We start from the raw sequence: 57671 nt of genomic DNA, 5'->3' as shown, positions 1-57671 counted from the left end.
CAAAGGTATAGGCCTGTTCGTTATTACTCTGATGGGCCAGCGGAAAATCTCCGTGCGGATTATGTGGCGGGTTCTCCACAAGTACCAGATGTGCCTCGCCGGGAAGCAGATGCAAGCGGCACAGATCATGAACTGCATAATCGGTAAAAATGTCACCATTGATCACGATAAAGGTGTCGCCTTCATCACATAACAATGGCAATGCCCTGACTATGCCGCCCGCGGTTTCCAGCCCCCCTTCGGGCTCATCGCTATACTGGATGGACACCCCAAAGGCGCTGCCGTCGGCAAAATAGTCACGTATCTTGTCCCCCTGCCAGGCCAGGTTAATAACAATATCCGTCACGCCAGCATCCGCCAGCCGGCTCACGTGGTATGCCAGCAGGGGTTTTCCTGCCACCTCCAGCATGGGCTTTGGCATGGTGGCCGTCAGCGGCATCATACGCTTGCCCCGACCCGCGGCCAAGATCATTGCTTTCATTGTTGCTGTTCCAGTTTAGCCTTTACTAAGGGTATTATCTCGGATTGCAAACTGGTTGCAAGCCATTGAAATGCATCAAAACACTCTGCAGTGTCCTGAATGTATTGCAAAGTTGGCAGAATGTTCTTTAAGTAACCCGGTTTTCCATCACGCAAATATAAGCGCGCGAAGATCCCCGCAGCCTTAAGGTGGCGCTGCAACCCGGTCAAAGCCAGCTGTTGTTGATACTCGTCATAGTCACTCTGGGCCAGCAGCCCGGCCTCATTTAATACCTCGAAGCTGTAGCGCTGCAGGTGGTTAAATTGCGCCTCGGGCAGCCTGTGATAACAGTCTTTAAGTAGCGACACAACGTCGTAGGTGACCGGCCCCTGCACTGCATCCTGATAATCAATAACTACCCACTGCTGGTTGTGCCACATAATATTGCGACTGTGGAAATCCCGGTGCATTGTGACCTGCATTTGTGTCTGCATATTTGCCACCAGAGCCTGCTTCAGGTTAGCCCATTGCTGCTGCCAATGCTCGGTTATTTCAAACCCTAACCAATGAGTGAGTAACCACTCACCAAAAATATCCAATTCCATCTCAATGAAAGCCGCATCATAGGGCTTCATGTCGGGGCTGGCGGGTATTCGGGCAATGTCAGGCAGCATGTTAATCAGGGACTCATAGTCTTCCTGTGCCTGGTGCTGTGCACTGAGTCTGTCGGCCAAGTGCTGCGTACCAAGGTCTTCCAGTAATACAAATCCCAGCGCACAATCCGCAGCAAGGATCTGGGGGACCCTGACCTGACCTGCACTGAATACTTTGTTCAGCTCAACAAAGGCACTGACACTACCTGCCTCAGGGGCGACATCGAGCAAAATAAAGGTGTTTTCCCGGTGTGCAATGCGAAAGTAGCGACGAAAACTCGCGTCTCCGTCAAGGGCCGTGACCTGCTGTGGATCAGCATGAAAATGGTTGTGTAAAAAGGCCGCTCTGGCCTTTGCTCGGGACGCAACCTCAGGTGACAAGCTTGGGGTCATTTTTCTTACTATTTCCTATTCTTAACTACTGTAATTAACACGCTTTTCATTTATTATGTCTGGCTTGAAAATGAATTTCGGCAAACAAGGTTGATAAATGAGCAAAGCTTGGGGCCTTTTCGTGCTTCCCCTAATCAGTACAGCGACTTTTGCTAATTCGAACATTGATGGCCTTCAGTGTAAAGACTACTTTCAGCCTAAAAACTGGCAACCCATCGCTGACTTGCCCAAAGGCGCCATCGACATTCAGTCTGATAACGTAGAATTACAAGGCGTTGACAGCGCAGAATTCAGCGGAAATGTGGTGATCAGTTCCAGTGTGATGAGCTTGTCAGCCGAGGCTGCGCTGATTGACAAACAACAGGGGTTGCTCAATGCCACCGGTCCGCTGGTGTTTCAGGATGCCTATACTTTGGTCAACAGCACCGGCATGTTTGCCAATCTTAAAGATTACGAGTTCAGCCTGCTGGGTGCCGATTACTGGCTGACTCAGCAAAACGGCCATGGCAGCGCAGAAAAGTTACATGCGACCAGCAACCAGGTAGACCTGCTCAATTCCAGCTTTACCACCTGTCCGGGGGAAACCCCATTTTGGTCAATAGAGGCCAGCAATATCGTTATGAACCGGGATAGTGGCTGGGGAGAAACCCACAACACGGTCCTGAGAATACTCGATACGCCCGTTGTTTATGTGCCCTATTTTACATTCCCCATTGATGATCGCCGTAAATCGGGTGTACTGACGCCGACTATCAGCAGTTCCAGCCGCCGTGGTTTGGGGATTGCGGTTCCTTATTACTTAAACCTGGCTCCCAACTATGACGCGACCATCACACCGCGCTATATGTCTAAAAAAGGCACTCAGCTGATTTCTGAGTTCCGTTATCTGACCCAACAACATCAAGGTCAGCTTGCCATTGAATTTTTAGAACAAGACGACTCAGCCAAACAGCTGGACGAGCGCTACCTGGTCAACTGGACACAAAACAGCTATTTTGATGAAAACTGGCGTGCCAGCGTCGATATCACCAATGTCAGTGACGACGCCTATATCTCAGATCTGGATTCCCAGTACGCCAATGAAACAGACACCCAGCTTTATCGTACCGGACAACTCAGTTACCTTGGCGATGACTGGGCTGTTGATTTGAAAGTACAGAACTTTGAAGTCCTGGGTAACCACACGGAATCCTATGCCGTTTTGCCTCAGCTGACCGTTAACCATGTTACCCATAATTATCAGGGCTTTAACTGGGGGCTGACAGGACAAATAAGTCGCTTTACCAATGATGAGCTAACGGTGACAGACGCAACCCGAGTGCACTTTGAGCCCAGTGTGTCTTATGATCACAATGCCCATGCCTGGTCTTTTGCTTCCAACCTGAGCCTGATGCATACCTATTATGAGCAGGACGGAGACGAGGCATTCGCGCAATCCCAGTATAAAAAATCTGTGTCGCGCACGCTCCCTAAATTACGTTTACACGGTCAGCTAAATCTCGAACGCCCGACCAATTTTATTTTAGAGCAAGGCACGCAAACATTGGAGCCACAGATCCAATACTTATACACCCCGAAAAAGGACCAATCTGGTATTGCCTTGTATGACACCATTAAAATGCAGGATGACTTTTTTGGCCTGTTTCGCGAGCAGCGTTTCTCGGGCGTCGACTTTATTGCACAGGCTAACCAATTCACTTTGGGTGCAACCACCCGTTTGTTCGACAATAGTAATATCGAGCGCTTTAACTTCAGCATGGGACAGATCCTATATTTAAGTGACTCCGCCAAGCCCACAGCGCAATCTCTGGAAAGTAACCCGCTCGACCAGACCAACCAAGAGTTTGGTAGTAAAAATTACAACGCCCTGTTTGCAGCCGAAAGTATGCTGCACTGGCATCGCCGCTGGTACTTCTCTGCCGGTTTGCAGTATGATGCCGATGAGAAAGAGCTGATCCAGTCCCATATGACGCTCGACTACCGGGGCAGCAATAAAAAACTCGTTCAATTGAACCATCACTACGCCAGTGATGTCTCAGGATACGAAATTGATCAAATCGGTCTGTTCAGTAGTTTACCCATAGATGAAAACTGGCAGCTGGTTGCCAGCTATCATCGCGACCTGACGGCAAGCCGCAGCGTTGAAGTGTTTGCCGGTTTGCAGTACGAATCGTGCTGTTGGGCAGTACGCATAACTGGTAAACGTCAAATACAAACGGATCTCAACCAAACGATCTCACGTGATGACGCCATTTTTGACACAAGCTTTGGTATCAATTTTGTGTTAAAAGGGTTAGGCAGCAAATCAAGATATGATGCTAGCCAGTTACTACGTTCGGGTATCTTTGGTTACCGCAGACCGTTCTTTTTAAATAATTAACAACAAAGACTCTTATGAATTTAAAAAAGCTGTTATTAGTTCCAATTTTAAGTATGACGCTGGCACACCCCGTTTGGGCTGAGCGTGTCCAGCTGGATAAAGTAGTCGCAACGGTTAACGACGGTGTGGTACTCAAAAGTGAAGTGGATAAGATCCTGAACCGCGTTAAAAAGCAAGCGGAGCAACAAAACACTGAGCTGCCGTCAGACAAAGTACTGCGTATTCAGGCCATCGAAAAGCTCGTTGATCAGGTGCTAATGGAGCAGCTGGCTGCACGGATGGGCATGGAAATTTCCGACGCGCAGCTTGATCAGACACTGGCCAACATGGCTAAAGATCAGGGCGGCACCATTGCTGACTTACGTCAGTCTATTGAAGCCTCAGGTGAGAGTTTCCAGGCTTATAGGGAAGAAATTCGTACTGAGATCATGATATCTCAGGTGCAACGCGGCGCTGTTGATCGCCGTATCTATATCAGCCCGCAGGAAATTGCTAACTTACAACAAATTTTAGAACAACAAACAGGCCAGTCAGAAGAATATGACATCGGCCACATCCTGGTCAAAGTAGAAAGTAAAGCGAACCCGGAAGATGTTCAGAATGCCCGTGAGCGTGCGGAAAAAGTCATTGAGTTCCTCAATGAAGGCAAAGAGTTTAAGCGTATCGCTATCGCCTCTTCCAGTGGTGCAAAAGCGCTGGACGGTGGTCAGCTTGGCTGGATGAGTATCAATGAAATGCCTACTTTGTTTGCTGAGGCCGTCAAAGGCAAAAAGAAGGACGATATTATAGGTCCATTGCGCTCAGGTGCCGGTTTCCACATTCTAAAAGTGCAGGATATTCGTGGTCGTCAGGTTGTCGAGCGAGTTGAAATGCGCTCTCGCCATATTCTGATCAAACCGTCTATCATCCTCAGTGAAGAGAAAGCGCGGGATATGTTAGCGGGCTTTGTAGAAGACCTGCGTGCCGGTAAAGCCGACTTTGCAGAATTGGCTAAAGAGCACTCGGAAGATCCCGGCTCGGCGCTTAAAGGCGGTGAGTACGACTGGACAGATCCAACCACCTATGTGCCTGCGTTTCGCGATACGTTAATGTCGCTCGAGCAAAATGAGATCAGTGAGCCGTTCAGAAGTACTTTTGGCTGGCACATCGTGCAGTTGCTCGATAAACGCGTTGCTGATAAAACAGAACAAGCAAAAGCAAACCGTGCCCACCAACTTCTGTTTCGCCGTAAATTTAAGGAAGAGAGCTTTAAGTGGATGCGTGAAATACGCGAGCAAGCACACGTAGAAGTAATCGACTAATAGAAGAACTAAGATGAGTTTAAGAATCGCAATCACCCCCGGAGAACCGGCAGGGATAGGGCCTGATTTGGTCATCAAGCTGGCGCAACACGACTGGCCAGCACAGTTGGTCGCCGTTGTTGATAAAGACATCATGCTACAGCGTGCCCGGGAGCTTGATACGACCATTGAGCTCATCCCGTTCGATCCCTCAGCGCCTGCTGAGGCTGCGCCACCTGGCAGCATTTATTACCTCCAGGTAGACAGAGGCTGTGACGTTATCGCCGGAGAGCTGGACGAGCGCAATGGCCAGTATGTACTGGATACTTTACGTATTGCCTCAGAAAAGAATATGGACGGTACGTTTGATGCGGTGGTGACCGGGCCTGTTCACAAAGGCATTATCAACCGCGCCGGTATTTCGTTCAGTGGTCATACTGAGTATTTTGCTCAACAGTCCAACACGCCTGATGTGGTGATGATGCTGGCCACCGAAGGACTGCGCGTGGCGCTTGTCACCACGCATATTCCGCTGGCTTATGTGTCAAAAGCCATTACCCATGAGCGCCTGACTAAGGTTGCGCATATTCTTTACCAGGACTTGCAAACCAAGTTTGGTATTGAACAGCCAAATGTGCTGGTCTGTGGCCTGAACCCCCATGCGGGCGAAGGTGGCCATCTGGGCAATGAAGAAATCGACACCATAGAGCCGGTGTTAGCCGAGCTCAATGCACAGGGTATGCACTTTGTCGGTCCACTGCCCGCAGATACCCTGTTTCAGGCGAAATATCTCGAAAATACCGATGCCGTATTGGCAATGTATCACGATCAGGGCTTACCTGTGTTAAAATACAAAGGATTTGGCAATTCGGTTAATATTACCCTCGGATTGCCCTTTATCCGCACTTCTGTTGACCATGGCACGGCACTTGATCTCGCCGCCAGTGGCAACGCCGAAGTCGGTAGTTTCGAATTAGCGATCCGCGAAGCAATTAAGCTCGCCACCGAGAAAACACAGAGTTCATGACAGATAAAGTACACTTGGGCCACCGAGCCCGTAAACGCTTCGGCCAAAACTTCCTTAACGACAGCAATATCATCGATAAGATTGTCACGGCCATCGATCCTAAGCCCACAGACAACCTGGTAGAGATTGGCCCAGGTTTAGGTGCCATCACAGAGCCCGTGGTAGAACTCAGTGACCAGCTAACTGTTGTAGAACTGGACCGTGACCTGGCCGAGCGCCTGATCCACCACCCCTTTTTAGGGCCTAAACTGACGGTGCATCAGGGCGATGCCATGAAATTTGATTTTTCTTCGCTGCTTAAAGGCGACGCAAAGCTGAAGATTTTTGGTAACCTGCCTTATAACGTTTCTACCCCACTGCTGTTTCATTTGTTTGAATTTGCAGATCAGGTCGAACACATGCATTTCATGCTGCAAAAAGAAGTGGTCAATCGCATGGTCGCAGGGCCTGGCACTAAGGCATATGGGCGGTTGAGTGTGATGACACAATACTACTGTCATGCCATCCCGGTGATCCAGGTACCACCAACGTGCTTTAAGCCAGCGCCAAAAGTTGATTCAGCGGTTGTCAGACTGATCCCCAAAGATGCACAACAACGTAGTGCTAAGAGCACCAAAGTACTCAATACCGTCTGTCTTGAAGCCTTCAATCAAAGACGTAAGACACTGCGCAACAGTTTGTCGAACCTGATGACAGCTGAGCAATTGAGTGACCTCGGAATTGACCCGGGTTTACGTGCCGAGAATATTTCCCTTTCGCAATTTATTGAGATAGCAAACTGGATCTATGACAACAAAGAGTGAGATCGGCTCACCGATCAAAGTATCTGTAGAGACCTTCTATGTTGAAGGTCAATCTCAACCAGACAAAGACAAATACGTCTTTGCCTACACCATTACCATTAAAAATCACAGCTTGTGCAATGCCAAACTGGAAAGCCGATATTGGCTTATCACCGATGCCAACGGCAAAGAAACCGAGGTAGAAGGCGACGGCGTAGTGGGCGAACAACCGACTATTCGTCCGGGCGAAAGCTACCAGTACACCAGCGGTGCCGTATTAGATACGCCTGTCGGTACTATGGAAGGCTACTACGTAATGCGCAACGAGTTTGGCACTGAGTTTCGCGCCCCCATTCAGGTATTCAGACTGAGCCGTCCGGATATCCTGCACTAATGGCCAATTATGTGGTGGGCGATCTCCAAGGCTGCTTTGCTCCCTTAAAGCAGCTATTGCAGGAAGCTGCTTTTAATCCAGCCCGAGATCACCTTTATCTGGTTGGCGATATTGTTGCCCGGGGTCCCGACTCGCTCGGCTGCCTTGATTTTGTATTTCGCCATCAGGACTGTGTCACCATTACGCTGGGTAACCACGATTTACACCTGATCTGCAACGTGTTGCAAGGCAAAACCCCCAATCCCAAAGATAACCTCGACGCCCTGTATCAACACAGTAAATTGCCAGATTACCTGCGCTTTTTGCGCGCTCAGCCACTGTGCGTGTATCTTGAAAAATATCACGCCTTTATTTCTCATGCTGGCATTCACCCACAATGGCAGATTGACCAAGCGCTGAGCCTGGGCCACTGGGCCCAGCAAAAATATATGGGCGAAGAAGCCAAGCCGTTTTTGAGTGCCATGTATGGCAAAGAACCTCGATTGCTGCTCGACGAAGATGAGCAAAGCCGCTTCACCACCATCGTCAATGTGTTTACCCGAATGCGCTTTCTGACGCCTCAATGGCATCTGGATTTTGACAATAAGGGCACGCTGGATGATGCAGGCGAATTGCGCCCCTGGTTTACCCATCCGCGCTTTCAGGATGACCCTAACCGTTACCTTTTTGGGCACTGGGCTGCTTTACAAGGGATCACAAAAGTTCCCAATGTCACTGCTTTAGATACAGGTTGTGTATGGGGCGGGCCCATGACCTTGCTTGATTTAGACTCAAACGAGCAAATTTCGAGCAATTAACTGTTTCTCAGCCGATTTTACTGAATTTTGAATTCACATCTGCTATAAAATACTTAACTATCGCGCAATAAATCCGATAAGCACACATTCAGCTTTAATTTGATGGTACCCGTATGAATTTGACTGTAAGCCAACGTATCTGGGGTGGTTTTATTATAATCACTCTGCTCCTGTTGATGATCGGAGGAAACTCGCTGCTAAGGATCGCCAATATTGATAATTCCACAAGACTGGTTAATTCGCTCTCATTGCCCGCTCTGGACAGCAGTGCTGCCTTACAGATTGAATTTACTCAAATGAGTAAACTGGCTCAGGGCAGTTACTTTACCCAGTCACCCGATGAGCTTAATTCACTCAAGGCTAAATTTAACGAACGCCAGCAAGCGTTCAATAAAACCTTTTCTGAGTTGGGCGTTGTGGTTGACCAGGACCCAGGGCTGGCACAAAGTAAACGCCAGGTCGAGGCCAGCTTTAAGCAATTTTCTACTTCAGTGCAGGACTTGCTCAGCAACAAAGCCCGCGAACTGATGCTGGTAAAAACCCTTAAACAGCAACTTGAAGATACCGAAATGGCGGCCGAAGATGCCACCACAGTGGTGCTCGACATTCTGGATTTAGATGGCTTGCAGGACACGGATGGCCGCGCTTATCAGGCCGCCACCAAGCTGGAAAACCTGTTCAGCTCTGCGGTGACCACCAGCACAGATATGATGACCATCAAAGAGCGTAATACGCTGGATATTGTCACAAAAGAACAGGCCTATGTGCTCGAAGAACTGGAACGCAATATGGCGTTAATGACAACCACGGTCACGCAACTCGACAGCACCCTGGCAGACGACTTGCAGCAATATTATGATGACCTGCTTACCCAGTTAAAAGGAATTGATGGCATTGCCGGCAATGTTGGTCAGCTGATCGCGGCAAGACAAAAAACCCGCACTGAGCTGGACGCTGCAGAGACCACCACCAATGCGGCACTCAAACAACTTGGCGAGCTGGTTGCGCAATCTAAACAACTGGCGTTTGATATTCAGGACGAAGTACGAGCAGATGTAACCTCAGCTAATATGTGGACCTGGGTCGGCATGATAGTGGCAGCTCTGTTAGCCATTGTGATTGCGTATTTGACCGTCAGCCGCATTACTAAACCTCTGGCTGAAGTAAACCGGGTACTAAATATCGTAGCGCGCGGCGACATGACGCAAACCCTGGATGACTCGGCAAAAGATGAATTTGGCGAACTGGCACGCAGCTGTAATAGCCTCATCGCCAGCCTGCGTGAACTAATCACAGGTATCGTGTCACGCTCCACTCAGCTGGCAGCAGCCTCTGAAGAGACTTCGGCTATCACTATAGAGTCGAGCCAGGCGATTAAGAGCCAGCAGTCTCAGGTTGAACAAGCAGCGACGGCTACCACAGAAATGAGCAGCACAGCGCATGGCGTTAGTAACAGTGCGCACCAGGCATTGCAGGAGATCAAAAACGCCGATAAAGAAGCTGAGCGAGTCAAAGGCATTTCTCAGGACAACAAACACACCATTGAGCAACTGGCTCACGAGGTGGAGGCTGTGTCTCAGGTGATCAACAAACTGCATCAGGACAGCTCAGCCATTGGCGGGATCCTGGATGTTATTCGCGGCATTGCAGAGCAAACTAACCTGCTGGCACTGAATGCAGCCATTGAGGCGGCCCGTGCGGGCGAACAAGGTCGTGGCTTTGCGGTGGTTGCTGATGAAGTTCGCTCGCTTGCCAGCAAGACGCAAGAGTCAACTCAGGAGATCCAGGCCATGATCGAGTCGCTGCAAAGCGGCGCCGAAGAAGCCGTCAGTGCGATGTCGAAAGGCCAGCAACAGGCTGAATCATGTGTTCACCAAAGTGATGTTGCGAATGAAGCGCTTAACTCAATCACAGATGCGGTGTCGCGTGCACACGACGTCAGTGAGGAAATTGCCAATGCCGCCAACGAGCAGCAGCAGGTTTCTCAGGAGATCAGTGAACGCCTGGAGTCCATTGTGACCATCGCCGAACAAACGGCTGAGGGCGCAAACCAGACGTCTATCTCAAGCTCTGAAGTGGCCAAGCTGGCCGAAGAGCTGAGGCAGTCGGTTGATCAGTTCAGAGTCTGATCTCAGTCGATACTCAATGTAAAAGGGCCGCTCAATGAGCGGCCCTTTTCTTTACGCTGTATCTGGTCAGAAAGACTCATGCACCACCACCAGGGCACTCAGTTTGCTCGCGCCAAAGGTGGCCATTTTTTCAAAGTCCGCGCGGGCAATCGGCACCTGCTGGCAATCGATTGCTTTCTGATCCTCTTCCACATCCGGATCATTGACATATAAGCACAGAGCATCAATGCCGGTGATTAACACCCAGTGTGGTGCCTTTTTGCCGTTTAACCGGTATATACTGATCAAGGCCAACACCGAACTGCCCTCAGACAACCACTGCTCTACCTGTTCAAGTTTAAGGCTGGTGCACTGAATTGGGATATCCCGATATTCGCACTCTTGCTTAAACTGCTCGTGTACCAGCGTCATCACCTATTTTTTCTGCTCGTTACGCACCCCATCAATAAACAAGGGCTGCACCGTGTTGACCACCACTTCTGTGGCAAATCCGCGCCTTTCTGCGGCCAGTGCCAGGCCAAAGGGATGACAACCCCCATGCCCCGAAGTCATAAAAATGGTCGTAGCTTCACGCCAGATCTCCAGCTCCAGGCTTTGATCCCCCATGCAACCAGGATCTATGCTGGCCATCGCCATCATCAAAGACGCCGGCCCGCAGGTGAACTCTGTCGTCTGTTGATACCAGGGCGCAACCTGCAAAGTCACCTGTTCAGTGCGCTTGCGAATGCACTTTTGCATTCTCAGTGCATCATCGTGATCGTCGTAGTAGTTATGATATTCGCCAAACACCCTGTAACCCAGTTTCTTGTACAGGGCGATCGCTGCTGTGTTGCGCCTGGCCACTTCCAGCCGCATATACAGCCAGCCCAATTGAGCCGCCTGGGACTCAAGTTCAGCCATTAGCTGCATGGCAATGCCCTTACCTTGGTGCTCCTGCGATACCGCCAGTGAGTACAAGCGTGCCAGTCGTGTTCCCTGATGCAACCACAGCAGCCCATAGCCCACCAGCTCACCTGCCAGCCGGGCCGTCAGCAACAGACTGTGCTCAAACCCGATATGATGCTTAAACTGGCGGCGACTAAGCCTGTCGCTGCTAAAGCAGCGTGCTTCCAGCTCAACCAGTTCGGCTAAATCCGCTGGCTGGGCTTTTTCAACCACCATACAGGCCTGCAACATTACTTTTTACCTCTCGCTTCAAGACGGCGCAAAAATTCAGACATGATCTGCATATACAGCTCATCGCCCAGGTACTTGTCTTCGACACCCTGATCAATGCTGGGGTTATCGTTCACTTCCAGCACATAGGCCTTGCCTTCATGCTCTTTAATGTCGATGCCATACAAGCCATTACCTACCACGGCCGCCGCTTTCAGTGCGGCGCCCAGCACAGCCTTAGGGACTTCAAAGGTAGGTAACGTATCAAACCCACCCGAAAAGTTACGTTTTGAGCTGTGGTTATAGATCTGCCAGTGATTACGTGCCATATGATAGCGGCACGCGTAAATGGCGCGTCCGTTCAGTACCCCAATGCGCCAGTCATAATCGGTGTACAAATACGCTTGGGCCAACACAATGGCCGACTCGCCCAATAAGAGATTCAACCGAAATTGCAGCTCTTCTTTGGTTTTTACCTTGTACACGCCCTTAGAAAACGCACTTTCTGGCATTTTTAACACCATAGGCAGTGATAACTGTTCAACCAACTCGTCTATTACCGCTTCCGAGCACTGGCTGACAAAGCGGGTTTCCAGTGAAGGCACTTTTTTATAGTGAAACGCATCGTGCAAAAATACTTTATTGCAGCAGCGTAAAATAGAGCTGGGGTCGTCAATCACCACTAAGTCTTTTTGCTCTGCTCCCTGGGCAAGGCGATAAGTATGATGGTCAATGGCTGTGGTCTCACGGATAAACAAACCGTCAAACTGACTTAAGTTATACAGCTCAGCCGCCTCAACCAGATGGACTTTAATACCCAGCTTGGCCCCGGCTTTCACAAACCGACTCACGGCGTTTTTGTTACTCGGCGGCAACTGCTCCTGATGATCAACCAGCATAGCCAGATCCCAGCGATGCTTTTTGCTGCTTTTGCGCTTTTTCCACTGCATTGCATGGACCCGGCTGAGTACCTGCGTACAAAATGCCAGTTCGTCCTGTTCGATTGCTGAGAAATCGCTGCGCAATACTTGCACCTGTAACCCGTTGCCCTGAGACTGAGCATGCACAATCAGCAAGGGCGCCTGAAACTGCGCAAACAAATGCGCAGCCAGCTTGGTATATTCAGTCTGTTGCGTTTCACCCATGCAAATCAGCAATGACAAGGGCTCTGACACCGCAATCCCCTGCTGCGTGCACCAGGCCTGAGACAAATACACAGTGCAGCCCTCATCACCCAGCTCATTGATCACTTTAACACTCGGCAGCGCCTGATGATTACGCGCCTCTGCCAGCAAGGAGCAATAGTAGCCCTGGCTGAGGTATCGACGGCAGTCACACAGGTTAATAACCCTTAGCTTAGATTCACCGAGTTTGGGGTACTCTTGCAGGTAGGTTTCGAAAGTCACCACATTGTCATTCAGTGGCAAGATATCTGCATTTTGATCAACAACAAATAGCGTAGACAACATTTTAGTCCTTAGTATGACCCGGCCTGTTATGCTTTTAAGCTTAGTAAGCCAGGCCACTTCTTATCATGGTTTTGCAACCGGTATAACGCTATTTGTATGTAAAAAGCTAACTCATAGCAAACGATCAATTTTGATGCTTAAGATGAACAATTCTTTTCTCATAGAGAAGGCGCTCCTGCCAGCGTGCTCAACGCTGCCTATAAAGTTGTATTTTAAGGGACAATCCTGCACACTAACGCCGCTTTTAATGGAGTAAAAAAGAATGAATAAAACAACACCGTTGGCGCTCATTACCACCTGGTTACTGAGTGCCTGTTCCACCCCTCCAGCGGTGCACTCCCACCTGGCGCGCTTTGATGCGCCGGAAGTCGCTGATACACCGCTGGTCATCAACTACAAGCTGGGCACCAACAAAACCAATGTGATCCCCAAAGATACCAGTGCACCAATCCACGACGAAGAAGACTTGTACCTGGGGGCAGATATTTCACTAAGCCATGGATTTGAATTCAATTTCGAGGTCAGCCCGCAAGCGCCCACCCTTGGCTATGGCCTTAAGTATCAGCTGTCAGGAGACTCGCGCGAAAATGCAAGGCCAGGTAACGTCTCCCATGCTATCACGGTGGCATATCATGCATCAGCAAATGGCGAAGGTAACGACGGTCGGGGCAACCAGTACGCACAGAGCCTGGCACTGTACGATATTGCCTGGATCAGCGGATACCGACTAACACCACAGTGGCTGGTATATGGCAGCCTGTTTTACCAACATGGTAACCTGGATATTAGCTATCACCCGGAACACCATCACAGTCGCTGCCAGCCAACCTGCCTCACCGGTACCTTATATGAACAAACCAGCAGCAATTACGGACTAAGCCTGAGTACAGAATATCAACCATTTCAATACGTTTTTGTCACCCTAGAAGGCACCTACCTGCATGCAGACTGGTATAACCGGGATAAAAGCGAGCTGGCACTTAACGCCGCCCTTACCGTCCAATTTGCGCCGGAAGAAGTATTAAGAGGTATTTTTTAAGGACACAAAAAAGCCGTTCAGATTTCCCTGAACGGCTTTTTCAATACTCGTGTTCTAGCTTAGTTGAACAGAGCGCTCGCCTTGGCGACCACATTCTCAACCGTAAAGCCGAAGTGCTTGAACAGCTCAGCCGCAGGCGCTGACTCACCAAAGGTGCTCATGCCAACAACCGCGCCGTTCAGGCCTACATACTTAAACCAGTAGTCTTCAATACCTGCTTCAATCGCAACACGACGTGTTACCGCGGCTGGTAATACTGACTCTTTGTACTCAGCAGATTGTGCATCGAAGACATCGGTAGATGGCATAGAAACAACACGCACGCGCTTGCCGCTGTCACGAAGCTGTGCAGCCGCTTCCACTGCCAGTTGCACTTCTGAACCGGTTGCAATCAGGATAAGCTCTGGCTCACCGTCACAGCTCAGCACATAACCACCTTGCTTAATAGCTGCTACCTGCTCGTCGCTGCGCGCCTGTTGCTCAAGCCCCTGACGGGTAAATACCAGTGACGTTGGGCCGTCTTTACGCTCAATAGCCTGCTGCCACGCAACCGCTGATTCAACCTGGTCGCACGGGCGCCAGTTAACCAGATTTGGGGTCATGCGCATACTTGCCAGCTGCTCTACCGGCTGGTGCGTTGGGCCATCTTCGCCCAGACCAATTGAATCGTGGGTGTAAACAAAGATGCTAGGTTGCTTCATCAGTGCAGCCATACGCACTGCGTTACGCGCGTATTCCATAAACATCAGGAAGGTCGCGCCGTAAGGAATGAAGCCTTTGTGTAGTGCGATACCGTTCATGATGGCTGACATGCCAAATTCACGTACACCATAGAAGATGTAGTTGCCTGAGGCATCGTCTGCTGTCAGGCCTTTAGAGCCTTCCCATAACGTCAGGTTTGAACCTGCCAGGTCCGCAGAGCCACCCATAAATTCAGGTAGCAATGGACCAAACGCATTCAGTGCATTTTGTGACGCTTTACGGGTTGCCGGATTGGCTGGGTTAGCCTGTAACTGCGCAATATACTCGGCACTTTTCTGTGCCCAGTCAGCAGGCAACTCGCCTTTGGTACGACGTTCAAACTCTGCCGCCAATTCAGGGTAATGCATCTGGTACTCAGTGAATTTAACCAGCCATTCGCTCTGAATTTGTTGGCCGTGCGCCGCAGCATCCCATTTAGCATAGACAGACTCTGGAATATCAAACGCTTCATGCTCCCAGCCCAGGAATTCGCGTGCTGCTTTGATCTCGTCATCACCCAGTGGTGCACCGTGACAATCGTGGCTGCCCGACTTGTTTGGTGAGCCGTAACCAATTACCGTTTTACAACAAATAAGCGTTGGCTTGTCTGATTCTGCGCGAGCCGCTTCGATAGCCGCTTTGATGGCGTCGCTGTCATGGCCATCCACATCTGCAATCACGTGCCAGCCATACGCTTCAAAACGCTTAGGTGTGTCGTCGCTGAACCAGCCTTCAACTTCACCGTCGATAGAAATGCCGTTGTCATCCCAAAACGCGATCAGCTTGCCCAGGCCCAGTGTGCCAGCCAGTGAACAGGCTTCGTGAGAAATACCTTCCATCAAACAACCATCGCCCAGGAACGCATAGGTGTAGTGGTTAACAATGTCGTACTCGTCACGGTTAAACTGTGCTGCCAGTGCTTTTTCGGCAATCGCCATGCCTACGGCATTGGTGATCCCCTGCCCCAGTGGACCTGTGGTTGTTTCGATACCCGGTGCATAGCCATATTCTGGGTGACCAGGTGTTTTAGAGTGCATTTGACGGAAGTTTTTCAGTTCATCAATAGACAGATCATAGCCAGACAAATGCAACAGAGAATAAATGAGCATGGAACCATGACCATTAGATAGTACAAAGCGGTCACGATCGGCCCAATCTGGATTATTTGGGTTATGCTTTAAATAATCGCGCCACAATACCTCTGCGATATCGGCCATACCCATAGGGGCACCCGGGTGACCGGATTTGGCCTTTTGAACTGCGTCCATGGACAGAACGCGTATGGCATTTGCAAGTTCTTTGCGAGATGGCATGAAGTCTCCTACTTTTTTTGTCATTTGAGTGGCAAATCTGTACCTAATATACCCGTGTGGCGACGCGGTCACGTTTGCCTTAGTTGGTGGCAATTCAATGCATGACACGCCGAAATGCAGGTAACTCGATTAGAAAATTGGTCCCCATTCTTACCTATTAGGGTAACCACTGCAATTAAAAATCAATGAAATCTTGGTGTCGCTGGGGACTTTTTTACTGCGTTTTTAGCAAAGGTTGAAATTTGGACGTCTAGGCGTAAAAAAGCTATGCAGCCGGGTGTGTTTTCGATACTATACCGTTCTGTTTTTTTCGCGCTATTCCTGTAGTTTGTGAAGCGCAATATTTGTGAGCATAAATACAATGGCAAAACATTTATTTACTTCTGAATCTGTTTCTGAGGGTCATCCGGATAAAATCGCCGATCAGATCTCTGATGCGGTACTAGATGCTATCCTTGAGCAAGATCCAAAAGCACGTGTTGCGTGTGAAACTTACGTAAAAACCGGTATGGTCATGGTCGGCGGTGAGATCACCACCAGCGCCTGGGTTGATATCGAAGAATTAACGCGTAAAACCGTACGTGAAATCGGCTACACCCATTCAGACATGGGCTTTGATGCTGACTCGTGTGCAATCCTTAACACCATTGGTAAGCAGTCTCCTGATATCAATCAGGGTGTTGACCGTACTCGCCCTGAAGAACAAGGTGCGGGTGACCAGGGTCTGATGTTTGGTTACGCCTGTAACGAAACTGACGTGTTAATGCCTGCACCAATTACTTATTCACACCGTCTGGTTCAACGTCAGGCAAAAGTACGTAAAGACGGTACTTTGCCTTGGTTACGTCCGGATGCAAAATCTCAGGTAACTTTTGCTTATGAGAATGGCAAAGCGGTTGGTATCGATGCCGTTGTTCTGTCAACTCAGCACTGTGACTCTGTTTCTCAGGATGACCTGGTAGAAGCTGTGATGGAAACCATCATCAAGCCGGTACTACCTGCTGAGCTTATTACTGAAGCCACTAAATTCTTCATCAACCCAACCGGTCGTTTCGTTATCGGTGGTCCAATGGGTGACTGTGGTCTGACTGGTCGTAAAATCATCGTAGATACCTACGGTGGTATGGCACGTCACGGTGGTGGTGCATTCTCTGGTAAAGATCCATCAAAAGTTGACCGTTCAGCGGCTTATGCTGCGCGTTATGTTGCTAAGAACATCGTCGCTGCAGGTCTGGCTGACAAATGTGAGATCCAGGTATCTTACGCGATTGGTGTTGCTGAACCGACGTCTATCAGTGTTGAAACCTTCGGCACTGGTAAACTGGAAGAAGCGCGTCTGATTGACTTGATCCGTGAGCACTTCGACCTGCGCCCTTACGGCCTGATCACTATGCTTGATCTTGAACGTCCTATCTATCAGCCTACTGCGGCATACGGTCACTTCGGTCGTAACGAGTTCCCGTGGGAAGCAACAGACAAAGCAGAAGCACTTAAAGCCGCTGCTGGCCTGTAATTGTATACGTAGATTTACAGAAAAGGCGCCTTACGGCGCCTTTTTTTGTTAAAACCAGAACAATTAGTTACCAGAAATTAGAAACTCCTCAATATCCTCTTTGATATCCACATATTCGTCGTCGTGAATATTCAAAACAATCATTACTTTATCCTTAAAAGCATGCCAGTCTGCACAATTTCGAAAGTACTTGCCCTCAAAAGCCAGATTTTCGGCCAACTTAAGAATAGCAAACGCCTGTTGTTCACTCTCGTCATGCGCTTCGTCCAGATACTGCGGGTCGTGGTGACGCAGTATGATCTGACACATGGCCTTGGGAATATTCCAGGAGCTGGCCAGATAGTACCCGACCACCGCGTGGTTAGTCGGATATAGCTGCTCCTCGTAACAGGCCAGTGTGAACTCCGGGCGTTGAATGGCGCGGGTCATCACTTCTTTGTAGTTATCGTAGCGCATCGCCATCGCGGGTATACCCGCATCATGAAACAAACCGAGCAGCTGCAAGTTTTCAACCGGCACATTGGCGCGCACTCGCTTTCCGATCAGCATAGCTATTTGAGAGATATCAATGGCATTGTCCCAAAACCGTTCCAACGAAATACAGCACAAGCTTTGATCAAATGCTTCTTTGAGCAGGTAGCCTGTCACAATCTGAGTGATACTATTGAGCCCCAGAAACATCACCGCCTGTTTAATGTCCGACACAGTTCTGGACATCCCATAGGCCGGTGAGTTAATGACCTTTAATACGGCGGCAGAGGTGGCGACGTCCTGCGAAATAATATTGGCAACGCGATTAAGCTCGGGCTCATCACTGTTGAGTTCGTTCTGTATGTGTTCCAGAATTTCAGGCTTGGCGGGGAGGTTAAACCCGGAGCGCAGCTCCGCTAATGTTTTTTCATCGATATTGAGCATAACAGCAAACACGTCAGGCTAGTTTGATTTTAGTGTAGACGATATATACCAATTTCACTTAATACCTGTTCAATTTGACGGAGCAAATATGGCGCTAACGGCGTTAAAAATTTCTCATTTAGACCCTATTACCTTAGACAGAGGCCCGCAAATTTTTGCCTGGTTATCGACCCTATTTTCTCGCCTCAAGATAGAGCACTTAATTAAGCAAATTGGTATTACGTGATGATCATTAGAACGGGCAGGTATTTCCGGGGATCAACGCCCAGGGCTGAGGGCTCGCTACTCGCGCCTGCAACAAATCGTGCAACGCGTTGAACGAGGCGCGCGTATTACGCAGCGCCACTTTATCGACAAACCACTGCGGCACGCCGCCCTGTAAATCTGCCGATATTTGATAGTCTATCTCAACGGCGTTGTCTCGCTCCGTCAGCCGCCATTGCACAGTCACAGGTTCAATGCGGATCACACCCGGCGCAGGTGCAGGCTCAGCGACTGAGCGTATCTTAAGTAGATAACTGGCTTTGGACACGTGCAGTAAACACGCATGCGTAAGCATGTCCCGTTTACGCAGCGGCCAGGGTAAGTCAAAGTGCGTCAACACTCGGGTCTGGTTTGGCGCTGGGCGGGACAAAATGGCGACAGTGCTGACATGCTTAACCCACAGCGGGACACTATCGATGTCGTTTAGCAGGTTGATCACCGACTTGGCACTGATCCCAGGCCACTGTCCGGTCACCCTAATCTTTAAAGGCTGATCAGCACGCTTTTGATAGGCCACAGAAAACAGCTCACCATGGTGCCAGGATTGCCAGTTTTCAGGCGCCTGTACAGTGTGGCCAGGCGCTGTGTAGCCGACCAGCCAAAATAGGATGCACAGGCAAGTTAAACGTTGTAGATTACCAGTAAGGTTCACTGTTTAACGATGCCTGACGACTTTGCTCCATCGCACTAACAAGAAAATCGGCTTTTTGCTGCAGCCAGACTAGAATGTCCTGCAACGCTTCATTGGGCTGGCCCTCGCACAGCTGGCGAAGATAGAACAAGGTTTCCAGCTCATAAATGCCATAGACAATATCAACCCAGGGGGCTCTGAACGCCCGACGGATTTCTTTGTCGTATAGTCTGCCCAGGCAGTGACCACTGAGCAGCATGTTTTCCAGCGGCTGACGACACTCCAGATACTCTTTTACCGTCATAGCACGATCGGCTGGAAATAAAGTGGTTAATTTATTCCAGTCGTGATCATAGGCGCGCTTAGCAAGCGCCTCAACCGGGCTTTGCGCCGCTGTAATGGCGTTCTGATCCCAGTTTTTACGCCAGGATTTGTCCAGCAGCCAGCGGGTAAGCGCCAAAATCAGACGGTTATATCGAGAGCAGTGGAATAAGTCTTCAATGTCGGTTACGGTAGGCTGAACGTCTTTCATATCAGCAATCACCTGAGCCAGCTCGGGCGCATTAGAGATCCGCTTATAGTAAGCATGGCGCTTAGACGTATAGGTTTTCAAATGAATGGCGTTTTCGACCCAGCCTAATTCAGACAACAGCCATTTAAGCTCTTTGCGCAAAAACTCCGTTGACGATTTATCGACAAACTCTTCAAATAGCCAGAAGGCGTGGCGGATCAGGCTCACCCCGTCTATCAGGCGTTTCAGGGTTTTCAGGCTTGGCGCATCCAGATAACACTGCTCGTGCTTTTGCACAAACTGAATACCGTGATTGACGGTCGCCACCAGCGCCTGCTCTTGCGTACAACCTCGGGGTAACTTGATCACACCCAGGGTTTTATTGGCTTTAAGTGGTTTATCGTCGGCGATGCGGTAGCCCCTTGCCGCCTTGGAATAGAGCCCCAGGCGCAACCCAATGTGCTGTAGCAAATGATCGGCGAGTAGAAATAAATCGTCTTTGTCACCCTCGATCAGCTCGATTTCGAGCTCAGAGATGGGTTCAACAATCCCCTGTGCACTGATCTCACCTTTATCGAGTACCACTTCTATTTCGCTGCCAGCCTCAGTTTCAATCAGCCAGGTACGGCGAATAAAATTGGTACTAAAAATCGGGTATAAGTTACTGGCTATCGACTCCAGCTGCACACCCATAGGCCAGATACTGGAGTCAAAAGCGTGAATATCGGGGCGACTGCCCTGCAGGGGTAAATTGTACTCAGGACGCTGATGTAATCCCCCAACCACTTCACCGGCCAGCTTAATGGTCTGCTCGCAGTCGTCATCATTACAACGCGTGCGCAGACCGATATCGAATGCACGCAGCTCACGGCTGGGCGTATCGAAATAAGCATTTTTTAGATTTTTAGCAGGTTTGTTGCTGACTTTTTTCGCAAACTGGGTAATAAGGGCTGGGATCAGCGGAACTTCATTGTCTGAAACCAAAAATTTCAGTTCTATCTCAGTGTCCATCAGGGGTGTGATTTACCTATGTAATTTTCGAACCCCCAAAATATACAAAGGGTCCGCACTTTGCAAACCTTTTAGTAATTATTAGCGCATAATCACCACCAATGCCAACCGGTTTGTTCAATTACAGGTGTAAACATGTGCTCACGCCAGTGCCCGGATTTACTCGCAGTTTAAGTTAAAATCCGCTCGTTTGTGCGTTATCCGCAAAACCTGCCCCTTGCCTTTGCCTCGGGAAATCCCTACTATTTTGGTAACTTTATAACGATATCAATATTTAAGGCCTGCGAATGCTGAAAAATATCGCTTTGCCGCTGCTGCTGTCTGTGCTCTCACTGAGTGCAATGGCGGAGCAAACCGAGCTGCAAAATGAGCCTGCACAGGCGCAGTCAGCAACCGACAATAACGGCTACATTGTCGACGACTTATACCTCTTCATGCACACCGGACCGGGTAAGAATTATCGCATCCTGGGTTCGGTCGAAGCCGGAACTGCGATCACTATCCTAAACACAGAGCAGGACGACTTTATTCAGATAAAAGATGACAAAGACCGCGAAGGTTGGGTCCAGAGTCAATTTGTCACCTCTGAACCGGGGTTACGTCAGCGACTGGAAAGCGCTAATCAGGCACTGAGTGATAACAATGCTCAGCTCAATACTTTACAAAGCCGCATTCCCCAACTTGAGCAGGCCAACTTGCAGCTACAGCAAGACAATACAACGCTCAAAAATAACATCACCGAGTTGGAGCAAGCCCTTGAGGCGCAGGTACAGGCAAGCCGCAATAAGGCACAAACAGAGCAGCACATGCTGCTGAGCTATGGTGGCGGCATTGGTATCGCGGGCATTTTAATCGGCGTGATACTCACCCTGGTGCTGTCAAGACGTAAGCGCTACGACGGTTGGGCGTAATAGCCGCAATAAAATATATGCACAAAAAAAGGCCTTATCGGCCTTTTTTTATTACTTGCCTGCTATGGCGAGTAACTCAACTTCAAATATGAGCAACGAGCCCGGTGCAATTTTCCCGGCCGCTCTGTCTCCGTAGCCCAGATCCGGGCCGATAAAAAAACGAAATTTATCACCCACCGTCATCAGCTGAACACCCTCAGTCCAGCCAGGTATGACCTGGTTCAGGCCAAAACTGATAGACTCACCGCGCACCACCGAGCTGTCGAACACAGAGCCATCCAGCAAAGTACCATGATAATGGACAGTAACTTTGTCTGTCGCGCTCGGATGCTCAGTCCCGTCGCCTTTGTTTAACACTTCATATTGCAAACCCGAGTCGGTTGTTGTGACTCCGCTCTTTTGCCCGTTTTGCGCCAGAAACTCTGCCGCCTCTATGCGGTTACCTGCCGCCGCCTGCTTTTGCTGTTTACCGTTTTTAAAAATCAGCCAGCCCAGCACGACGATGACCAGCACAAGGATAATATTGGTTGTTGACATAGTGACTACCTAAATTATGAATGATCTTTTTCTTGCTCGTTTGGCGCTTCGCCCTCGGCGTCTTTATCGTCGCCATTCACCACATCGGCAATTTGCTGCAAACGGGCCAGCGCCAGTGCATTGATACTCTGCTGCGGATACTCGCCATTGGTAAGCGCCCCGGCTTCACGCTGCATCAGCAAGGACAGCGCCTCGTCGACTGTTGCCACCGCGAAAATATGGAAGCGACCTTGCTGAGCCGCCGCCAGCACTTCGTCATCCAGTACCAGGTTGATCAGGTTAGAACGAGGAATGATCACACCCTGACGCCCGGTCAGGCCGCGCATTTTACACAGCTTAAAGAAGCCTTCAATTTTTTCATTCACGCCGCCGACAGCCTGCACCTCACCATGCTGGTTAATGGAGCCCGTCAGTGCCAGTGATTGGTCGATAGGCAGCTGAGTTATGGCAGAAATAAGGCCGCACAGCTCCGCCAGTGACGCGCTGTCACCGTCAATAAAGCCATAACTTTGTTCAATGGCAATATTGGCGCTCAGCGTCAGGCTAAAGTTTTGCGCATATTTATTGCCCAGGTAACCGGTTAGCAGCATAACGCCTTTAGAGTGGATCGACTTACCTAACTCGGCTTCACGCTCCACGTCTATCACCCCATCGGCACCGGCATACACAGTCGCGGTGATCCGCGCCGGCGTACCGAAGGCGGTATCACCAATGTGCAGCACCGTCAGACCGTTGACTTTACCTACCGCCTCGCCTTCTGTGGCGATCAAAGTATGGCCTTCTTCAATGTCACTGAGCATATTCTCACTGAGCTGGCCGGTGCGATATTGCTTACCTACTATGGCTTCGTCGATATGCGGCGCGTCGATTTCGCTAAGGCCATCCTGCTTGGCGTAATAACTGGCTTCTGCCACCAGCTCAAGCACATCCGCAAAACGTGCCGAGAGTTTGTTCTGGTGCTCAGCCTGGCGATAACTGAACTTCAATAAGCGCGCCAGTGCCTCGCCAGTTAAAGAGCACTTGAGTGTCTGTTCACAGTACTCCTGCACTTTAGTGACAAACTGATATTGCAGCCGATCGCTGTCGGGCAGATAGTAGTCAAAGTCAGCCAGCACTCTGAACAACTCGCCAAACTCTTCGTCGTATTCCCCTATGGTGTAATACAAGTCACGCGAGCCCAGCAGGATGATCTTCACATCCAGCGGGATCAACTGAGGTTTAAGGGTAAAGCTGCTGCCGACCGAGCTGTCCTGATACGGTAAATCGTTTTTGATCTGGTGTGTCTTTAAAGACAGTTTGAGTCCGTCCCAGACCTGTGCATTGGCCAGTACTTTGTCGGCATCCATGATTAGATAGCCGCCGTTGGCACGGTGCAGTGCCCCCGGCTGAATGGAGCGATAGCTGGTGATCAGGGTGCCGTGCGCATTGGCATACTCAATTTTGCCAAAAATGTTGCCAAAGGTCGGGTTAGGCTCGTACACCACAGGCGCTGCCTGCCCTTCTTTGAACTCCACCAGAATATTCGGGGCAAAGAAATCACTCAGCATGCCCTTGGCATCAAATTCATCTTTATTTTCGTCTCCTGCAGCACTGTCATCGTCCAGCCAGTCGAGTACGGCATCGACGATTTCCACTCGCAAATCTTTGAGATAACGGATCACCCCAATGTGGCTGGCATACTTATGCTCCAGCGCTTTGAGCAATGGCTTGGTCGCCAGCTCTATGGTGGTTTTCTTCAGCTCGCGCAGTTTCTCTGATGATTCGCGCTTCCAGCGTGGTAACTCAATCAGTGCTTCAATCAGGCAATCTTCGAGCTTTTCAATGGCATCAAAAAAGTGTTCCTGAACGGCTTCTTCCAGCGCCATAAATTCAGCATCATCAAGCGCTTTGCCATCCACCACAGGGGCAAAACTCACCACCCCTTTTTCTTCCATCATGGCAACGCTTTTCTTCGCGGCCAGCTCTTCCACCGCGCTCAGGGCGGCGTTGTATTTGTTGTCAAAGTCTCTGTCGAGTGATTTTTTCTTGCGCTGATAACCCGGGTTATCAAAGGCCGCAGGAAACGTATCCACCACCTCATCTAAGAAGGAATCAATGTCATCGGCCAGTACTTTGCTCTCGCCCGCCTGCATAAACAGGGCTATCGGCTCTCTGTGGTCGTCGTAGTTATTAACATACAACCACTCTTTGGGGGTTGGGCGGGTTTTACAGTGTGCTTCGAGCTTGTCTTTGACCATAGTAAAGCGCCCGGTTGCCGCTTCGCCCATGACAAACACGTTGTAACCCGGCAGCTCCATGCCCAGCGCAAAGTCGAGCGCACTTTGCGCCCGGTTCTGGCCGATAAAAGGCAAAGGATCCGGATAGGGGTTTTGCATGCAGGTGGAGATGTGTGGCAAAGACACACTCGGAGCCAGCTGTTCGCTGCTCAAAGGCTTAATGGTTTTCGTCATTCCTAACTTCTTTCTCTTGGCCGGCCGCGCGACACTTGCACACGGGGCTGTGATTAAGGGGTAAGTGCCTTACGAGCAAACTCACCGTGCCCACATTCGCTGCACGACGGAATTTCCAACGCATAATAGACATTCGTTTTATGGCCGCAATTTTTACACACTAATTGCCCCAATGCTATCCATTCCCCTTGTTTGTAGATGCCATCGTGTTGAAAGTCTTGTACTAATGCCTGCCATTCAAGCTGAGTGCGGTCCTCCAGCTGAGCCAGTTCGTACATCACACTGGCCTTAAGCTCCTCCCAGGCCACATCGTCATAATGCTCCTTATGTTCGCTCAGGTGAGCCAGGTCGCGTTTGAGATAATAACGATAATCGGCCAATTTATCTTTGGACAACTGCTTCAGCGCTTCCTGGGCCTCCATAAACTCTTTGACCAGCTTTTTAAGCTCATGTTCTTTGACGTCTTTCAGCCACACTGAAAAGTCATCCAGCCAGCGTTTGTAATCTGCCATGTTTACCTCCCGACTCAGGCTATTTTGCAAGGTATTTACTCTGCCTTTGTCTCAGTATAGTTCAGCTGACGTCACAGTCCTGAAACAAATCACCACCACAGCGCCAATTTACGCTGACAATTGTGCTTTGAAGCGCTGTGATCAGCGCGTTTTTTCGGGTATGCTATCGGCAATTTTCTAATTAGTTTGCAAGAAGTCTGGAAACGTCAATGCAAGAGCAATACAACCCGCAAGAAATCGAACCCAAAGTTCAGTCCCATTGGGAACAAAACAACAGCTTCAAAGTAGTTGAAGACGAATCAAAAGAAAAATACTACTGTCTGTCTATGTTCCCTTATCCAAGTGGTCGTCTCCACATGGGTCACGTTCGTAACTACACCATAGGTGATGTGGTCTCGCGTTTCCAACGACTCCAGGGCAAAAACGTGATGCAACCTATGGGTTGGGACGCATTTGGCCTACCTGCGGAAAATGCCGCAATCAAGAACAACACGGCGCCGGCTAAGTGGACTTACGAAAACATCAACTACATGCGCAACCAGTTAAAGCTACTTGGTTTTGGCTACGACTGGGACCGTGAAATCGCGACCTGTCACCCGGATTACTACAAGTGGGAACAATGGTTCTTCACTAAATTGTACGAAAAGGGCCTGGTTTACAAAAAAATGTCAACGGTAAACTGGGATCCGGTTGACCAGACGGTACTGGCCAACGAGCAGGTGATTGATGGCCGCGGCTGGCGTTCAGGTGCCATCGTTGAACAAAAAGAAATTCCACAGTGGTTTATTAAGATCACTGACTACGCGCAGGAGCTGCTGGACGACTTGGATCAGCTTGAGCACTGGCCTGAGCAGGTGAAAACCATGCAGCGTAACTGGATCGGTCGTTCAGAAGGTCTGGAAATCGACTTCAAACGCGCTGATAACGACGAGCAATTCACGGTTTACACAACTCGCCCGGATACCTTTATGGGTGTGACATACGTGGCCGTGGCTGCGGGTCACCCGATCGCTCAGGAAGCGGCGAAAAACAATGCCGACATTGCGGCGTTTGTTGAAGAGTGTAAAAACACCAAAGTCGCCGAAGCCGACATGGCCACCATGGACAAAAAAGGCATCGCGACTGGCTTCTACGCTATCCACCCGCTTACCGGTAAACAAGTGCCTATCTGGGTTGCTAACTTTGTACTGATGGATTACGGCTCAGGTGCCGTCATGGCCGTACCTGGTCACGACCAGCGCGACTACGAATTTGCCAGCGCTTACGGTCTGGAAATCAAGCAAGTGATTGCCCCGGCTGGCGACAGCGAACTAGAAGCAAACCTGGATGAAGCCGCATTTACTGAAAAAGGCGTGTTAATCAACTCAGGCGAGTTTGATGGCCTGGACTTTGAAGGTGCCTTCAATGCCATTGCCGACAAGCTGGAAGGCATCAATGCCGGTAAACGCAAAGTCAATTTCCGCCTGCGCGACTGGGGTGTGAGCCGTCAGCGTTACTGGGGTTCTCCAATTCCAATGCTGAACAAAGCAGACGGCAGTGAGCTGGCAGCCAGCGAAGACATGCTACCGGTCCGCCTGCCAGAAGACGTGGTAATGGATGGCGTAACCTCGCCAATCAAATCCGATCCTGAGTGGGCCAAGGCAACCGTTAACGGTGAGCAGGTTTTCCACGAAACAGATACCTTTGACACCTTTATGGAGTCATCCTGGTACTACGCGCGCTACTGCAGCCCGCGTTACGATGAAGGCATGTTAGAGCCGGGCGCAGCAAACTACTGGCTACCGGTTAACCAGTACATTGGTGGTATTGAGCACGCTATCCTGCACTTGCTGTATGCGCGTTTCTTCCACAAACTGCTGCGCGACTTTGGCCTGGTTAATTCCAGCGAGCCGTTCGAGCGCCTGCTGTGTCAGGGCATGGTACTGGCAGAGACTTACTACCGCAAAGATGAAAAAGGCGGTGATATCTGGATCTCACCTACCGACGTAGAAACCGAGACCGACGACAAAGGCCGCATCACTAAGGCGTGGCACAAAGACGACGGTGAGCCGGTATTCTCTGCGGGCATGAGCAAGATGTCTAAGTCGAAGAACAACGGTATCGACCCGCAGATCGTTATCAAGCAATACGGTGCCGACACCGTGCGCTTGTTTATGATGTTTACTGCACCACCAGAGCAAACGCTGGAATGGTCTGATTCGGGCGTAGAAGGCGCACACCGCTTCTTACGTCGGGTCTGGAAATTTGCAGTCGATGTGAAAGCCGCCGGTACTGCCGAGCTGGATCTGAACGCACTGAGCAGCGCACAGAAGACATTGCGCCGTGAGATCCACAAGACCATCGCGAAAGTAACCGATGATGTTGAGCGTCGCCAGACCTTCAACACCGCAATTGCGGCTATCATGGAGCTGTCAAACAAGCTGGCCAAAGCACCGCTGAAAGACACGCAGGACATCGCACTGGCCAACGAAGCGCTGGAAGCCATGGTAGTCATGCTGGCGCCAATCACGCCGCACCTGTCTCATGAGCTGTGGGAGCAACTTGGTAAGCAAGGCGACATCTTAGATGCACGCTGGCCACAGGTTGACGCGGGCGCTTTGGTTGAAGACGAGAAGCTGATCGTGGTTCAGGTCAACGGTAAGCTGCGCACTAAGCTGACTGTGGCAGCGGACGCAACCCAGGAGCAAATTGAAGCGTTGGCGTTTGCCGATGAGAACGTACTGAAGTTTACCGAGGGTAAAACCATACGTAAGAAAATCTACGTACCGGGTAAACTGTTCAATGTGGTAGCCAACTAATGGCTACCCTGCTGAATACCCCATTATTCAGTATGATGCGACGCTGGCAGGGTTTTGTGCTGGCGTTGTTTACCTGCATGGCGCTGTCCGGCTGTGGCTTTCAGTTGAAGAAAGCCTCCTACCTGCCGGACGACCTCAGGACACTTCACCTCAGTGGCACCGACAGTAAGTCGGCGCTGTTTATGAGCCTCAAGCAAGAGCTTAAACGCGCTCAGGTCCAGCTGCTGCCCTCGCCAAAGCTCGGCAATGGCGAAGATGCGGTTGAACTGCACCTGTACCGGGACGCACTTGAGCGTCAGACGCTGAGCCTGTTTAAAAATGGTCAGGTGGCACAATATGAGCTGGCCTACAGTGTGCGCTATCGTCTTACCCGCCCGGGTTTTGAACCCGTCGAGCAGGAATTTGAACTGTACCGCAACTACCAGGATGACCCGGACAATGCCCTGGGCAAATCTCAGGAGCGGGAGATCATCCTCAGCGAGCTGCGTCAGCTTGCCAGCCGCCGTATTATCCGTGAATTGTCTCAACTCTAATGCGTTGTTATGCCAATCAATTAGCAGGCCAGCTTAAACAGGGCCTGCAACCATTTTATCTGATCTTTGGTGAAGAGCCTTTCCAGGAGGCCCAGTGCGTCAGCGCTGTTCGCCAGATGGCTAAGCGCCAGGGTTTTGATGAGGTGATTAAGTTCAGCTTACTGCCCGGCTTTGACTGGCTGGAGCTGGTCAATCAGTACAACAGCATGTCTCTGTTCAGTGCTCAGACGCTGATCGAATTCGATCTTAACCAGCAAAAACCGCCCACCCAGGGCGTGAACATTTTAAAAGAGCTGGCGGCAAACCCGAACCCGGATGTGATTTTGATCCTCAAAGGCGCCAAAGCCTCGCAGGATATTCAGCGCAGTGCCTGGTTTAAGGCGCTGGATAAGCAAGGCCTGTTTGTGCCCTGCTACGCGCTGACCGGCTATCATCTGCAACGCTGGCTCGATGATGAATGTAAGCGACTGAAACTCAACCTCAATAATGATGCCAAACGCAGCCTGCTACAGGCAACCGAAGGCAACCTGCTGGCAACGCATCAGGAGCTGGAGAAGCTCTCTTTACTATACAAAAGTGCGCCAATCGATCAGGAAAAGCTGCTCAGCGGGCTGCTCAATCAGGCCAAGTTCGACATCTTTGACCTGAACGACGGTTTGCTGCGAGGTAACCCGAAAACACTTATCAAGGTGCTCAACAAACTGGCACACGATAATGTCGAGCCCGCCAGTATTGCCTGGACGCTGCACAACCAGGCCCAGCTGTTGCTGAACCTCAAGCAGCTGATCCAATCGGGCACGCCCACACAGGATGCGTTCAAAAAGCACAATGTCTGGAAAAATCAGCAGCAGAACACCCAGCAGGCGCTGGACCGGCTCAATACCACCCAGCTGGAACAATTGTTGGTCCTGCTGGCTGAGTTCGATTCGGCCTATAAGCGCAACATTCTGGTTGCGCCCTATCAGGCACTAGCCCATATTGCACTGAGCTTTTGCCAGTCGCTGCCTTTTGCCCTGCCCTATGAGGAGCTGGCATGATAGCTCTGTTTGGCGGCACCTTTGACCCTATCCATCTGGGTCATATTAATATGGCCACGCAGTGTTTGGATACGCTTGGCCTGTCTGAGCTACGCTTTATTCCCAATGCCGTACCGGTGCATAAGCAGGGTCCGGCCATCAGCACCGCAGACAGACTGGCGATGCTGCAACTGGCCATTGCCCATGAGCCCAGGTTCAGTATTGACCACCGGGAGCTGGAGCGCGATACCCCCTCGTATTCTTTGCTTACCCTGCAGGAGCTGAAAGCTGAGTATCCGGATCAGGTGCTGGTCTTTTTAATGGGCATGGACTCATTTAACAGCCTGGATAAATGGTATCGCTGGCAGGATATTGTGGCGCTGTGCCATATCGTGGTCTATCAACGACCAGGCGATGCGTTTGCCCCATCTGAGGCTTTGCAGGCTTACTTTGCGCGCGCACGCTGCACAGACACCCAAGCGCTGAACACCCAAGCCGGTGGCCTGTGTTATTTTTTGCCGGGTCAACCCTTTGAGGCTGCGTCCAGTACCATCAGAAACGCGATAAAACACCGCCAAGCTGTTGAACCTTGGCTGAATAATACAGTCCTAGAGTATATTCAGGCACACCAATTGTACCTAAGCAGTAGCGACAACCCGTAACCCAGAGCGCAGTGGGTGCACAGACTTGAGTTTCCCCCTGCTAACCGTGTTACAATTGCCGCTTATTTGTAGCAAAGAGACAGAGATTTGGATTCAAAACAATTATTAGATTTTGCACTAGACAAAGTCGACGATATGAAAGCCCGCGATATTGTTCACCTTGATGTAAGAAATACCTCTTCCGTCACCGATTACATGGTTATCTGCTCTGGTAATTCCAAGCGCCATGTCCAGTCCATCGCTGACCATGTCGCCAAAGAAGCCCGCCATGCAGGTGAAACACCATTAGGGCATGAAGGTCAGGATACAGGCGAATGGGTGTTGGTTGATTTAGGTGACGTGGTAGTGCATGTCATGCAGGATCAGACCCGTGACTTCTATGACCTAGAAAAACTCTGGGGTTAATGTGAAGATCCAGCTCATTGCAGTCGGCACCAAAATGCCTGGCTGGGTTGAAACCGGCTTCCAGGAATATCAGCGGCGTTTCCCCAAAGATATGCCGCTGGAGCTGATTGAGATCGCCGCCGGCAAGCGGGGCAAAAACGCCGATATCAAACGCATTTTGCAGCAGGAAGGGGAGAAAACCCTGGCCGCCATTCCCAAAGGCAATCGCATTGTCACGCTGGAAGTCACGGGCAAACCCTGGGACACCCACCAGCTGGCCAGTAATATGGAAAAGTGGCAACTGGATGGCCGTGATGTCAGCTTGCTGATAGGCGGGCCTGAAGGCCTGGCGCCGGAATGTATCGCCGCTTCTGAGCAAAAATGGTCATTGTCCAACCTGACACTCCCCCACCCGCTGGTGCGCATTGTGGTGGCAGAAAGCCTGTATCGTGGCTGGAGTTTAAATAATAACCATCCTTATCACAGGGAATAGTCACCATTATGCTCAATCACAGGCCGACGATCCGCGACCACAGCGCAGAAGCAAACCTGTTTGCGCGTCGCGCCTTTATTGGCTTTGTCTTCGTGGTGACCCTGATAGGCATTTTGTTGCACAATGTCTACAAGTTACAAGTCACTGAACACGAGACCTATCAGACCCGCTCTAACGATAACCGCATTAAAGTCATTCCGGTCGCCCCTAACCGGGGGTTAATCTATGACCGAAATGGCATTATCCTGGCCGAAAACCGTCCGGTTTATAACCTGGAAGTGATCCCTGAGGACGTAGATGACCTGGAAACGGCACTGACCCAGGTGCGTACCCTTATCGACATCAGCGACCAGCAGGTCGAAGAGTTTCGCAAAGACATACGTCATAATCGTCGCTTTAAAAGCCAGATCCTCAAAGGCCGCTTGAACGAACAAGAAGTGGCCATTTTCTCGGTCAATCAACACAAATTTCCCGGCTTCAGTATTGAAGCGCGGCTGGCGCGTTATTACCCCTACGGCGATACCCTTACCCACGCACTGGGGTATGTTGCCAAGCTGAATAAAAAAGAACTGGCCGAGCTGGAGTCTGAGGGTAATGCCAGCAACTATCGTGCAACCCGGGATATCGGCAAACTGGGCATAGAAAAGTTTTACGAGTCACGCCTGCACGGCGTGGTCGGCTCACAGCGCGTTGAGGTCAACAACCGTGGCCGGATCATTCGCACTTTGGGCGTTGAACCACCGCAGCCCGGTGAAGATCTGGTCCTGACCATGGACATCGGCCTGCAACAGATCGCCCAAAAAGCGCTTGAAGACGTCAGGGGGGCCATTGTGGTACTCGACCCCAAAGACGGCGGCGTACTGGCCATGTACTCCAACCCCAGCTACGACCCGAACCTGTTTGTCCATGGGATCAGCAGCAAGGACTATCGTGAATTACTCAACCCCGACAGGCCGTTGATCAACCGCGTCACCCAGGGCCGCTATGCGCCGGCATCCACAGTTAAGCCCCATCTGGCTATCCTGGCACTGGAAGAAGAGCTGGTCACAGAGCAAACCAAACTTTGGGATCCAGGGTTTTTCCAGATCCCCAACGTCGATCACCGCTGGCGTGACTGGAAGCGCTGGGGGCATGGCCACGTGGATGTATACAAAGCCATTGAAGAGTCATGCGATACCTATTTTTACCATACCGCTTATCAGCTTGGCATCACCAAGATCAGTAACTTTATGAGCCAGTTTGGTTTTGGTGACCTCTCAGGCATCGATATCCATGAAGAGACCAGTGCCATCATGCCCACCACAGACTGGAAGCGCCAGCGCTTCAGAGAAAACTGGTGGCCTGGCGACACCATTTCCGTCGGCATTGGGCAGGGTTACTGGACGGCCACCCCAATTCAGATTGCCAATGCGGTGTCTATTTTGGTTAACAAAGGCGCGCACCGGCCACCACATCTGGCTCAGGTTGCTCGCCATGACAATGAAGTCACGCAAATGTATACCGATGAAAAGCCGCCCGTGGTACTAAAAAACCCGGATCACTGGCGCATAGCCCAGGAGGCCATGCACAACACGGTATATAAAACCACCGGCACGGCCCACAAAGCATTCAAAGGGGCAAGCTATGATCCGGCCGGTAAAACCGGTACCGCGCAAATCGTCAGTATTGCCCAGGGCGAAGAGTACGACGCTGAAAAATTGCAGGAGCGGCACAGAGATAACGCCATTTACACCGGGTTCGCACCGTATAACGACCCGCGTATTGTGGTTGCCATTGTGGTTGAAAACCAGGGCGGTGGCTCGGCTATCGCTGCGCCCATCGCACGGCGCCTGATGGACTATTATTTTGCCACTTACCCCAGTGACACGGAGGGACAATGAGTCCGTTGAATCAACAACGCACCATCTGGCAACGACTGCATATCGACTTGCCGCTGCTGCTTGCCATGCTAGCGATGATGGTTGGCAGTATCACCATAGTCTACAGTGCCAGTGGTCAGGATATGGACATGGTGGTGCGCCACAGCAAACGCATGTTTGCCGCCTTTGCGGCCATGCTGTTAGTGGCCCAACTGTCGCCCAATACCTTAAAAAGGCTGGTATTTCCCATGTACACCGTAGGCCTGCTGATGCTGATTGCCGTATTGTTTGTCGGGGTCAGCAGTAAAGGCGCGCAGCGCTGGCTGGATCTGGGCATTACCCGTTTTCAGCCGTCCGAAATCATGAAAGTCGCCGTGCCCATGATGGTTGCCTGGTACATTGGCCGCCATCATATGCCGCCGCGCTTTATCCACATTATTGTTGGCTTTGCGATTGTGCTGGTGCCAACTTTGCTCATCAAGGAGCAACCCGACCTTGGCACCTCTATCCTTATCGCCAGCTCAGGGATATTTGTACTGTTTCTCGGCGGGTTGAGCTGGAAACTGATTGGCTCTGGCATGCTGCTCGCCGTGCCCGGTGGCTTTGCGCTGTGGCACTTTGGTATGCACGCTTATCAAAAACAGCGGGTACTGACCTTTTTAGATCCAGAAAGCGACCCGCTTGGCTCTGGCTATCACATCATACAATCAAAAATCGCCATCGGCTCCGGCGGCATTGAGGGTAAGGGCTGGCTGCAGGGCACCCAGTCGCAACTGGAATTCTTGCCCGAGCGTCATACTGACTTCATTTTTTCCGTGTTAAGTGAAGAATTCGGGCTCACTGGTGTGGTGATTTTACTGAGCCTGTATTTGTTTATTATTGGCCGGGGACTCTATGTTGCCGTAAACGCGCAGGATGCATTCAGTAAACTGCTGGCCGGCGCACTGACACTGACCTTTTTCGTATATATTTTTGTTAATATCGGCATGGTGTCGGGCCTGCTCCCTGTCGTTGGGGTGCCACTGCCGTTGATCAGTTATGGCGGCACCTCCATGGTGACCCTGATGGCCGGGTTTGGCATTATTATGTCGATAGCCACAGATAAGAGGATGTTATTGAAGTGATCAAGAGGACGTTTAAACAAGCTGCACTACTGGGCTTTGTTGTTGTATTAAGCGCCTGTAGCAGTCGCTATCAAGTGAAGCAGGACAAAGCCCCATTGCGCGCACCCACTGAGCTGGAGATGCAGGACGCACTGGTGACCAGCGAAGCCAAAAGTGTCAGCGCGGGTCGCCCCTATGAGGTGCTGGGTAAACGGTATACGCCCATGTCAGATGAAAAAGGCTATCAGAGCCAAGGTACCGCGTCCTGGTACGGACATAAATTCCATGGCTACTACACCTCGAATGGCGAGGTGTTTAACATGTTTGATATGACCGCCGCACACAAAACACTGCCATTACCGAGCTTTGTGCGTGTCACCAATGTCGAAAATGGCAAAAGCGCCATTGTCAGGGTCAATGACCGTGGGCCGTTTCACGATGACCGGCTGATTGACCTGTCCTATGCCGCCGCCTATAAACTGGGCTTTCATCGCCAGGGTACAGCACAGGTTAAGATAGAAGCCCTTACCATAGCGCGCGATACGCCCAGGCTAACCTATGTGCAGGTTGCCGCCGCCAGTAACATTGAAAATGTACAGGCGCTGGCCAGCACCTTGTCGCAGCAATTTCAGCTTGGCACACCCATTGCCTTTGAGGACAATTTATACAAGCTAAGACTTGGCCCGATCACCGACGATAATACCGCGCAAAAGCTCTTAGAAACGTTGCGCCAGGGTGAATTTAATCGCGCCTTCTTGCTTTACACAGAACATGAACTTTAAAATATTCAGTAATGACATTTAAACATGCCGATCAACAACCAAAAAGCGAGCATAATGACAGTTTTCAAACCTAAATTTATTAAACACTTAGTGGGTGCCGTGTGTTCGTTCACCCTGTTTTCGGCCAGTGCACAGATCTTGCCTTCACCACCTCAGGTCAGCGCCAAGGGCTATTTCCTGGTAGATTTTACAACCGGTAAGGTGATTGCAGAAGGCAACCCGGACACCAAACTGGCCCCGGCGAGCTTAACCAAAATGATGACCAGCTATGTGATTGGTACCGAGCTGCTGGCCGGTAATATTGCCAATGAAGACATGGTCACCATCAGTGAAAAGGCCTGGGCGAAGAATTTCCCGGAATCTTCCAAGATGTTTATCGAAGTGGGTAAACAGGTCAGTGTTGAAGACCTTAACCGCGGTGTAATCATTCAATCAGGTAACGACGCCTGTGTTGCGCTGGCAGAGCATATCGCCGGCAGCGAAAGTGCCTTTGCCGATCTGATGAATGCCCATGGCGAGAAACTGGGGATGACCAACACCCATTTTGTAAACAGTCATGGCCTGGATACCGATGAGCATTACACCACCCCAAGAGACATGGCGACCCTAGGCGCAGCGCTTATTCGTGATGTGCCGGAAGAATACGCCATCTACAAAGAGAAGTCGTTCACCTTTAATGGCATTAAGCAGTACAACCGTAACTCCCTGTTGTGGGATGCCAGCCTGGACGTCGACGGCATTAAAACCGGTCACACCTCAGAAGCGGGCTACAGCCTGGTAACTTCAGCTACTAAAGGCGATATGCGTCTGATCGCCGTGGTCATGGGCACAGCCAGCGAGCGCGCTCGTAAGGTTGAGAGTAAAAAGCTCCTGAACTATGGCTTTCGCTTCTTTGAAACCATTACCCCTTATAAAGCAGGCGACAGCTTTGCCGATCAACGGATCTGGATGGGTAACAAAGAAACCGTATCACTGGGTATTGCCGAGGACACACCGATCACCATTCCACGTGGTCAGCGTAAAAACCTGAAGGCCCACTTTGAGCTGGATAAAACCCTCGAAGCACCACTGGCGAAGGGCAGCAAGGTCGGTACTTTATTCTTGCAACTGGAAGGCGAAGACATTGCTCAGTACCCGCTGGTCACGCTGGAAGAAATCGAGGAAGGCAGCTTCTTCAGCAAGATTTACGACTACTTACGTTTACAGATCATGCAATAACCCCGGTTTTAGTGGGTTTATAAACCAGTACGCCTCCCACCGGAGGCGTTTTTTTTTGCCGCAAAAATGCTAGAATGCCCGCCAAGATATGTAGCGTGCCAGGGTCTGTTCAGGCCCAGCCAAGTAGTGAGGATACCGTTGTGGTAACACCTGTAAAAAATACTAAGTTTGACGAGTACTTAGAGTTCCCTTGCCCGTTTACCTTCAAGATTATGGGTCTGGCGAACGTCAACCTGACCGATCAGGTTGTGGCAAAGATGCAAACTTTGGCACCCGGTGACTATGCACCTAAAACCAAGCCAAGTAGTAAAGGCAACTATGAATCCGTCACCCTGGTTGCCACTGTGACGTCAAAAGAGCACATTGAGCAGATCTACACTGAGATAGGTTCACTGCCAGACGTTCGATACGTGCTATAAGGCGCAAACCAGATATGAGCAACCGCAGTATCATAGTTCGTCAGCTGGGCCGCCAGGCGTATGAGCCAATCTGGCAAAAAATGCAGTCCTTTACCGACACCCGTGATGACAACAGCCCGGATGAGATCTGGCTGGTAGAACACGAGCCGGTCTTTACTCAGGGTCAGGCCGGTAAAGCCGAACACCTGTTGGCCCCCGGTGATATTCCGGTCGTTAAGGTCGATAGAGGTGGTCAGGTCACCTACCATGGTCCGGGCCAGCAGATGATGTATGTGCTGTTTAACCTGCGTCGGCTAAAGATTGGGGTCCGCGAGCTGGTGACCTGGCTTGAAGAAACCATCATCGACATGCTTAAAGACCACGGCATTGAAGCCTATGCCAAACCGGATGCGCCCGGCGTTTATGTCAGTGATGCCAAAATCGCCTCACTGGGGCTGCGGGTCCGTCGGGGTTGCTCGTTTCATGGTCTGGCGCTGAACGTCAACATGGATATGAGTCCATTTTTACGCATCAACCCGTGTGGCTATGCCGGCATGGAAATGGTGCAAACCAGTCAACTTAATGGCCCTGCTACGCTTAACGATGCGGGCAATGGCCTGGTAGAACATATGCTCAAGCGCCTCACGGCCGAGCAGGTTAGATACATCCAGGGGTTTGAAAACGAATGAGTAAACCAGTGAAAATTGAGCCAGGGGTAAAGCTGCGCGACGCAGAAAAAATGGCGTTGATCCCGGTTAAAGTAATGCCAACTGAGCGCGATGAAATGCTCCGCAAGCCGGACTGGCTGAAGATCCGTCTGCCAAAATCCAGCGAGCGCATTGATGGCATTAAACAGGCAATGCGTAAGCACGGCCTGCACTCCGTCTGTGAAGAAGCCTCATGCCCTAACCTGTCTGAGTGTTTTAACCACGGTACAGCCACCTTTATGATTTTGGGTGCCATCTGTACCCGTCGTTGCCCATTCTGTGACGTGGCACACGGTCGTCCGCTCAAGCCAGATGCCGCAGAGCCAGAAAAGCTGGCACTGACCATCAAAGACATGAAGCTGAAATACGTGGTGATCACGTCGGTTGACCGTGACGACCTGCGTGACGGTGGTGCCCAGCACTTTGCCGACTGTATTCGCGAAATTCGTAAACACAACCCGGGCATTACCATCGAGATCCTGGTACCGGACTTCCGTGGCCGGATGGACCGCGCACTGGAGATCTTAACCGAGACGCCGCCGGATGTGTTTAACCACAACCTGGAAACCGCACCACGCCTGTACAAAATGGCGCGTCCGGGTGCCGACTACAAATGGTCACTGGAGCTGTTACGTCGCTTTAAAGAAGCGCACCCTGAGGTGAAAACCAAGTCTGGCCTGATGGTCGGTCTGGGCGAAGAAATGCCGGAAATCGAAGAAGTGCTGCGCGATCTGCGTGAGCACAACGTCGACATGCTGACCGTTGGCCAGTACCTGGCACCGTCTAAGCACCACCTGCCGGTGAAACGCTACGTGCCACCCGCAGAGTTCGATGCGCTGAAAGAATATGCCGACGAAATTGGCTTCAGCCACGCCGCCTGCGGCCCGTTCGTACGCTCCAGCTACCACGCTGATCAGCAGGCTGCGGGTAAAGAAGTAAAATAACGGCAAATTTGTCGTTACCCTTGCCAAAGAAAAGCCGCACTTTTGCGGCTTTTCTGCTGTTTACAGCGCCAAGCTACTCCGGCTCCGCCATGGCAAACTGCCGCTCCTGGTGATTGAGATAGCTGTTAAAGATGAATACCTTAGCCAAAAACCAGCCCCCCCTCCTAAGTGACAACCCAAATAGCCCTCTGACAGAACCCGACAGACCCCCAACTAGCGGTTTTTCGTCAGTCGACTACGCGTAACCTCCTGTAATAGTCATTGATTGCCTTTGCATCTAGAGTTTATCCAGATACCGATTGGCGCAGCCCCGCTATACTCACAGTGGGCAGCGTTAAAATACTGCCCGGTCGGGACAGGTAAACGGCATATCTGTGGCTCACGCGTTAACTCGCGAGTGACATTTGCGCTATTGCAGTTGCCTGACAAGGAAACATAGAAAAGCGGAAACCGTTATGAGCGATAAGAAAAAACGTAACAAGCAACAGCAAGGTGAACTGGTCAACCCTAAGTATCTTAAAAAGAACATAGATAACGCCCCAACAGCCAATGAGGTGAAGTGCTGGACGGGAGATGACTACCAACCCATTGAGCTGGCAACCCAGCGCCTGAAAGAAATGTTTGTTGAAATGGGACAGAAAACCCGCATTGAACGCGGACAGAAACCCGCTGAGCGGGCGGTCTTTCGTAAGCAACATGGCATCGCTTACGGCACCTTTGAGATCCATAAAAATCTGGATAAATGTCTGCAAGCTGGCGTATTTGCAAAACCAGCCAGTTACGAGTGTGTGCTGCGCTTTTCCAGCGATACCACACCGGATGGCCCGGATCTGCATTCCACTTTGGGCGTGGGGATCAAACTCTTTGGCGTGAAAGGTAAAAAGTTGCTGGGTGACAGCGACAACGTCGACTTTATTATGCAAAACATCGACCGCTTTTTTGTCCGCGATGCTTCACAAATGTGTGCTTTTACCACCGCCGGGATCATTAACCGCGACTACCCGGCGTACCTGGCTAAGCATCCAAAAACTGCCAACGTTCTGGATGACATGGCCAAGCCCGAGGCCAGCTGCCTGAGTGCCCACTACTGGGCGATACTTCCCTTTAAGCTCGGTGAAAAAGCGGCGGTTAAGTACCGTATTCGTCCGGTCGATACCTACCGGGGTTCGCCAGCCCAGGGGAACGACTACCTGGCGGACGATTTGCAAATTCGCCTGCGTCAGGGACCCGCCAAGTTTGTATTTGAAATCCAGCGCCGCCCACAAGGTGGCTCAGAAAAAGACTTCCCCATCGACAACGCCATGGTTGTGTGGCCAGAAGACGAGGCACCGTTCGAGCCGGTTGCCACCCTCACGCTGCCACAGCAAGACATTTGTGCCATAGGTCAGGCTGAGTTTGGCCGTAATCTGGCATTTAATATCTGGCGCACTCTGGCTGAAAATGAACCGCTGGGTTCCATTGCACAAGCACGTAAAATCGTTTATCAGGCCAGCGCCAATACCCGCCATCAGGCCAACGGCCAGCAGATGAACGAACCCGATGCAATCGACCCAAAGTTTACGGGTAACAGCGACGAAAGCAGCGACTGTATTGTACGGGCCGGTATTTATCCACCGATTGGCGTCATGCGGGTAGGCAGCAGTCAGGAGTACTTTATTGGTCCACAGGTGCCGAATCCTAAGCCTCGTCTGGAAAAAGACGCCTACCGCGATGGCAAAGGGCTGCTAAAGCGCCAGGCGGCAGAATTTCGTATTTATGGTTTTAACGCGGCAGGCAAGCCCGTTAAAGAGTTGACCATGGATAACGCCAAGATCAGCTGGCAGGTTCATCTGGCTAACCAGAAGTCGTCCTGGTACGAGTTTCAGCTAGCACTGGATGTACCGGAAGCGGCCGATGCCCCGCCCAGCCTGTTGCGCAACAACAATGTTGCCGATCGCAATCGTTTGTTGATCGACGGCGGCAGTCATAAGCTGGATAAAGCCAAAGTGAAAAAAGGCCCGCAATTCCAGGGCGAATTTATGGGCGAAGAGGTCTATCTGGGTGAGCTAAAGTCAGACAAACAGGGCCGCCTGATTGTTCTTGGCGGCAATGGGGTCTCGCGCAATATCAATGGTGACATTGCCATCACGTTTGCCAATAACCAGGGCTGGCACGACGATATTTCCGATGGCCCGGTGACCGCCGAGGTGGAATATGAAGGCGTGCAATTGCAGGTTGACCCGGCCTGGGTGGTGTGTGCCCCACCAGATTACGCGCCAATGCAAAAATCTGTGCGGACCATGTGGGACCTGATGCGCTCAGTCGCGGTCAATGCCGGTATGCTGACTCGCCCGGCGCGTCCGTCTTTTAAACACGATATTTTGCCCATTTTCGAGCGCATGACCGACTTGCAATGGGTGAACGCGGGCTTTGCCGCCGGGTTTGGTTTTAAAGCCCCCTTTAATTACACCAGCGAAGAATGGAAAGCCAAACTGGGCAACCCGTCTCCGGCTTATAAAGAGCTGCGCCGTACCTTGTCAAACAACTTCCGTCGTTACGGTCAACCCGGTGCGCAGGCTGCGCAACTGTGGCCCTGGCTGTATGGCGATGCTCTGTCTATTCCACCAACGGGGTCTGAGCGTCAGCACTCCACCCTGTCTGCGCTGCAACTGTCGTTTCTGGATCAGTGGGTTGAAGGAGACTTTACCGCAGACTATGTAGACCCGGCAGTTTGCCCGCATGCCGCTGAGCCCAACGACATAGATAAAGTGCCTGTGGCGGAGCAACCGGATATGCTGACCCGTGGCGCTCTGGATTTTTGTCTGGCTGATGCTTTTCATCCGGGCTGTGAAATGACCTGGCCAATGCGTACGGCCGGTATGTATATGGCACCATTTCGCATTAAACATGCCGATAAAGGGATCAGTAAAGACACCACCTATTATGGTGCCCAGATCAACGGCGATACCATTACCCTGGCACAGGGGCCGATCCTCGGTGGTCAGGTGGCGGGTGGTATCACCCGATGGATGGCGATCCCCTGGCAGACCGACACCGCCAGCTGCCGTGATGGCTACACGCCCGATTACGACCCCTACCTGCCCACTTTCTGGCCCGCGCGGGTGCCGAATAACATCCTCAATGTGGCGCGCTATGAAGAAGCCATTAACCCGGCGCTGGACCCGCAAACCCGCGTTGAGGCATTCAATTATCGCAGCGACTGGCTCGATGCGCTGCCCTTATATGGTCAGCCGGCCACCTATACCGCCCAGATCAACAGCATGATCGCCAATTTCGATAAACTGGCTGTGGTCCAGAGTCGACCGGGTGCAACCGACAGTGTAGAGCTGCCCGCAACCATGCAGGTTGGGATCACTGCGGAAGATCACCTGTCCAAAGAAGCGAGTAAGGCGGCTGCCAAAGCGCAAGCCAACAACAAACTTCTGACCGTTGCGCAGCTGGCTGCGAACCTGGTGCCCAGCCCGGACGGTCAGGATGCGGCAAGGCCCGTCATGGCGACTTCGCGCTCTCGGGTAGATCTCGGGGTGATCGAAAAAGTCAGTCGCTTTGCGGCAAACTTTCCCAAGGACTTAAAATAAGGTCATACGCAATGACACAGGTAAAACATTGTCAGATTGCGATCATTGGCGCCGGGGTGGCAGGCTGTATCGCCGCCCTGGCGCTGAGTCGCCACTTTCAGGTCGTATTGATTGACAAGCAACCTGCCTGCGCCGACAAGGTGGGTGAATGCCTGCCGCCGGCTGCGGCGCGCATACTGCGAAATTTAAACCTGCTCAAGGACTTTGAGCAGCGCCAGGATTTGCACATACCACACTATGGCATGCAAAGCCGCTGGGGGAGCGAGCAAAGCCTTATTAACGACAACCTCAGTAATCCCGATGGCCTGGGCTGGCAACTCAATCGGGCCGGGTTTGAAAACTGGTTGCGCGAGCAAGTGGTCGCGCATGGCGTAGACACCCTCTGGCCCGCCAGGTTACTGGACGCCCAGCCTGGCAGTGACGGCTGGTTGCTGTATCTGGCAGCGCATGCCTCAGCGCAAACCCAGGCCGCTCAGCAGAGCATCGCTATCCCCTGCCACTTTGTGATTGATGCCACCGGACGCCACAGCGCATTTGCCACTAAACTGGGGCTCAAACGCACTGTGCTGGACAAACAAATTGCCCTGTGGGCAAGCCTGGATTGTGACATCAAAAACCAACTGGCCTGTATTGAAGCAAGCGAGCAAGGATGGTGGTACAGCGCCCGGTTACCGGCGCAGCGCCGGGTACTGGCACTGCAAACCGACAGTGATTTACTGAACAAAGGCCTGCAACACGACTTGCCGCAGTTTTGTCGCCTGGCACGGACACAACCTGGATTAAAAACATTACTACCACAAGGCATTGAGCACTCGGGCACCATGCAGCTGCATGGTGTGGTATCGGCTAATAGTACCTGTCTGACTCAGGCAGCCGGGCACCGCTGGGCTGCACTGGGTGATGCCGCCTGTAGTTTCGACCCGTTATCGTCGCAGGGCATGTTTAATGCCATGGCAACCGCCATGCAACTGGCCAATAGCCTGGGGGAGTATGGCCTGAACGATGCCGACGCCGCCATTGAGGTAACCCGCCTGCATCAGGCACAGATCAAGTCTGTCTGGCAACACTATCTGAGCCATCGTGCGCATTATTACGCACAGGAGCGACGCTTTTCCGACTCACCTTACTGGCAACGTCGCCAGACACACAAAAACGCCGAGTTCAGTTGAGCCCGGCGTGAGGTTCGCAATTCAAGTCCTTTTTTAATACCTGTCCATTTTTATATTTGCTCGTTTGGGGGGAGCAAAGTGGTATTATTTTACAATCAGCTGATCTTCATAGGTGTAGATACTGTTTGGATCTGTCAGGTTAAAGACTTTCACCGCCATGGTCTTACCTACTGCATTTTCACATTCCAGGATTTGATATAACACTGGGTTTTTAGCCTTGTTATCAACTACCGTGTCCAGTGTAAATACATCTGAATGGAATGGACCTTTGCGGTCTTCGCCATGGAACAGGCCCAAAGACACACCCCGATCTGCAAGAACGCTACAACGGGCGTCGTTGTTTTGGTTGTCAACCACCAGGTGGCTGCTAATGTGGTAAGCCGTGTGATAACCGTATGAGTATGGCTGATTCACGAAGTCACCCGCTGGCGTTAACTCGATTTGCCAATCAACGATGGGGGCACCCGGCACGTTAACCAGCACCTTGTACCACTCCCCCGCCGCATCATAACAGCTGACATGCAGAACTTTCTTTTCGGTCAGTGTCGCTTCAGGAATAGCAACACCCATTTCAACTGTATTGCGATCCGCAATCGTCTTTACACCCAGGTTAACAATATGACGGCCATCATTTGCAGAATACAGATTTGCAGATTCGCAGTAAGCACCTTCACCACGCAGGGTCAGTTGCGCTTCAAAGTTATGCGCAAACTCACCGGTTAGCAATGCTGAGCTTACCGGGCCTGAGGTGTAGTTAGTCAAACGCTCGTATCCATCAGTATCAAACACATTTTGATAAGCCGTAGCCTGGCTACCAAATGCACTGAACAAAGCGACTGCAGCAAATGACAAAGATAAGGTTTTCATGGTTATGTCCTTTTAGAAAGTAACGAATAAAAAATGTTAATGGTTAAACTGTGCAGCGCGGGTCAACAGATTGACTGTCATGCCTGACCCTTACTGGCTAACTGAGGTCACCATAGCAAGAGAAATTCGCCCCGGACAAATTTCAAAAACAAGTAGATTTACTTGTTGAAAATCAAAAATTATCTAATTTAATCATAAAGATAAAGGAAGCGCTTGCCGCCGTCATAAGCATTGATCAGGGTTTCAAAAGCGGCTCCTAATAGACCCTGTTTTATTCTGTTCAAAAAATAATGAAACTTCACCTGAGTCACTTTATTCGCAATTTTCTATACCGAAAAAGCTTGATCTACGACAAGTAAATTTGTCACTCAGCAGCAAAATTTCTCGTTGAACTGGGGCTTGCACTGCAGCACTATGCGCCCTACTATTTGCGTGTTTTCTGAAGATAGCCAATCCGAGTACATCGCGGTGGTGTGTTTAGCATGACGGGTCAATGAGCCGGTCATGATGTGGTCACCCCGTGGCAAGGCGATAGAGCAACTATCCAGGATCTGTAACTGATTCGGGTAAAGGTAATACGCTGATGCGTCGTCAAAACCTGAGTCGCTTTGCTCAAGATCTGAAGGGGTGAGCGCGTGCACCACAAACAAGCACCGTTCACATATAAAGCCTGCAGGTCGTTATTCGCTGAACCTATTTGGAGTCGCTATGCCTATTCAGCCTCAAGTACAAAATTTTGCTATTGACGCTACCCTTGTTACCGATTTAGTTGCCCAGTATGGCTCACCGTTACTGATGCTTGACTGTGAGCAGGTGCGTGACCAATACCTGGCCCTTTCCGAAGCATTACCCGGCGTGCGTTTGCACTACGCCCTTAAGCCTTTACCACATCCGGCTGTAGTGCGTACTTTATTGCAACTGGGTGCCTGTTTTGATTTGGCAACCAGCGGTGAAGTGGCACTGGTGCGTGAGCAGGGCGTTCCGGCTGAGTGCACCATTCATACGCACCCAATCAAGCGTCGCAGTGACATTGCTGATGCACTGGAATATGGCTGCCAGGTGTTTGTGGTCGACAACCTCAACGAGCTGGCGAAGTTTCGCGAGTTTGCCGAGCAAGCAGAGGTACTGATCCGACTGAGCTTTCGTAACAGTGAGGCGTACGCCGACCTGTCGAAGAAATTCGGTTGCAGCCCGGCCGATGCAATGCACCTGATCCGTCAGGCGCAGCAATGGGGTATTCGGGTTAAAGGCCTGTCGTTTCATGTTGGTTCACAAACCGCCAATGCCGACAAGTATGTCGCGGCTATTCAGGCGTGCAAACAACTGATGGACGACGTGGTGGCTGAAGGCTTGCCTGCACTGAGCTGCCTGGATATTGGCGGTGGTTTTCCGGTATCGTACGCAAGCAACCAGGTGGATATTCGTGCCTTTTGTGCGCCGATTAACGCGGCACTGGCCGAACTGCCAGAGACGGTACAGCGCATTGCCGAGCCCGGTCGCTTTATTGTTGCCGGTGCGATGACCTGCGTTGCCTCGGTGATGGGCCAGGCACAGCGTGAAGGCCGCACCTGGTATTATCTGGACGATGGAATTTATGGCTCTTTCAGTGGGCTGATGTTCGACATGGCATGCTATCCGCTACGCACTCTGAAGACGTCTGATGAGGTTTATCCAAGCGTACTGGCGGGACCAACCTGCGACAGCATAGACGTGATCTGTGATGCCGCTGAACTGCCTAAACTGGAAGATGGCGATCTGGTGATCACCCGCATGATGGGTGCCTACACCAGTGCAACAGCGACCGACTTCAATTTCTTCAAACGCGCCACCACTGTGGTACTCAATGAAGTGATCCAACTTCACCAGGCCGAATTCGGCAGCTAACTCTCCTGTCACAGTGAGGCCCATTCGGGCCTCACATCTGCGCATGGTTTACCCGCTTACAAGGGCGCTTTGTGACTGGCTGTAAAGCTGAAGGTCAGCGGCGATGCGTCGTCGACTTGTTGCCAGCTAAAGTCCAGCTCAATATCCTGGTAAACATAGATCTCTTGTTCAACCTGGGCAATGACTTGCTCTCCTCGCATCACTTTAAGCAAGACTGGATAGCTTTGGCCCAGCTGGGTTAAAGCAGCACTGGCCTGCGCCCCGGACATCGTCTCGCCGTTTAGCTCCCAGATATAAGTGAGATCACTTACATCAACGCTTTGCACCGACAAAACCAGGGTATTGTTGTGCTGACTGATCGCAACCTCAAGTTCTGGCACAGCTTGCAATGTCAGGACTTGCTGATGGGAGATTTGCACTTGCCCGTTTTGCATCTGCATAACCACGGTGACCGGATGCTCGCCTGGTTTATCAAAGCTAAACTCAAATGGCGTGTTATCGCTGCGCTGTATCAGCTGACCGTCCAGCTGCCATTGATAAGTCACCGGCCCGGGCGGTGCCGAGTGTCGTAACTGCAATACACAGGTCAGTCCGTTTTGCTGGCACGTGACGGCCTGATCTGCAATGACCACCGGAGAAATAGTCTGAACGGTACGATTTACCTCAATGCCACTTCTGAGCAACAATAATGTGATCTCGGTGTCAGCCTCAATTTGCCGCTCCAATGTGTAACTGGTACTGTCAATTTGGTCGTCTCCAATCAGCCACCTGAAACTGTACGCCTGGCTGAATTCACCCGCTATTTGCAATGTAAAATCGCTATTGTACTGCTGATAACTAAACGATATGTCTGGTGCCTGAAAGTCGCCATGCTCTAAGTTCACATAAACATCAATAACCTGAGCTTGCTGCTCAGTCGGACAACTGGTGTTGATTTGCTCGGGTGTCAGAACCACCCGCACCAGCAACAGGCCTTCACTCATATCGCTAAACCGAGTGTGAGGTAAGGTCAGGGTTGAGTCCAAAATAGCAACAGAGTCGAGCCTCTCATTATTCGTGCTGAACCCGCCATTGCGGTCCTTATCGAAAAAAACCTGTACCTGCTGCGTTTCAGGTGCACCATCAAACTGGATCTGGAGATTCTGGTTACTGAACAGGCTATCCACGGCCCGTACGCTGGCATATCCTGCCGTCACATCCAGTTGCTCGCCATTGACATTGAGCGTGCTTACATAGCTGCCTTGTGCAGACTGTCTGATGCACTGGGCACCGTCAATCAGGGATGCGATTCGATAGCCATCAATAACCTCACCATTACTAAGCGTAACCTGCCACTTCAGTAACTGCTCTTTGGCGGCCAGGGTAAAATGACCCGCAGCGACGCTGTGCCAGCTTTGCTCACTGGAGGGTGACCAGCTCAACAGCGGCTCACCGTCCAGCGTGATCTCTAAAGAGACCACTTGCTCTGGAGTAAAACGGGTGTCGGTAATACGGTAGGCAACGCGCTGGTAGGCACGTTCAAACTCAAACGCCAGATTGTTGACCGAACTGCTTTGTGGCACCAGGCCAACCTGCTGCATCAAACTGCTCAGCATATCCAGCTGCTGCGGGTCCTCGGTTACCGCCAAAATACATTCACTGGCTTCAAGCATGCCTGCATGACTGGGTAAGCACTGGGTCATTGCTTCCAGAACCAGCCGGTATGCCCGCTCTACGGACCAGCCAGGCGAGCTAGCAAGCAAATAGAAAAACTTATTCAGCACACCGGCTCTGTGATGGTTAACCCCACTTTGCGCCCGGTCCCGATAATCGTCAATGCTAACGCCATCCCAGCGCGGGTTGTTGAGATAACGCATACCGCGATCGGAAAAAAATAAATCCCAGGCTTGATGCCAAAATTTCCCCTGACTATCTGACAGCTGGCCATACACCACTGAGTTCGCCCAGTTTTGGCTGCCCGTCCCTTGATCTAGGTGGCGCAAATAGTAGTCTTTTACCGCCATTGCCGTAATATCCGCAAAGCTTTCGTGCAGTGCACCCTGCGTCACATTGCTGCTCACAATACCGGTGTTCCACTCTAAAATGGCATGGCCAATTTCGTGCGCCACCACATCCAAAGAAGAGCCGTGAGGAAAGTTCCAGCCCATCGGGCCCTGGCCACCTCTGCCCAGGTTGGTAAACGTACCATCCCAGTTACTTTGATACTTTTCTGGGTGATAATCCACTCTTTGCCTGATTGGCTTGAGGCAATATTGCGGATCCGACGTCGGACACGGCTGCTGCTGGTTTGGATAGAGCGACTGGAAGTAGTCGGTCAGCATTTGTGCCGTTAACCCGCCATAAAAATGCGCATCATTGACCGGCTGAAAACTGCCTTTAACCATGTAGTAGTAATAGGGGTCCGAGGTTACCCCATAGCTTTCTTGTGGTCCGTCTGGACAGTCATAGCTGTAAGCTTGTTGCTGTTCTACCGGCGTATCGGTGGCAGGCTTGAGCGTTTCTACAGCACTGTTGCGCAGATGACACGTGCCGTCTTGCCATTCAATGACCATAGGATAACCATCAAATTGGCTGAACAAGCTGGCCTGCGGATTGGTGTAGTAGACATTGCTGATCACCGGGGGCTCTGGAAAGAAGATCTTGGTTCTGGGGTGATCCAGTGGCAGCTTGATATTCTGACACTGAGTGGTTGCCATATTCGGAGCCTGCAGACAGTTCAGGCCCAGCTTATAATTACCTGTCATGGCTGCAACTGCGTGTTCCTCAGGCGCAGAAAAATGCGCTATTCCGTCAGCCACACGCACGGTATTCAGGGTTCTGGAGTCCAACAACAGTTGCGGACGTGTGCCATCATCCTGTAATAAGTCCACGGCGTAGACTGTCTGATAATGCTCGCCCACGCGCTCAATGCCACGCTCGAAGGAGTAAACCTTTACTGTCGAGTAACCCAGGTTTTCGCGAATATGGTTCAGCACCTGTTGCTGTGAGTAAGCAAAGGCCTGACTGATATCCCCCAACTGCGAGACATCATGAAATTCATTGCCAATGGCGCGCGTCACCTGCTTGTCGTCCGTTACGACAAAGACCACTTCACTGCCCAGTACGGGCACGCCCTGATAACTCAGCAGGTATTTCTCTATCGTCGCATTCCCTTTGCGCACTGATTTCAGCAGCTGATAACTGAGCCCGGCCCCGGGTAAGACATGGCGCGGTGACTGTACAGACAAAGGCCGGGAGGCTGACAAAGTCTGTACCCGCTCATAGGCACTTTGCCAGTGATGCGAGTTTTGCGTCAGCGGTAATGTCGTGCTCGTTGTAAGCGCAGCACCAAACAACATAGGTGCTAAAAGCGGCATAATCATTATTTATCCTTAAAAGTATTGTGTTTCATTCAGTTAGTTAACCGGGTGCGCTTGCAACACCCGGGCAATGCCTGTTGCAACATCTTGTGGTCCGTCCGGGCACCCATAACGAGAGGCCTGCTGCTCAGCCAGCGGCGTGGTTGTATCGGGGTGCAGCATTTGTACCGCTTCTTTGCTGAGACAACAACGGCTATCCCGCCACTGTATCACCACATAAAAGTCAGAAAGCGGTGCGAACAGGGCAGAACCGGCATTACGATAGTCGATATCACTTTGCACCGACACCCTGGGGGATAAGCATTGTGCTTTTGGCAAAACAAGCGGCAACTGGGCGGACTGGCATAAGGACGTCGCCATACCTGGTGCCGGCAAGCAGTTTAAGCCCACTTTATCGTTGCCGGTTATCGCCCCCACGGCATGATAACTGGGCGGTTCCGTGTCCGTCACTATGTCGCTGGCTACTAGCGCTGAATCACATATAAGAGGCGTCAAAGGAAGCAAAAACATAACTTTATCCTTAATGAATACAAAATCCGTGTCCTACTGTCGCTCAACCCTGACTGACGTGGTGCGCGTGTTGGCAAGATACCGAGCCTACCTTAAATTACGTTGAAGAATCTTCCCACTTCAAATACATCAACGTTAATTATTAGCTATTAAATTTTACATTTTTACCTACTTCTACACCAGCTATAACATCTTTTTGCTAACAGCAGCCTATGCTTTTGTATCGATTTATACATTTTGCGCTAAAAAATGCCGGTACTGTTTTTGGCTAAGCACTTATTTCTTATCTATTTTAAGACTACTAATAGTCCATGTGCCACGCACTGAAAATCCGCCTAAGTACAGCAATTTAATTTTAAAAACAAAACACATTAAGATGATTAAATAACAATCTGTTGTGACTTCTAATTTTGTTAGTCTCGACGTGACCGAAAAACGCCGCTAAGATGGACCCAAATCGGAACAGGAAATTGATATGAATATGAAAAGGACCTTGACAGCAGTTGTGTTTTCGCTGCTTGCAAATGCGACACACGCAACCGAACTGACCTATCACTGGCAATTTGGCGACGGGCAAACGAGTAACCAAGTTCAGCCAGAGTACCAGTACAGTACGCCCGGCTTTTATACCGTTACACTAGAAGTTTTTGACGGCCAAACTCTGAGTTACAGCAAACAACATGAGGTTGATGCCGTTACGCCGTTGATCAGGCAATTTGATATACAGGTTGCACAAACCGTGACGCAGAACCAGCCTACAGCGCTCATTGCCAGTCTCAGTACCACAGCTCCGTTAGAATTAGACTACCAGTGGCACCTGCCAGATGGCAGTAAACAAGAAGGTGACCAAATCAGCCTGAGTTTTACACAAACTGGTGCGCAGGAAGTGACGCTTGTCGGATTATTTTCGGGTCGCCAGGTAGCGCAAAAGAATGTCGTACTCAATGTACAGGCAGCATCCGAGCAGACTGACAATCGGACAACACCAGACAGTGATAACGATCAGGCAACGCCAGACAGTGCTGGCAATAGAACAACGTCAGGCAGTGATGACAGCTCGGGAGGCACCGCCTACTGGCTACTTGGGATCTGTTGCTTTACGCTACTGCGGAAAAAGTTACGCACCTCTACAATGGTAAGATAATTGGCTATGTTGGTTTAAAAATAACGCATCCGCTCAGGGCCCTGCGCCCTGACAACTCCCCTGCTCTCAACCTGCATAAGCGGCTAGAGCGCTACTCAGCGCCAACCGAAGTAAGCACTAACTCCCACTCCTTTTTTCATAATGCAAGGACCGTCGGCTGCAATAATGCCAATTACACTAAATACACGTTCTATTTTAATGAATAATACCAAATAGATTTATTTTTATGCTCCAGTATAAAAATACAATTATCATCAATGTGATAATGATTTTGCGGCACTGCGAATTTATTAATATATATTTTACTTAGTAAAGTATTCTATTTTGAGGCGAGAAAATATGGCCGATAATAAGGTCAAATTTCTCATAGATTTACAGCCGATCAATCCGCTCCAGAGGAAAAAACATGAGCCTGGGCGGTGGTTTCATGATGCCGTTGAAAGCGCAGCAATCAGGTGCTTTCTTTGTGATTGCCGCCGGCAATGAAAGCCAGCATGCCAACAATGTCTCACCTGCCAGTGCGTCACACCCGCGTGTGTATACCATCTCCGCGACAGATGCCAATGATCGCTTCGCCAGCTTCTCCAACTATGGTAATCCACCAGTCGATTATGCGGCACCAGGTCTCAGCATTTTATCAACACGCAGCGGCGGTGGCACAACCACTATGTCGGGGACGTCTATGGCATCACCCGCAGCCTGTGCCGTGATCATGATGAGCAATAGCAACCCCAGAACGGATGGCCGTACCAGTGGTGATCCGGATGGTAACGCCGACAGCATCATTCATTTATAAGTCAATGACGGCAGTTCAGCTTCAGTACTGAGCTGCCTCTACAACGAACCAAATTACGCAATCACAGTGCGATTCCCTGCGCTTGCATTGACCGCACACCCGCAATGGCCTGCATGATATCCATAAAATACACATCCTCAAGCAAAGAGATCACATCATTCCATCTTGGATTAAATTCATTATTCTCCCAGCGTCTTAAGGTGCGCTCTTCTATGCCATAGCTGGCAGCAGATTCTGCCTGGGTGTAGCCTCTTAACTTACGCGCATACTTTAATAACTGTGCGCCCCTCGGGGCACGGAGTAAGTCAAATTCTGGTGCCTGCTCCAGATGCGGTGATGGAACGCCTCCTCCCAGAGTAAAGGGGTTGATCATAGTTTCTGTCGGGATCTTACAGGTTGCTGTGCTGGTCATATCCACTTCCTTACTTTTTTACGCAATCTTGTCATGTTACTCAACCGCCTTGAGGCAATTGAGTCATTATCTACTATCAGCAATGGCTGTTAACGCGGACTGAATCCTTAAAACACCGCCAGTGCGTAATTTATGAAAGATGATAGTTTAGTTTTTTACGCAGATCAATGCGTAACTTTCAAAGTTTTGCGTAAAAATTTGAATTGCGTTTCCTTATTCAAATTTCTATAATGCCGTACTGCTTAAAAATGTGACACCAAAGGCGTGGTATCAAACAATGGAAAAACAACACAATACGGAAGCTGATATCTCAGCATTCGCAGAACGCGTTGAATATGCAATTAAACCGCATAGCATTCGCGCCTTTGCGTCAAAAATTGATATTTCTGAAGGGACATTAAGACGCATACTCAAAGGCGAAGATCCTAAGCTGAGTATTGTGGAACGCATTGCACACGTTGCTAATGTTGACTTGATGTGGCTGATCCAGGGAGAAACGGCCGCGGAGTGTCCACAATCGCCGATCATTACCCAGCCACTGGTTAAACTGGATGAGTTTAACGAGGCCTTTGTGCTGGTGCCGGGCTATCACGTGTCGGTCAGTACTGGCCATGGTGCGTTTAACGACAATGCCCAGATTGCGCGTCACCTGGCATTCAGAAAAAAATGGATCGACTACAAAAACCTGGATAAGAGTGAGCTGGCAGTGGTATTTGCCAAAGGCGATTCCATGGAACCCACCATTCACAACAACAACACGATTTTGGTGGATTTGAGCGATAAAAAGCTCAGTGAGGGTCTCATCTATGTTGTTCGCCTGGGTGAAGAGCTGTATGCCAAACGCTTGCAGCAATATCTGGATGGCTCCGTCAGGCTTATCAGTGATAACAAAGAATATGTTGAGCAGGTGGTGCGAGCTGATGAGCTGGAGCAACTTGAGATCATTGGTAAAGTTGTGTGGATAGGCAAAGATCTGGCGTAATTACGCGCCAGACTAGTACTTACCACCCTGTTCATTTGAACTGGTTACTATCTCTCCCTGATAGACCTGATTGCGGCCACTGCCGCCGTTAAGGGTGTCGTAACCCGTACCGCCGGCGAGAATGTCATTACCCTCTTTGCCTTCGAGCACATCTTTGTCATCGCCGCCTATCAGGGTGTCGTCGCCAGTGCCACCGACCAGCTTATCCCGCCCGGCAAATCCCCTGAGTTCATCATGACCGGCACCACCTAATAACCGATCCGCACCGCGTCCACCCATCACCTCATCATCACCGTTACCGGCCCAGACGTGTTGCTCGATGCTCATGGCACGACCGTCGTAACTGTCGTCGCCTTCGCTCAGATAAACGTGAATTTGCTCAACCTGATTGGCATAGATAAACACACAGCTGGCGCTGTCCGAGGTTGCTCTCATCACTTTAATGCGCCGACCGTCCGGGGTTAGCCGGTACGTTTCCGCCTCTGCCGTGCCTACAATATTAAGCACCACGATGTGCTTGACTGATTTCACTGCACGCAAAGACATCCGCTTTAACTCGACAACAGCGCCTCCACCCAGTCCGACACATACACCATCGGACGCAATCGCACCGCGGGTACAGACCATACCCAAAATACCTAATAAAAATGCCACAAAGACCCGCTTAACCATATCCCTACATCCTTTTGAAAGCGTTGTTTAATCTGGCTAAGTGCAAGAAGGTGCCGAACTAATACCAGTATCACCTATAACCAGATTACCTACTGTCACTCTAGCGACACAGTGTGGACACAATGTGCAGATGTAACACAGGGAGTTCATTTTAGTTTAGCTGCTCGACAGGAGAATGGTGAGGCAAAATTATATGGAGAGTATGGCGGCTATATTGGAGGGGCGAGTGTTCAGTGAGAGCCCAAGACTGAGCTCTACGATCAAGAGATCCGGTTTAGCACATGCATGCCCAGAAACGGTTGCCAGTTTCAGATTCGGCAGGGCGACAACGATAGGTATAAGGTGCACCACCTGCTACATTAGGGGTCTGCTGCTGCGCCAGTTGTTGTGTATCGGTAAGGCGTTTTAGAGCTGACTTTTTAATTTGTAATTTCATTTTCTTGTCCTTGAGTTGAATTTTTTATGATCATAAAACAGACCACCACAAATAAAATGACATTTTATACACAACAATTCAATAATTATTTTACCCTTTATGAATCGTCCGTCATCCACTCGGCCATACGTGCCATAATCTCCTGCTCAGTTAAATCTTCCTGATGCGTGCCTATGGTCCAGACGTGGCCAAACGGGTCCTGCAATGTGCCCGCTCTGTCGCCATAAAATTGATCCACCACAGGCCGTAACTCGGTTGCCCCGGCAGCAATGGCCTGAGCAAAGGTACTATCGACATCGGGCACGTACAGCATCAAACTAACGGGTGTACCACCGAGTTGTTGCGGACTCTTAAAGTGCATATCCGGGCACATATCTGATAACATCAGATGAGAGTCGCCAATTTTGAGCTCAGCATGCGCAACGCCGCCATCCGGCATAGGCAGCTGCATGATCAGCTCCGCAGCAAAAGCCCTGCGGTAAAAGTCTATCGCCTGAGCGGCATTTTCGGTGATCAGATAAGGCGTCAGGGCATGGTAGCCGTCCGGTATCGCTGAAACTGTCATGATGATTTCCTCGCAAGTTAGACACAGTGCCATAACTTGTCGTGTGGCTGCACACATGGTCACGTGTAAGCCACATCGCTCGTCAGGCAATCTGCTCATTTAAAGCTAGCCCAGTTCAGCGAAAAGTCGAGTGTTCCCCCAGCTCGGCACAAATCGCCGCAGTGTGTGTTCATGCCTTTTTCGGCGCGGTAAAAAGCGCTAAACTAGGCGCTTTTAAAGCCCGACAGTGAGAGCACGATGCAACGTAAAAAGCTGGTAAACCACCTCAATGAGTTTCTGAAGCCTTTTCAGATCAAAGACTACTGCCCAAATGGCTTGCAGGTCGAAGGAAAAACTGAGATCCGTAAGGTCATTACCGGGGTAACAGCCAGTCAGGCACTGATTGATGCCGCGATTGAAAAACAGGCTGATGCCATACTGGTTCATCATGGCTACTTCTGGAAAGGCGAAGATCAAACCGTTACCGGCATGAAAAAACGCCGCCTGCAAGCCTTACTGGCTCATGATATTAACTTGCTGGCCTACCATCTGCCGCTGGATGTCCACCCGGAAGTTGGCAACAACGCACAACTGGGTAAGCTGCTTGGCCTGACTATTGAGCGTCCGTTGGAACCCTGGAACAGCAACAGCGTAGCGGTAAAAGGCAAACTGAGCGAACCTATGTCTGCGACCGATTTTGCCACTTTGATTGAGCAGAAGCTGGGTCGTAAGCCACTACTTAACCAGGCGGGCGACCACCTGATCAAGACCATCGCCTGGTGCACCGGCGGCGGCCAAAGCTTTATAGATCTGGCAGCCAGTCAGGGGATCGATGCCTATCTCACCGGCGAGGCGTCTGAACAAACCATTCATTCATCGAATGAGCAACAGATCCATTTCTTTGCCGCCGGACATCATGCAACCGAGCGATACGGCGCAAAAGCACTGGGCGAATATCTGGCAACCCAGTTTGACTTGGATGTTGAATTTGTTGATATCGACAACCCAGTGTGATCTATGGCTAAGCGCACGCAACGTACCCTCAATCGCAATGAGGACCGCAATTTTAGCGAGTTAACCGGCAAGTTTAAGAACAACATTTATGGCACTTCCAAAGGCAAACTAAGAGAAGCCGTATTACAGCGCGATCTCGCACAGCATCTGCCCTGGCTGGGTGTTGAGTCAAATAAAACGGTACTGGATGTTGGTGGCGGACAAGGCCAGCTTGCGCTGTATCTTGCGCAGCTGGGGCATCACGTCACGCTGGTGGATATTTCCGACGAAATGCTGGCACAAGCACAACAACAGGCAGATAAGTTGGGGGTCACAGAGCGAGTAACCCTGATCCATGCGCCGCTGCAGGCGCTCCCAGAGCTTTCACTCGGTCAGTTTGACCTGGTGATGTGTCATGCCGTACTGGAATGGCTTACTGAGCAGCAACAGGCACTGACGCTGCTCACTCAGCGACTCACTTCGCAAGGCTACTTGTCTTTGATGTACTACAATCGGGCGGCTCAGCGCATGGCCAATATGGTCTATGGTAATTTTGATTATGTGCGCAATGGCCTGCAGGTAAAACAAAAAGTTGGCTTGAGCCCGAACCGCCCATTAGAGCCGCAGGACGTCAATCTCTGGCTGAGTGCCCTGCCGCTGAACAAGCTTTCCCAGTCGGGCGTGCGCTGTTTTCACGATTACTTGCGAGATCCGGACAAAGGCAACAGTCAGTTTGATGACTTGCTTGAACTGGAGCTCAAATATAATCAGCAGGAGCCTTATGCCTCCCTCGGCAGGTATACACACCTGATGTTGCAGCACCAAGCGGCTACGGACGACCAATAAAAAAAGACCCTGGCACCTATTACCAGTGCCAGGGCCGAGACATGTGTCCAGGTCTTTGATCCTGTCGTCATACACTCACATTGCTCGGCAAGCGCATGTCAATGCCAAAGGTCGGGAGAGCAACGATTTAACCGTGGCACAGCAGCGCCAGAATGTCATCAACTATCCTTTGAATCATTTTGAAAAGCATGTTTATCAATCACTTAAGGAATTTTTATTAGTAGAAAAGTGAGACAAAATTTGCCCATATAGCTGCGGACGCTCGGTCGCTACGCCCTGCCCGCCACTGTCAGCAATCACCTCCAGCATGTCCTGATTATCGATCAGGGTGTAAAAATAAAAAGGCGTCCGATCGCCCTGAGATCTCAATTGCTGTAACAACTTCAACCCCGCCAGCGGCTCCTGGCCTCGGCCCATATCTGAAATAATCAAAGTGTATTCATACATTTGCATAAGCAAGAGCGCTTCTTCACTGGATTTAACGGTATATACTCCAATATGGTGACGTTCAAAATAGCGCTTTTCCTGCAAGTTATTGGTCGGATTATCGTCTACCCAGAGTATGCGTCCGATGGCACCGGATGGCTCGCCGTAGCGCAATTCTGGCACCTGCTCGGTGCTGTGCGTCATTAATCCGATAAAGCACAAACAGGCAATCAGCAGCACCGGCAGCCAATAGCGAGTAGGTAAGGCACTATCATTGCGTACACCGCGCATTGGCACAGACTGAGCAGTGACAGCTGGTGTGGCTGTGCCGATGCCAGTTCCGGTTCCGAGCAGGGTACCTGTCAATTCATGCTCACTGACTTCAATAGCAGGGGCAAACCGGTAGCCCTGACCGCGCACGGTCACGATACAGTTTTGTACAAGCCCCGCTCGGTTTAGCTGACTGCGCAGATCGGAGACCAGCTTTGGCAGCGACCAGTCTGACACCACAGTATTGGGCCACAACAACTTGACCAGCTCGGCATGCGAGCAGATCTGAGGGCGGCGCTGCAATAGATAATGAAGAAGCATAAAGGCGCGGTCGTCCAGCTGAGTCGACCGCTCATTGATGATGACGCACTGCGTCGCGATATTCAAACGCGCATTGGCGAATTGAAATTCCATAACCCTGACAATATTCTTGTTATTATCGCACCAGCGTAGCGGATTTCTTATTCACATGCTAGTTACATGCACTTGAATAGTTATCAACTTTGGTCTTACTGGTGCTGTCCATTATACAAAAAAGATCAATTTATAAGTTTTAAAATCAATCGTTAAGCTTATTTTTCGAGCCATTCAAAGGCACGCTGCAAAAATCCAACCGCGT

At 50.7% G+C, this 57671-nt stretch carries 51 protein-coding genes and 1 pseudogene (2 of these 52 cut by a window edge); 31 read left to right on the top strand and 21 right to left on the bottom strand.

Annotated features, from left to right (window positions below; translation table 11 throughout):
- Nucleotides 1–481 carry the 5' portion of an N-acetylmuramate alpha-1-phosphate uridylyltransferase MurU gene (gene murU, locus L1285_RS20250; protein ID WP_235414020.1) on the bottom strand. 197 nt of this gene lie to the left of the window's left edge, so only the first 481 of its 678 coding nucleotides appear in the window; the start codon lies at nt 479–481; its stop codon lies off the left edge, out of view.
- Nucleotides 478–1506 (bottom strand): aminoglycoside phosphotransferase family protein, encoded by a 1029-nt coding sequence (locus L1285_RS20245; RefSeq protein WP_235414018.1) that lies wholly within the window; start codon nt 1504–1506, stop codon nt 478–480. The genes murU and L1285_RS20245 overlap by 4 nt, the downstream gene beginning before the upstream one ends.
- Nucleotides 1507–1603: 97 nt before the next feature.
- Here L1285_RS20245 and lptD point away from each other — a divergent pair, with 97 nt between their 5' ends.
- The 7 genes from lptD (at nt 1604) to L1285_RS20210 (ending at nt 10295) form a co-directional block, all read left to right on the top strand.
- Entirely contained in the window at nt 1604–3886 is a 2283-nt protein-coding gene (lptD, locus tag L1285_RS20240; protein ID WP_235414016.1) for an LPS assembly protein LptD, read from the top strand.
- 14 nt (nt 3887–3900) lie between these two features.
- On the top strand, nt 3901–5187 hold the full coding sequence (surA, locus tag L1285_RS20235) for a peptidylprolyl isomerase SurA (protein WP_046005683.1): 1287 nt from the start codon (nt 3901–3903) through the stop codon (nt 5185–5187).
- A gap of 13 nt (nt 5188–5200) precedes the next feature.
- Nucleotides 5201–6193, top strand: a complete 993-nt coding sequence (gene pdxA / locus L1285_RS20230; RefSeq protein ID WP_125779145.1) for a 4-hydroxythreonine-4-phosphate dehydrogenase PdxA — start codon at nt 5201–5203, stop codon at nt 6191–6193.
- Entirely contained in the window at nt 6190–6996 is an 807-nt protein-coding gene (gene rsmA, locus L1285_RS20225) for a 16S rRNA (adenine(1518)-N(6)/adenine(1519)-N(6))-dimethyltransferase RsmA (RefSeq protein WP_235414014.1), read from the top strand. Before pdxA ends, rsmA begins: the two co-directional genes overlap by 4 nt.
- Nucleotides 6980–7369 carry a Co2+/Mg2+ efflux protein ApaG gene (apaG, locus tag L1285_RS20220; protein WP_046005680.1) on the top strand — a complete coding sequence of 130 codons (390 nt, stop codon included), beginning with the start codon at nt 6980–6982 and terminating at the stop codon, nt 7367–7369. The genes rsmA and apaG overlap by 17 nt, the downstream gene beginning before the upstream one ends.
- Nucleotides 7369–8166 carry a symmetrical bis(5'-nucleosyl)-tetraphosphatase gene (locus tag L1285_RS20215; protein WP_235414012.1) on the top strand — a complete coding sequence of 266 codons (798 nt, stop codon included), beginning with the start codon at nt 7369–7371 and terminating at the stop codon, nt 8164–8166. The genes apaG and L1285_RS20215 overlap by 1 nt, the downstream gene beginning before the upstream one ends.
- Before the next feature lie 113 nt (nt 8167–8279).
- Nucleotides 8280–10295, top strand: a complete 2016-nt coding sequence (locus L1285_RS20210; protein ID WP_235414011.1) for a methyl-accepting chemotaxis protein — start codon at nt 8280–8282, stop codon at nt 10293–10295.
- A gap of 66 nt (nt 10296–10361) precedes the next feature.
- Here L1285_RS20210 and L1285_RS20205 read toward each other — a convergent pair.
- Nucleotides 10362–11471: pseudogene (locus tag L1285_RS20205) on the bottom strand (GNAT family N-acetyltransferase/peptidase C39 family protein).
- Nucleotides 11471–12919 (bottom strand): RimK family protein, encoded by a 1449-nt coding sequence (locus L1285_RS20200; RefSeq protein WP_235414009.1) that lies wholly within the window; start codon nt 12917–12919, stop codon nt 11471–11473. The pseudogene L1285_RS20205 and the gene L1285_RS20200 overlap by 1 nt, the downstream one beginning before the upstream one ends.
- A 262-nt stretch (nt 12920–13181) precedes the next feature.
- Here L1285_RS20200 and L1285_RS20195 point away from each other — a divergent pair, with 262 nt between their 5' ends.
- A complete protein-coding gene (locus L1285_RS20195; protein ID WP_235414007.1) occupies nt 13182–13958 on the top strand; it encodes a hypothetical protein in 777 nt (258 codons plus the stop codon).
- A 59-nt stretch (nt 13959–14017) separates the two neighbouring features.
- Here the strand turns inward: L1285_RS20195 and tkt are convergent, their stop codons facing one another.
- On the bottom strand, nt 14018–16012 hold the full coding sequence (gene tkt / locus L1285_RS20190) for a transketolase (RefSeq protein ID WP_235414006.1): 1995 nt from the start codon (nt 16010–16012) through the stop codon (nt 14018–14020).
- 361 nt (nt 16013–16373) lie between these two features.
- Here tkt and metK point away from each other — a divergent pair, with 361 nt between their 5' ends.
- Nucleotides 16374–17525, top strand: a complete 1152-nt coding sequence (gene metK / locus L1285_RS20185; protein WP_235414004.1) for a methionine adenosyltransferase — start codon at nt 16374–16376, stop codon at nt 17523–17525.
- 63 nt (nt 17526–17588) lie between these two features.
- Here metK and L1285_RS20180 read toward each other — a convergent pair whose 3' ends face one another.
- The 3 genes from L1285_RS20180 to L1285_RS20170 form a co-directional block, all read right to left on the bottom strand.
- On the bottom strand, nt 17589–18440 hold the full coding sequence (locus L1285_RS20180; RefSeq protein WP_235414002.1) for an HDOD domain-containing protein: 852 nt from the start codon (nt 18438–18440) through the stop codon (nt 17589–17591).
- 232 nt (nt 18441–18672) lie between these two features.
- Nucleotides 18673–19356, bottom strand: coding sequence for an START domain-containing protein (locus tag L1285_RS20175; RefSeq protein WP_235414000.1), 684 nt, complete (start codon nt 19354–19356; stop codon nt 18673–18675).
- Entirely contained in the window at nt 19340–20857 is a 1518-nt protein-coding gene (locus L1285_RS20170; RefSeq protein ID WP_235413998.1) for a CYTH and CHAD domain-containing protein, read from the bottom strand. Before L1285_RS20170 ends, L1285_RS20175 begins: the two co-directional genes overlap by 17 nt.
- 287 nt (nt 20858–21144) lie before the next feature.
- Between L1285_RS20170 and L1285_RS20165 the strand changes: the two genes are divergently transcribed.
- Nucleotides 21145–21768, top strand: coding sequence for a TIGR04211 family SH3 domain-containing protein (locus L1285_RS20165; RefSeq protein ID WP_235413996.1), 624 nt, complete (start codon nt 21145–21147; stop codon nt 21766–21768).
- Between the two features lie 51 nt (nt 21769–21819).
- Here the strand turns inward: L1285_RS20165 and L1285_RS20160 are convergent, their stop codons facing one another.
- From L1285_RS20160 to L1285_RS20150, 3 genes are read right to left on the bottom strand one after another with little or no spacing between them, the layout of a single operon-like run.
- Nucleotides 21820–22305, bottom strand: a complete 486-nt coding sequence (locus tag L1285_RS20160) for an FKBP-type peptidyl-prolyl cis-trans isomerase (RefSeq protein ID WP_138552177.1) — start codon at nt 22303–22305, stop codon at nt 21820–21822.
- Nucleotides 22306–22319: 14 nt separating this feature from the next.
- Nucleotides 22320–24755: a Lon protease family protein gene (locus L1285_RS20155; protein WP_235413995.1), complete on the bottom strand. Its 2436-nt coding sequence runs from the start codon at nt 24753–24755 to the stop codon at nt 22320–22322.
- A 53-nt stretch (nt 24756–24808) separates the two neighbouring features.
- Nucleotides 24809–25267: a zinc ribbon-containing protein gene (locus L1285_RS20150; RefSeq protein ID WP_235413994.1), complete on the bottom strand. Its 459-nt coding sequence runs from the start codon at nt 25265–25267 to the stop codon at nt 24809–24811.
- A 209-nt stretch (nt 25268–25476) separates the two neighbouring features.
- Between L1285_RS20150 and leuS the strand changes: the two genes are divergently transcribed.
- The 15 genes from leuS to L1285_RS20075 all read left to right on the top strand — a co-directional run bounded on the left by leuS (nt 25477) and on the right by L1285_RS20075 (nt 42911).
- A complete protein-coding gene (gene leuS, locus L1285_RS20145; RefSeq protein WP_235413993.1) occupies nt 25477–28065 on the top strand; it encodes a leucine--tRNA ligase in 2589 nt (862 codons plus the stop codon).
- Nucleotides 28065–28598, top strand: coding sequence for an LPS-assembly lipoprotein LptE (locus L1285_RS20140; RefSeq protein WP_442960524.1), 534 nt, complete (start codon nt 28065–28067; stop codon nt 28596–28598). The genes leuS and L1285_RS20140 overlap by 1 nt, the downstream gene beginning before the upstream one ends.
- Nucleotides 28598–29635, top strand: coding sequence for a DNA polymerase III subunit delta (gene holA / locus L1285_RS20135; protein ID WP_046004192.1), 1038 nt, complete (start codon nt 28598–28600; stop codon nt 29633–29635). Before L1285_RS20140 ends, holA begins: the two co-directional genes overlap by 1 nt.
- Nucleotides 29632–30276, top strand: a complete 645-nt coding sequence (gene nadD, locus L1285_RS20130; RefSeq protein WP_235413992.1) for a nicotinate-nucleotide adenylyltransferase — start codon at nt 29632–29634, stop codon at nt 30274–30276. The genes holA and nadD overlap by 4 nt, the downstream gene beginning before the upstream one ends.
- A gap of 87 nt (nt 30277–30363) precedes the next feature.
- Nucleotides 30364–30681, top strand: coding sequence for a ribosome silencing factor (rsfS, locus tag L1285_RS20125; RefSeq protein ID WP_046004194.1), 318 nt, complete (start codon nt 30364–30366; stop codon nt 30679–30681).
- Nucleotide 30682: 1 nt separating this feature from the next.
- Entirely contained in the window at nt 30683–31153 is a 471-nt protein-coding gene (rlmH, locus tag L1285_RS20120) for a 23S rRNA (pseudouridine(1915)-N(3))-methyltransferase RlmH (protein ID WP_235413991.1), read from the top strand.
- Nucleotides 31154–31161: 8 nt separating this feature from the next.
- Entirely contained in the window at nt 31162–33033 is a 1872-nt protein-coding gene (gene mrdA, locus L1285_RS20115) for a penicillin-binding protein 2 (RefSeq protein ID WP_235413990.1), read from the top strand.
- On the top strand, nt 33030–34136 hold the full coding sequence (gene rodA, locus L1285_RS20110; RefSeq protein ID WP_054014213.1) for a rod shape-determining protein RodA: 1107 nt from the start codon (nt 33030–33032) through the stop codon (nt 34134–34136). The genes mrdA and rodA overlap by 4 nt, the downstream gene beginning before the upstream one ends.
- Nucleotides 34136–34897: a septal ring lytic transglycosylase RlpA family protein gene (locus tag L1285_RS20105; protein ID WP_442960526.1), complete on the top strand. Its 762-nt coding sequence runs from the start codon at nt 34136–34138 to the stop codon at nt 34895–34897. Before rodA ends, L1285_RS20105 begins: the two co-directional genes overlap by 1 nt.
- Before the next feature lie 54 nt (nt 34898–34951).
- Nucleotides 34952–36115 (top strand): serine hydrolase, encoded by a 1164-nt coding sequence (locus tag L1285_RS20100; protein WP_046004208.1) that lies wholly within the window; start codon nt 34952–34954, stop codon nt 36113–36115.
- Between the two features lie 140 nt (nt 36116–36255).
- Complete coding sequence (gene ybeD, locus L1285_RS20095) at nt 36256–36534, top strand: DUF493 family protein YbeD (protein ID WP_040644649.1); 279 nt, start codon at nt 36256–36258, stop codon at nt 36532–36534.
- Between the two features lie 14 nt (nt 36535–36548).
- Nucleotides 36549–37202, top strand: a complete 654-nt coding sequence (gene lipB, locus L1285_RS20090) for a lipoyl(octanoyl) transferase LipB (protein WP_235413987.1) — start codon at nt 36549–36551, stop codon at nt 37200–37202.
- Nucleotides 37199–38164 (top strand): lipoyl synthase, encoded by a 966-nt coding sequence (gene lipA, locus L1285_RS20085; RefSeq protein ID WP_010382649.1) that lies wholly within the window; start codon nt 37199–37201, stop codon nt 38162–38164. The genes lipB and lipA overlap by 4 nt, the downstream gene beginning before the upstream one ends.
- Nucleotides 38165–38619: 455 nt before the next feature.
- Entirely contained in the window at nt 38620–41742 is a 3123-nt protein-coding gene (locus L1285_RS20080) for a LodA/GoxA family CTQ-dependent oxidase (RefSeq protein ID WP_235413985.1), read from the top strand.
- A gap of 11 nt (nt 41743–41753) precedes the next feature.
- Nucleotides 41754–42911 (top strand): NAD(P)/FAD-dependent oxidoreductase, encoded by a 1158-nt coding sequence (locus L1285_RS20075; RefSeq protein WP_235413984.1) that lies wholly within the window; start codon nt 41754–41756, stop codon nt 42909–42911.
- A gap of 84 nt (nt 42912–42995) precedes the next feature.
- On the opposite strand, the gene L1285_RS20070 is transcribed toward L1285_RS20075, so the two are convergent.
- Both L1285_RS20070 and L1285_RS20065 read right to left on the bottom strand, forming a co-directional pair.
- Nucleotides 42996–43778 (bottom strand): hypothetical protein, encoded by a 783-nt coding sequence (locus tag L1285_RS20070; protein ID WP_235413983.1) that lies wholly within the window; start codon nt 43776–43778, stop codon nt 42996–42998.
- Between the two features lie 368 nt (nt 43779–44146).
- Nucleotides 44147–44422, bottom strand: coding sequence for a hypothetical protein (locus L1285_RS20065; protein ID WP_235413981.1), 276 nt, complete (start codon nt 44420–44422; stop codon nt 44147–44149).
- 64 nt (nt 44423–44486) lie between these two features.
- Here L1285_RS20065 and L1285_RS20060 point away from each other — a divergent pair, with 64 nt between their 5' ends.
- Complete coding sequence (locus tag L1285_RS20060) at nt 44487–45662, top strand: type III PLP-dependent enzyme (RefSeq protein WP_235413979.1); 1176 nt, start codon at nt 44487–44489, stop codon at nt 45660–45662.
- Nucleotides 45663–45718: 56 nt separating this feature from the next.
- Here the strand turns inward: L1285_RS20060 and L1285_RS20055 are convergent, their stop codons facing one another.
- Both L1285_RS20055 and L1285_RS20050 read right to left on the bottom strand, forming a co-directional pair.
- Complete coding sequence (locus L1285_RS20055) at nt 45719–49024, bottom strand: M4 family metallopeptidase (RefSeq protein WP_235413978.1); 3306 nt, start codon at nt 49022–49024, stop codon at nt 45719–45721.
- A gap of 33 nt (nt 49025–49057) precedes the next feature.
- Entirely contained in the window at nt 49058–49531 is a 474-nt protein-coding gene (locus L1285_RS20050) for a hypothetical protein (RefSeq protein WP_235413976.1), read from the bottom strand.
- 475 nt (nt 49532–50006) lie between these two features.
- Here L1285_RS20050 and L1285_RS20045 point away from each other — a divergent pair, with 475 nt between their 5' ends.
- Nucleotides 50007–50675 carry a PKD domain-containing protein gene (locus L1285_RS20045; protein WP_235413975.1) on the top strand — a complete coding sequence of 223 codons (669 nt, stop codon included), beginning with the start codon at nt 50007–50009 and terminating at the stop codon, nt 50673–50675.
- A 406-nt stretch (nt 50676–51081) separates the two neighbouring features.
- Nucleotides 51082–51471, top strand: a complete 390-nt coding sequence (locus L1285_RS20040; RefSeq protein ID WP_235413974.1) for a S8 family serine peptidase — start codon at nt 51082–51084, stop codon at nt 51469–51471.
- Between the two features lie 61 nt (nt 51472–51532).
- Here L1285_RS20040 and L1285_RS20035 read toward each other — a convergent pair whose 3' ends face one another.
- The gene (locus L1285_RS20035; RefSeq protein ID WP_235413973.1) at nt 51533–51883 is read right to left on the bottom strand and encodes a helix-turn-helix domain-containing protein; all 351 of its coding nucleotides are present in this window, start codon (nt 51881–51883) and stop codon (nt 51533–51535) included.
- Nucleotides 51884–52160: 277 nt separating this feature from the next.
- Between L1285_RS20035 and L1285_RS20030 the strand changes: the two genes are divergently transcribed.
- On the top strand, nt 52161–52865 hold the full coding sequence (locus L1285_RS20030; RefSeq protein WP_235413972.1) for an XRE family transcriptional regulator: 705 nt from the start codon (nt 52161–52163) through the stop codon (nt 52863–52865).
- Between the two features lie 12 nt (nt 52866–52877).
- Here the strand turns inward: L1285_RS20030 and L1285_RS20025 are convergent, their stop codons facing one another.
- The 3 genes from L1285_RS20025 to L1285_RS20015 all read right to left on the bottom strand — a co-directional run bounded on the left by L1285_RS20025 (nt 52878) and on the right by L1285_RS20015 (nt 54538).
- Nucleotides 52878–53537: a calcium-binding protein gene (locus L1285_RS20025; RefSeq protein ID WP_235413971.1), complete on the bottom strand. Its 660-nt coding sequence runs from the start codon at nt 53535–53537 to the stop codon at nt 52878–52880.
- A gap of 274 nt (nt 53538–53811) precedes the next feature.
- A complete protein-coding gene (locus L1285_RS20020) occupies nt 53812–53973 on the bottom strand; it encodes a hypothetical protein (protein WP_164881444.1) in 162 nt (53 codons plus the stop codon).
- Between the two features lie 97 nt (nt 53974–54070).
- Nucleotides 54071–54538 (bottom strand): VOC family protein, encoded by a 468-nt coding sequence (locus L1285_RS20015; protein ID WP_235413970.1) that lies wholly within the window; start codon nt 54536–54538, stop codon nt 54071–54073.
- 237 nt (nt 54539–54775) lie between these two features.
- On the opposite strand from L1285_RS20015, the gene L1285_RS20010 reads away from it, so the two are divergent.
- Both L1285_RS20010 and L1285_RS20005 read left to right on the top strand, forming a co-directional pair.
- Nucleotides 54776–55531 carry a Nif3-like dinuclear metal center hexameric protein gene (locus L1285_RS20010; protein WP_235413968.1) on the top strand — a complete coding sequence of 252 codons (756 nt, stop codon included), beginning with the start codon at nt 54776–54778 and terminating at the stop codon, nt 55529–55531.
- A 3-nt stretch (nt 55532–55534) separates the two neighbouring features.
- A complete protein-coding gene (locus tag L1285_RS20005) occupies nt 55535–56356 on the top strand; it encodes a methyltransferase domain-containing protein (RefSeq protein ID WP_235413967.1) in 822 nt (273 codons plus the stop codon).
- Nucleotides 56357–56551: 195 nt separating this feature from the next.
- On the opposite strand, the gene L1285_RS20000 is transcribed toward L1285_RS20005, so the two are convergent.
- A complete protein-coding gene (locus tag L1285_RS20000) occupies nt 56552–57466 on the bottom strand; it encodes a winged helix-turn-helix domain-containing protein (RefSeq protein ID WP_235413965.1) in 915 nt (304 codons plus the stop codon).
- 158 nt (nt 57467–57624) lie between these two features.
- Nucleotides 57625–57671 carry the end of a DUF4336 domain-containing protein gene (locus tag L1285_RS19995; RefSeq protein WP_235413964.1) on the bottom strand. Its footprint extends 643 nt past the window's final position, so only the last 47 of its 690 coding nucleotides appear in the window; its start codon lies beyond the right edge, outside the window; it ends in the stop codon at nt 57625–57627.

This window comes from Pseudoalteromonas sp. DL2-H2.2 (genome assembly GCF_021532535.1).
Taxonomy (GTDB): domain Bacteria; phylum Pseudomonadota; class Gammaproteobacteria; order Enterobacterales; family Alteromonadaceae; genus Pseudoalteromonas; species Pseudoalteromonas rubra_A.
This window is presented reverse-complemented; position numbering and strand designations above follow the sequence as displayed.

What these genes read in the sequence shown, in the direction of transcription:
- tkt (WP_235414006.1), bottom strand. Translation starts at nt 16,012, where the DNA reads ATGCCATCTCGCAAAGAACTTGCAAATGCCATACGCGTTCTGTCCATG.
- L1285_RS20025 (WP_235413971.1), bottom strand. Translation starts at nt 53,537, where the DNA reads ATGGTTAAGCGGGTCTTTGTGGCATTTTTATTAGGTATTTTGGGTATG.
- L1285_RS20155 (WP_235413995.1), bottom strand. Translation starts at nt 24,755, where the DNA reads ATGACGAAAACCATTAAGCCTTTGAGCAGCGAACAGCTGGCTCCGAGT.
- L1285_RS20210 (WP_235414011.1), top strand. Translation starts at nt 8,280, where the DNA reads ATGAATTTGACTGTAAGCCAACGTATCTGGGGTGGTTTTATTATAATC.
- L1285_RS20020 (WP_164881444.1), bottom strand. Translation starts at nt 53,973, where the DNA reads ATGAAATTACAAATTAAAAAGTCAGCTCTAAAACGCCTTACCGATACA.
- pdxA (WP_125779145.1), top strand. Translation starts at nt 5,201, where the DNA reads ATGAGTTTAAGAATCGCAATCACCCCCGGAGAACCGGCAGGGATAGGG.
- L1285_RS20150 (WP_235413994.1), bottom strand. Translation starts at nt 25,267, where the DNA reads ATGGCAGATTACAAACGCTGGCTGGATGACTTTTCAGTGTGGCTGAAA.
- lipB (WP_235413987.1), top strand. Translation starts at nt 36,549, where the DNA reads ATGAGCAACCGCAGTATCATAGTTCGTCAGCTGGGCCGCCAGGCGTAT.
- holA (WP_046004192.1), top strand. Translation starts at nt 28,598, where the DNA reads ATGCGTTGTTATGCCAATCAATTAGCAGGCCAGCTTAAACAGGGCCTG.
- L1285_RS20200 (WP_235414009.1), bottom strand. Translation starts at nt 12,919, where the DNA reads ATGTTGTCTACGCTATTTGTTGTTGATCAAAATGCAGATATCTTGCCA.
- L1285_RS20170 (WP_235413998.1), bottom strand. Translation starts at nt 20,857, where the DNA reads ATGGACACTGAGATAGAACTGAAATTTTTGGTTTCAGACAATGAAGTT.
- rodA (WP_054014213.1), top strand. Translation starts at nt 33,030, where the DNA reads ATGAGTCCGTTGAATCAACAACGCACCATCTGGCAACGACTGCATATC.
- L1285_RS20140 (WP_442960524.1), top strand. Translation starts at nt 28,065, where the DNA reads ATGGCTACCCTGCTGAATACCCCATTATTCAGTATGATGCGACGCTGG.
- L1285_RS20035 (WP_235413973.1), bottom strand. Translation starts at nt 51,883, where the DNA reads ATGACCAGCACAGCAACCTGTAAGATCCCGACAGAAACTATGATCAAC.
- L1285_RS20040 (WP_235413974.1), top strand. Translation starts at nt 51,082, where the DNA reads ATGAGCCTGGGCGGTGGTTTCATGATGCCGTTGAAAGCGCAGCAATCA.
- L1285_RS20245 (WP_235414018.1), bottom strand. Translation starts at nt 1,506, where the DNA reads ATGACCCCAAGCTTGTCACCTGAGGTTGCGTCCCGAGCAAAGGCCAGA.
- lptD (WP_235414016.1), top strand. Translation starts at nt 1,604, where the DNA reads ATGAGCAAAGCTTGGGGCCTTTTCGTGCTTCCCCTAATCAGTACAGCG.
- apaG (WP_046005680.1), top strand. Translation starts at nt 6,980, where the DNA reads ATGACAACAAAGAGTGAGATCGGCTCACCGATCAAAGTATCTGTAGAG.
- L1285_RS20080 (WP_235413985.1), top strand. Translation starts at nt 38,620, where the DNA reads ATGAGCGATAAGAAAAAACGTAACAAGCAACAGCAAGGTGAACTGGTC.
- rsmA (WP_235414014.1), top strand. Translation starts at nt 6,190, where the DNA reads ATGACAGATAAAGTACACTTGGGCCACCGAGCCCGTAAACGCTTCGGC.
- L1285_RS20015 (WP_235413970.1), bottom strand. Translation starts at nt 54,538, where the DNA reads ATGACAGTTTCAGCGATACCGGACGGCTACCATGCCCTGACGCCTTAT.
- L1285_RS20045 (WP_235413975.1), top strand. Translation starts at nt 50,007, where the DNA reads ATGAATATGAAAAGGACCTTGACAGCAGTTGTGTTTTCGCTGCTTGCA.
- L1285_RS20060 (WP_235413979.1), top strand. Translation starts at nt 44,487, where the DNA reads ATGCCTATTCAGCCTCAAGTACAAAATTTTGCTATTGACGCTACCCTT.
- L1285_RS20100 (WP_046004208.1), top strand. Translation starts at nt 34,952, where the DNA reads ATGACAGTTTTCAAACCTAAATTTATTAAACACTTAGTGGGTGCCGTG.
- L1285_RS20160 (WP_138552177.1), bottom strand. Translation starts at nt 22,305, where the DNA reads ATGTCAACAACCAATATTATCCTTGTGCTGGTCATCGTCGTGCTGGGC.
- leuS (WP_235413993.1), top strand. Translation starts at nt 25,477, where the DNA reads ATGCAAGAGCAATACAACCCGCAAGAAATCGAACCCAAAGTTCAGTCC.
- L1285_RS20010 (WP_235413968.1), top strand. Translation starts at nt 54,776, where the DNA reads ATGCAACGTAAAAAGCTGGTAAACCACCTCAATGAGTTTCTGAAGCCT.
- L1285_RS20000 (WP_235413965.1), bottom strand. Translation starts at nt 57,466, where the DNA reads ATGGAATTTCAATTCGCCAATGCGCGTTTGAATATCGCGACGCAGTGC.
- nadD (WP_235413992.1), top strand. Translation starts at nt 29,632, where the DNA reads ATGATAGCTCTGTTTGGCGGCACCTTTGACCCTATCCATCTGGGTCAT.
- L1285_RS20050 (WP_235413976.1), bottom strand. Translation starts at nt 49,531, where the DNA reads ATGTTTTTGCTTCCTTTGACGCCTCTTATATGTGATTCAGCGCTAGTA.
- L1285_RS20195 (WP_235414007.1), top strand. Translation starts at nt 13,182, where the DNA reads ATGAATAAAACAACACCGTTGGCGCTCATTACCACCTGGTTACTGAGT.
- L1285_RS20030 (WP_235413972.1), top strand. Translation starts at nt 52,161, where the DNA reads ATGGAAAAACAACACAATACGGAAGCTGATATCTCAGCATTCGCAGAA.
- L1285_RS20165 (WP_235413996.1), top strand. Translation starts at nt 21,145, where the DNA reads ATGCTGAAAAATATCGCTTTGCCGCTGCTGCTGTCTGTGCTCTCACTG.
- L1285_RS20180 (WP_235414002.1), bottom strand. Translation starts at nt 18,440, where the DNA reads ATGCTCAATATCGATGAAAAAACATTAGCGGAGCTGCGCTCCGGGTTT.
- L1285_RS20005 (WP_235413967.1), top strand. Translation starts at nt 55,535, where the DNA reads ATGGCTAAGCGCACGCAACGTACCCTCAATCGCAATGAGGACCGCAAT.
- metK (WP_235414004.1), top strand. Translation starts at nt 16,374, where the DNA reads ATGGCAAAACATTTATTTACTTCTGAATCTGTTTCTGAGGGTCATCCG.
- L1285_RS20215 (WP_235414012.1), top strand. Translation starts at nt 7,369, where the DNA reads ATGGCCAATTATGTGGTGGGCGATCTCCAAGGCTGCTTTGCTCCCTTA.
- L1285_RS20075 (WP_235413984.1), top strand. Translation starts at nt 41,754, where the DNA reads ATGACACAGGTAAAACATTGTCAGATTGCGATCATTGGCGCCGGGGTG.
- L1285_RS20070 (WP_235413983.1), bottom strand. Translation starts at nt 43,778, where the DNA reads ATGAAAACCTTATCTTTGTCATTTGCTGCAGTCGCTTTGTTCAGTGCA.
- surA (WP_046005683.1), top strand. Translation starts at nt 3,901, where the DNA reads ATGAATTTAAAAAAGCTGTTATTAGTTCCAATTTTAAGTATGACGCTG.
- mrdA (WP_235413990.1), top strand. Translation starts at nt 31,162, where the DNA reads ATGCTCAATCACAGGCCGACGATCCGCGACCACAGCGCAGAAGCAAAC.
- L1285_RS20055 (WP_235413978.1), bottom strand. Translation starts at nt 49,024, where the DNA reads ATGATTATGCCGCTTTTAGCACCTATGTTGTTTGGTGCTGCGCTTACA.
- lipA (WP_010382649.1), top strand. Translation starts at nt 37,199, where the DNA reads ATGAGTAAACCAGTGAAAATTGAGCCAGGGGTAAAGCTGCGCGACGCA.